The sequence below is a fragment of the Vibrio sp. 14G-20 genome (assembly GCF_026241515.1).
Classification (GTDB): domain Bacteria; phylum Pseudomonadota; class Gammaproteobacteria; order Enterobacterales; family Vibrionaceae; genus Vibrio.
Window position 1 is genome coordinate 1 of sequence record NZ_JAPHPW010000024.1, and the last position, 56,663, is coordinate 56,663.

Here is a 56,663-nt window from a genome sequence, read left to right on the forward strand (position 1 = left end):
GAAGTTTTTCTTACTTTTTTGATTGTTCGAGCGTTTTTTGTTCAAAACACTCCATTTTCACTAGTATTCCCCTTAATTAAGGGCTTAAGGTGCCTATATAAAGGAGGATTTATGAGTTCAATGCGCAGTTATAAAGGAATATCCCCTCAGATTGGACAAGGTGTCTATATAGATACAAGTTCGGTACTGGTTGGTGATATCAAAATTGGTAACGACTCTAGCGTGTGGCCTTTGGTTGCAGCTCGAGGAGATGTGAACCACATTCATATTGGAGATAGAACGAATATACAAGACGGCAGCGTCTTGCATGTCACCCATAAGAATGCTGAAAACCCTGAGGGTTATCCTCTATTAATAGGTAATGATGTCACTATCGGACATAAAGTAATGCTACATGGCTGCACCATTGAAGATCGCGTACTTGTTGGTATGGGAGCTATCGTGCTCGATGGCGTGGTTATAAAAGAAGATGTGATGATTGGTGCTGGTAGCTTGGTTCCGCCTAATAAGGTACTTGAAAGCGGTTATCTCTATGTAGGAAGCCCAGTAAAACAAGCACGCCCATTAAATGATAAAGAGCGTGCCTTTTTACAGAAGTCAGCTGACAACTATGTTCAGAATAAAAACGACTATCTAGACTCTGTGTTGCCAGTCTAAAGCACTTTGATCTGAATTCGATTAGAGGAGTCATACTCCTCTTCTTCTATTAACTCTTCAGCTAGCTCTTCAATATCAAAACGTAACTCTGAAAAGATAACTAAAGCTTGATCGCCTTCTTCTATATCTTTACCTGCCAATCGAGACAGCTCTTCAATAGACATAACACACTCAATCAGTGCGCCAGACTGCTGTACTGGGAAGATGATTGATTGATTTTCTTCATCCCAATCTTGGATATCAGGAAATAAGATTGATTGATTCATTTTTTATAAATACCTTGTTACATCTCTAGGTTTTTGCGTAATTCTCTTAAAATCTGTTTTGTCCCAGGGCGAAGACCACGCCATAGCATAAAGCTCTCAGCAGCCTGCCCTACCAACATACCCAAACCATCATAAGCAGCATGAACACTATTATCTAATGCCCATTGATTGAATACTGTGGTTCCCGATCCATAAACCATGTCATAAACGGCGCTAGTAGAATTGAAAATAGCATCAGACACTTCAGGAAGCTGCCCGCTTAGACCAGACGAAGTCGAGTTAATAATGACATCAAAGCCATCACTTACATCACTTAACCCCATCCCCTTGATGTTGCCATGCGACGAAAACATCTCAGCCAATAGTTCTGCCTTGGAGCTAGTTCGATTAGCGACCACCAGCTGTTTTGGCTTTTGGTCGAGAAGAGGTTGAATCACTCCTCTCGCAGCACCACCAGCGCCAAGAAGAAGAACACGTGCTCCTTTTAGCGTGACTTGATGTTGAAGTAGGTCTTGAACTAAACCCTCACCATCGGTGTTATCACCAATGATCTCTCCATCATCTAACTTCTTAAGGGTATTTACGGCACCGGCCAGTTCAGCCCTCTCAGTTAGGCGATTAGCAAACTGATAGGCATCTTCTTTAAAAGGTGCTGTGACATTACATCCTCTACCACCTTCGCTGAAAAAGGCTTTCGCAGCAGTGATAAATTCACCATGTTCTGGCTGTAATGCTGTATAGGTAAGTTGTTGGCTGGTTTGGCGAGCAAATAATGTGTGAATGAATGGCGATTTGCTTTGACCAATAGGGTTACCGAAAACGGCATAACGATCTACTTGCTGTGTCATATCCTTACCTAACAGAAATAAAAAAGGGTCTTCTATATAGATGACCCTATCACTATCCCAATAAGGAAGGAAGAACTACCAAACTCGAGGCTTTAGGTAGTCGCTATAAAGCAGAGCTTCTGGTGAGCCCGCTTGTGGTTCATAGCGATATTCCCAACGAGCCAACGGCGGCATCGACATCAATATAGACTCTGTGCGACCACCACTTTGCAGGCCAAATAAGGTGCCACGGTCATACACAAGGTTAAATTCAACATAGCGACCACGACGATAAAGCTGGAAGTCACGCTCACGTTCACCATAAGGTGTCTCTTTGCGTCGTTCTACAATGGGTAAATATGCGGCTGCAAAACCTTCACCAACCGCCTGCATATAAGCGAAGCTCTTGTCAAAGCCCCAGTCGTTTAAGTCATCAAAGAACAGACCACCAACACCACGTGTTTCATCACGGTGAGGTAGATAGAAGTACTTATCACACCACTCCTTATGTTCTTGGTAAACGTCATCACCAAATGGTGCACACAGGTCTTTAGCAGTTTGATGCCAAGATTGGCAATCTTCATCGACAGGATAGAATGGCGTTAAATCAAAACCACCACCAAACCACCAGATAGGGTCTTCCCCTTCCTTTTCGGCAATAAAGAATCGTACGTTGGCGTGTGAAGTTGGGATATAAGGGTTTTTTGGGTGGATCACTAACGATACCCCCATCGCCTCAAACTTACGTCCGGCTAATTCAGGACGATGAGCGGTTGCTGAAGCGGGCATTGCCTTACCTGCAACGTGAGAAAAGTTAACACCACCTTGCTCAAAGACCGCACCGTTAGTCATCACACGAGTACGACCGCCACCACCGAGGCGTTCGCCAGGCTCGCGCTCCCATGCGTCTTCTTCAAACAACGCGCTACGATCAGCTTGCTCAAGCTGCTGGCAAATCGAATCTTGTAGGCTCAGTAAAAACTGCTTTACTGCTTCTTTATCAATTGCTGACATTTTACTTTCCTTTGCAGGGTTTAACCCTGTCTTAATATTTTCGACGTTTTTGCATCTCTAATTTCGCTAGGCTTCTCGCGGCCACCCGTTTGACCTTCAAGAATCGCGACCAAGTGTTGGCCAAGCTGCTGTTGTACTTCTTCAGTCGTCATACAAGGTGGTTCGCCCGTAAGGTTGGCACTGGTAGAGGTTAACGGCTTACCGAATTCATTACACATTCTTTGAACCAAAGGGTGATCAGTCACGCGTACCGCGATCGAATCAAATTGACCACTGACCCAGTCTGTTACTTTGCTGCTGGTCGGCATAATCCAAGTGACTGGGCCCGGCCATGTCGCTTTAACCGTCGCCAATTGCTCATCGGTTAGTTGGCTCTCGTCTATATAAGGAAGCAACTGCTCGTAACTTGCCGCAATTAAGATCAAGCCCTTTTCAACCGGGCGCTGTTTTAACTCGAGTAATTTCTGGATGGCTTGTGGATTATCTGGATCACAACCGACCCCAAAAACGCCTTCGGTCGGGTAAGCAATGACTTCACCTTGTTGTAATGCCTGCAATGTATGTTGAAAGTTATCCACGGGTGCCTCATTAATTCAGTTATCTAACTCACTAAGTGTACAAATTATCACTCACTGTGACTAAAGCTATTTGTTTATAAAATGTATCAATTAACAACTTAGACTGACGCAAACGTTTTCCTTAAGCGATTTTACCCGTATAATGCGCGCAAAATATCTAATCACTAATTAAATCGTACCTGAAGGAGTTTGAGATGACTGTCGGTATTATCATGGGTTCTAAATCTGATTGGCCAACAATGAAGCTAGCTGCAGAAATGTTGGATCAGTTTGGCGTGGCGTACGAAACAAAAGTGGTTTCTGCTCACCGCACACCTCAGTTGCTAGCAGACTACGCAACCAGTGCGAAAGAGCGCGGTATTAAAGTGATTATTGCTGGCGCTGGCGGCGCAGCTCACCTACCAGGTATGGCGGCTGCCTTCACAAGCGTACCTGTTCTTGGTGTTCCAGTTCAATCTAAAGCACTGAAAGGCATGGACTCTCTACTTTCTATCGTGCAAATGCCAAAAGGCATCGCGGTAGGTACTCTAGCTATCGGTGAAGCTGGTGCAGCGAACGCTGGCATCCTAGCGGCACAAATCATTGGTACACACAATGAAGATGTGATGGCAAAAGTAGAAGCGTTCCGCTCTGAGCAAACAGAAACGGTACTTGCTAATCCAAACCCTGCAGAGGACTAATTCCCATGCATGTTCTTGTGTTAGGCGCGGGCCAACTTGCTCGCATGATGTCCCTAGCTGGGGCACCGCTGAATATTGAAATTTCTGCTTTTGATGTTGGCAGCAAAAATATTGTTCATCCATTAACGCAAGCGATTCTAGGCAACGGCTTAGAAAATGCGATAGAGCGCGCGGATGTCATTACTGCTGAGTTTGAACATATCCCTCACGATGTACTTGAGGTATGTGAGCGCAGCGGTAAGTTCTTACCGACCACAGAAGCAATCAAAGCCGGCGGTGACCGTCGCCTTGAAAAAGCGCTGTTAGACGAAGCGAACGTGAAAAACGCTAAGTACTATGTGATTAACTCTCGCGAAGACTTTGATGCTGCGATCGCTCACGTTGGCTTACCAATGGTACTGAAGAGCACACTTGGTGGCTACGATGGTAAGGGCCAGTGGCGCTTAAAGACATTAGACAATGTTGACGCGACTTGGACAGAAATGGCCGAGTGCATTGCAGCGACAGACAATCAAGCCATTGTGGCTGAAGAGTTCGTTCCATTCGACCGAGAAGTATCACTGGTTGGTGCTCGCGGTACCAATGGCGAGATTCAAGTGTACCCACTGGCTGAGAATGTTCACACCGATGGCGTGTTGAGCTTATCAACCGCAATTGACGACATGGAACTGCAAGATCAAGCAAAAACCATGTTCACCGCAATTGCAGAACGCTTGGATTACGTTGGCGTACTAGCACTTGAATTCTTTGATGTTCAAGGTTCACTGCTGGTTAACGAGATTGCACCACGTGTTCATAACTCTGGCCACTGGACGCAACAAGGCGCTGAAACTTGTCAGTTTGAGAACCATCTGCGTGCTGTATGTGGCATGCCACTAGGCAGCACTAAGCTGATTCGTCCAACCGCAATGATCAACATTCTTGGTGAAGATACTTTACCTGAGGCTATTCTGGCTCAAGGCGGCTGTCATGTTCATTGGTATGGCAAAGAAAAGCGTGCAGGTCGTAAGATGGGCCACATTAACGTGAGCGCTGACTACAACGCAGAGCTGCAAAGAGCGTTGTGCTCATTGGCTGATATTCTTGATAAGCAAGCCTACCCGGCTGTGCATGAGTTTGCTGAGCAGATGAAATAAGCCAGCATGGGCTTATGTTAGTTTAAATACAAAAACGGCGCTCAGTGAGCGCCGTTTTTATTTCTATAATCTAAAGCTACTGAGATTGAATGTGATGACACTTGCGATCAGCACATTGCTTCTTGGTACCACTGGCTGTTTTCTTCTCAAGTAACAACGGGAACTGGCACTCTTCACAGCGACCAATAACAGGTGGCTGATTAACGGCAAACTTACACTTAGGGTAGTTATCACACGCATAGAAGGTTTTGCCATAGCGAGATTTGCGCTCAACCAAATGGCCTCTACCACACTCTGGGCATGCAACCAGCGGCTGCTCTTCAGGTTGTTCTTTTGGTTGGTCCAAAGATTCGATGTGATTACATTCTGGATAGTTGCTACAACCAATGAACATCCCGAAGCGACCTTGCCTTAATACCAATTCGTTTTGGCATTTAGGACACGGTACACCCAGTTCTTTCACTACGTGGCCATCGTTTTGATGCAAAGGCTTGATGTAATCACAGCTCGGATACTGCTTACAGCCTAAAAATGGGCCGTGCTTACCATGGCGAAGCTGAAGCTCCCCGCCACACTGTGGACATGGTTCATGCTCTAACGCATGTTCATGTGCTGAAAAAAGCTGATTATCAATCTTACTACTCATGACAAGCCTGTATTAATGCAAGATACCTTGCTCTTTGGTGTACAACAGCTCTTCCATTTGCGTGTAAGCACTTTCATTACCCGGCACATTAAATAGCACCATTAAGATAATCCATTTCAGATCATCCAATTCAAATTCGTTGGTCTCAAGCCCCATCACACGATCGATCACCATTTCACGAATCTCTGTCGTGAGCACGTTGATCTGCTCTAGGAACAGTAAGAAACCTCGACACTCCATATTAATACGCGATACCTCTCGACTGGTGTAAACACGCATCGAGGTATTGGAGCACATAGTAATCGCCGCTTGGTTGTCAGTATCTTGCAGTGCAGCAAGATCTTCTAACCAATGGAGGGCCTTATAAATATCGTCTTGGTGAAACCCTGCTCGAAGAAGCTCATCTTCAAGTTCGTCTTGATCCACCTGCAATTCAGAATCGCTATGGATGTAGGTTTCAAACAAGTACATCAGTATGTCCATCATCATAGCTTAGCCTCTCCCCTTTCGAATATAGCCACCGGAAACTGCAACAACATGCCCTGAGAGCTCAAGCTCTAAAAGCTGCATCATGACTTCATGCACAGGTATATGGGTTCTCTGTGCCAAAATATCAACGGGTGTCGCCTCTAATCCTACGTTAGCTAACAGCAGTGGAAATGGCAATTGTTCATTTTCACCCTCATTCTGCGTAGGTTCGAATAAGCTGGGCTGCTGATCTATAGACCAGTTTAACAGACTCTTTATTTCAATCAGAACATCTTGAGCATTTTGCACTAAACATGCTCCAGCTTTGATCAGACTGTTACCTCCGCGGCTGGTTGGGCTATGAATAGAACCGGGCAGCGCAAACACTTCTCGACCTTGCTCCATCGCATAACGAGCCGTAATCAAAGAACCACTCTTTTCTGCCGCTTCAACAACGAGAGTTCCCAAAGACAAGCCACTTATAATACGGTTACGACGGGGGAAATGTTCAGGTCTCGGTTTAGCACTTGGGCGAAACTCTGAAATCAACGCACCATTTTCACAGATCTTATCGGCTAAATTTCTGTGTCGCGCAGGATAAATGGAATCCAAGCCAGAACCCAACACAGCAAAAGTTTCCCCACCTTTATCTAGAGCACCATCATGAGCATAACCATCAATACCGAGCGCTAAGCCACTGGTGACAATCAAACCGTTTTGGACGAACTCTTTGGCGAAGGACTTCGCGGTTTGCAGCCCTTCGAGACTGGCATTGCGACTGCCGACCATAGCGATTTGAGGCTCAATCAGCTTTTCAACGTGACCTTTAACAAAAAGCACGCTTGGCACAGAGGCGGTCTCATTCAGCAGTTTGGGATAATGCGAGCAATTCGGGGTAATGATGTGATGGTTGGGTTGTCTTGCTTGCCACTCTAGGCAAGCCTCCACTTCTCTTGGGGCTTGCTCTCTTAAATAGGAGATTTGCTTGGCAGACAAACCAATCGCTTGCAGTTGCTGGCTTGAGTAACCAACAATATTCGAAGGGGAATCAATGCTCAGCAGTCGAGAAAGGCGCTTGCCACCCAATTGGGGAACAAAACTTAGAGTTAGCCAAGCACTCAGTTGTAGCTCATTCACTCGGTGCCCTTAGCTTCTTCCTTCAAAGCCAGATCCAAAGGCGATACCGCCAGAATATCATTGCTAACCGGTTTTGAGCTCTGAGTAATCAACGCGAGGCTAAAATATTCGTAAGGACGAATGACCATCAAACTACCGAGTGACGTACTTGGCAACTGCACCTTATCGCTCGCCGCAGACTCTTTGTAGCTGTATTCGCCTTGCTTACCAAACACCACAGCGCCGCTTTCACTGAGGGTAAACATAGAGCCTTGGCGAAGATTGTCCTGTGAGCCTTTATTAATAACGACCACTTGATTCTTTGCACTGTATTGGCTGCCATCTAATGAACCCAAGATATTAGCAAACTGCCCCGCAGCACTAGGCGCTGGATAAAATGTGGTTGAGAGCTTCACCTGATCAACGCCAAGTTCAGGTAACACGAGGTCATTAAGTAACACCTCTTGCAGTTGAGTCTCTATCTGTAAACTACTGAACTCAGCATCCACCTCTTTCAAGCGCGCCGTGGCGACCAAACGCAAAGAGGTAATACTCGCTTGAGGTTGTTGCCTTTGATAAGTCTCGACGGCACGGTAGATACCCCATTTTTGATGCTGCTGGTTCCCAGAAATAAACAATCGGTCTTCACCCGATAAGAAGCGTTTGCCATCACTGGTCCCTAACACTCGTTGCGCTGACTGGATATCTTGCTGCTCAACCAAGCGGTCAGATTGTAGATACGGTAGAACAAGCCCCTCATTCACGGTAGGTACTGCTTTCTTCTCTGATACACGAATCTTAGGGCTTAGCTTGATTACGGGTTTAAGGCTCAACACAGGCTCACCATTAATCCAAACCAGAGACAATTTATCTCCGGGGTAAATAAGGTGAGGGTTTTCTATTTCAGGGTTTACCTGCCATAGCCTTGGCCACAACCAAGGGCTATCGAGATACATCGCGGAGATATCCCATAAGGTATCCCCCTTAACCACCACATACGCCTCGGGTGCGTCTTGTTTAATGGTTAAAGGTTGCTCACTATTTCCAGCCATAGCGGCAAACGAAAGCGAGGCACAAATAAGAGATAAAGCGGGGAAAAAATGACGCATGACCTAGGTTCCTTGGTCTGAATATATGACATCTGATTAGAGAATTAACTTCAGGATGCTGTCATTTGACCTCTAAAATGTCTAGAATTGAGCCAACAAGGTTTAAGCTGTTTCGGCACAGTTCAATATTTCGAGTGTATATGTCTGTATTACAAGTATTAACATTACCAGATGATCGTCTACGTACCGTGGCGAAACCGGTAAAAGAAGTTACCCCAGAGATTCAAAAGTTCGTTGATGACATGATTGAAACCATGTACGACGAAGAAGGTATCGGCCTTGCGGCAACGCAAGTAGATTTCCACCAGCGCATCGTTGTTATCGATATTTCAGAAACACGTGACGAGCCTATGGTTCTGATCAACCCTGAAATTACCGACAAACGTGGCGAAGATGGTATCGAAGAAGGCTGTCTATCTGTACCAGGCGCTCGAGCTCTAGTACCTCGCGCTGCAGAAGTAACGGTTAAAGCATTAGACCGTGAAGGCAACGAATTCACATTCGACGCTGACGACCTTCTGGCTATCTGTGTTCAACACGAACTTGACCACCTAGAAGGCAAGTTGTTTGTTGATTACCTATCGCCACTAAAGCGCAAACGTATTCAAGATAAGCTAGCGAAGATTAAACGTTTCAACGAGAAACAAGGTTAATAACCGCTGCTATTACTAAATTAAGAAGGAAGTCTACCTTGAGTCAATCTTTAAGAATTGTCTTCGCAGGTACTCCGGATTTCGCCGCCCGTCACTTGGCGGCGTTGTTGTCTTCGGAGCATGAAGTTATTGCTGTTTACACACAGCCAGATCGTCCAGCAGGCCGCGGTAAAAAACTGACTGCGAGCCCGGTAAAAAACATCGCACTTGAAAACAATATTCCGGTTTACCAGCCAGAAAATTTCAAGTCAGATGAAGCTAAGCAAGAGCTAGCAGATTTGAATGCTGACATCATGGTCGTTGTCGCTTACGGCTTATTGCTTCCACAAGCTGTATTAGATACGCCTCGCTTGGGTTGTATCAACGTGCATGGCTCTATCCTACCGCGCTGGCGTGGTGCTGCTCCTATCCAACGCTCTATTTGGGCGGGCGATAAAGAGACTGGCGTGACGATCATGCAGATGGATATCGGCCTAGATACCGGTGATATGTTAAGTATCGCAACGCTGCCAATCGAAGCGACAGATACTAGCGCGTCAATGTACGAGAAGTTAGCGGGCCTTGGCCCTGATGCTCTTGTTGAATGTTTAGCTGACATCGCTTCTGGTAAAGCCGTTGCTGAAAAGCAAGACGACGAACTTGCTAACTACGCGAAGAAGCTAAGTAAAGAAGAAGCGCGTATCAACTGGAGTGATGACGCGGCTCATATTGAGCGCTGCGTTCGTGCCTTCAACCCATGGCCAATGAGCCACTTTGAAGCTGCCGAAAACAGCATCAAAGTGTGGCAAAGCCGTGTAGCAGAGCAAACCTCTGATGAGCCTGCAGGTACTATTCTGCAAGCCGATAAAACGGGTATCTACGTAGCAACAGGACAAGGTGTACTTGTTCTTGAACAGCTGCAAGTACCTGGTAAAAAAGCCATGTCAGTTCAGGATATCTTAAACTCTCGTGCAAGCTGGTTTGAAGTTGGAACTCAACTTTCTTAACCGCTTTTAAAGCTGCCATAAGCGCAGCTTAGAAAACCTTTACGAGGGCAGAGATGCCCTCATGTATTCAAATAAATATTCGGTACCCCTCATGAATGTTCGCGCTGCTGCTGCAAATGTCCTATTCCAAGTTGTCGATAAAGGCCACTCTCTTTCACACGCTCTCCCTGCGGCTCAAAAAACGATCCGCCCGCGAGACCACGCTCTACTGCAAGAGATTTGCTACGGCGCACTTCGTTACCTGCCTCGTCTAGAGTCAATCGCTAACGAACTAATGGAAAACCCGCTTAAAGGTAAAAAGCGTGTATTCCACCACCTGATTTTGGTGGGCATTTACCAACTGAGCTTCATGCGTATCCCTTCACACGCAGCCGTTGCGGAAACCGTTGAGGGCACCAAAACACTGCGTGGTCCAAGCCTAAGTGGTTTGATCAACGCGGTATTGCGTAGCTACCTACGTGACCAAGAAGAGCTGGATGAGAAAGCGGTTAGCCACAATGCGGGCAAATACGGTCACCCAAGCTGGATTCTAAAAATGCTTCAAGAGAGCTACCCAGATCAATGGGAGCAACTGGTTGAAGCAAACAACAGCAAGGCACCAATGTGGTTGCGCGTAAACCGCCAACACCACACGCGTGACGAGTATGTTGAACTGCTTAAAAACGATAACATTGAATACACACTGCACCCAGAAGCGGCGGATGCCATAAAATTGGCCGCACCTTGCGATGTGACTTTACTACCGGGCTTCGATAGAGGCTGGGTATCAGTACAAGACGCAGCAGCTCAGCTTTCTGTAGATTACCTAACACCAAAAGATGGTGAGCTAATCCTAGACTGTTGTGCAGCGCCAGGCGGTAAAACCGCACACATTCTTGAGCACACGAACGACACTGAAGTGGTTGCGATTGACTGTGACATTAAACGCCTAGACCGTGTTTACGATAACCTTGAACGCCTACAACTGCGTGCCGACGTAATTTGTGGCGATGCTCGCTACCCTGAAGAGTGGTGGATGGGCGATAAGTTTGACCGTATCCTACTTGATGCACCTTGTTCAGCGACGGGTGTAATCCGCCGTCATCCTGACATCAAGTGGCTACGCCGTGCATCTGATATTGATGCACTCGCTGAGCTACAAAGTGAGATCATGGATGCAATGTGGCGTCAGTTGAAAGAAGGCGGCACCATGGTTTACGCGACATGTTCTATCACACCGCAAGAGAACGTTCTGCAAGTGAAAGCTTTCCTAGAGCGTACCGAGAACGCAACGCTAGTTGGGTCTGATATCGAAAATCCGGGTCGTCAAATACTGCCTGGTGAAGAAGATATGGATGGCTTCTACTACGCAGTTCTAGTAAAACAGGCATAACAACTAACAGCGGCTAAGAATTTATTTCTTAGCCGCTGTTTCTTTCTAGTGCATTATCGAAGCAAAATGAAATCACTAGAATTACAAAGGCAAAAATAAGAGAAAGGCTATGAAGATCATTATCCTAGGTGCTGGACAAGTAGGCGGGACCCTTGCTGAAAACCTAGTAGGTGAAAACAATGACATCACGATCGTCGACCGTAATGCCGACCGACTGCGTGAACTTCAAGACAAATATGACCTTAGGGTTGTAAACGGCTATGCCAGCCACCCGAACACACTACGTGAAGCGGGTGCACAAGATGCCGACATGTTGGTTGCCGTAACCAACATGGATGAAACCAACATGGCCGCATGTCAGGTTGCCTTCTCTCTTTTCAACACGCCAAACCGAATTGCCCGTATTCGTTCTCCAGAATATCTGGAAGAGAAAGAAGCGCTGTTCAAATCTGGTGCTATCCCTGTCGATCACCTGATCGCACCGGAAGAACTGGTCACCAGCTACATAGAACGTTTGATTCAGTACCCAGGCGCACTACAAGTAGTAAGTTTTGCAGAACAGAAAGTGAGCCTAGTGGCGGTAAAAGCCTACTATGGTGGTCCACTGGTGGGTAATGCACTGTCTGCTTTACGTGAGCACATGCCGCACATTGATACACGTGTGGCGGCTATCTTTCGTCAAGGTCGCCCTATTCGCCCACAAGGCACCACCATCATTGAAGCCGATGATGAAGTATTCTTTGTCGCCGCAAGTAACCATATCCGCTCAGTAATGAGTGAGCTGCAACGCCTAGAGAAACCGTACCGCCGCATCATGATTGTTGGTGGTGGTAACATTGGTGCAAGCTTGGCGAAACGCCTTGAGCAGAGCTACAGCATCAAGCTTATCGAACGCAGCTACACACGAGCAGAGAAGCTATCGGAAGAATTAGAAAACACCATCGTATTCTGTGGTGATGCGGCAGACCAAGAGCTGCTAACTGAAGAGAACATCGATCAGGTTGATGTGTTCATCGCCCTAACCAATGAAGATGAAACCAACATCATGTCAGCAATGCTGGCTAAACGCATGGGTGCCAAGAAGGTAATGGTACTGATTCAGCGCGGTGCTTACGTAGACCTTGTTCAGGGTGGTGTGATTGATATTGCTATCTCTCCACAGCAAGCGACCATTTCTGCGCTGCTTACTCACGTTCGTCGTGCTGATATTGTAAACGTATCATCTCTACGTCGCGGCGCTGCAGAGGCGATCGAAGCGATTGCTCACGGTGACGAAACGACATCTAAAGTCGTTGGCCGAGCAATTGGCGACATCAAACTGCCACCGGGCACGACTATTGGTGCGATTGTTCGCGGAGAAGAGGTACTTATCGCGCACGATAGAACCGTAATCGAACAGGATGACCACGTAGTGATGTTCCTAGTGGACAAGAAATACGTACCTGATGTTGAGTCTCTATTCCAACCGAGCCCGTTCTTCTTGTAGTCTTGTTCTCATAAGTCTTCACGTAACAACGCGCTTAGGCATTAAGCTATGGTCAATTTTCGTCCGATATTATTAGTGATAGGGTTAGTGTTATCAAAACTCGCCCTTTTCATGTACATCCCTACATTGGTTGCCTTTTTTACTGGCACCGGTGGTTTCCTCGAGTTTGGTCAATCGGTAGTGATCACGCACATCGTCGCGTTCATATGCTTGAGTTTAGGCCGTTCAGCTAAGTTCCGACTTGGGGTTCGGGACATGTTCCTGATCACCTCCCTAGTGTGGACAATAGCCAGTGCCTTCGCCGCGCTGCCGTTTGTGTTCATCAACCACATCAGCTTCACTGACGCCTACTTTGAAACCATGTCCGGTATTACCACAACAGGTTCCACGGTATTAAGTGGCTTAGACAGCATGGCACCAAGTATTCTATTGTGGCGCTCTATACTGCAGTGGCTCGGTGGCATAGGTTTCATCGTAATGGCGGTAGCGGTACTGCCGATGCTCAACGTCGGTGGTATGCGCCTCTTCCAAACCGAATCATCTGATTGGTCAGATAAAAGCAGCCCAAGAGCGAAAACCGTCGCCAAGAACATCGTTGCGGTTTATCTAGTATTAACTGGCCTATGTTTGGTGAGCTACCTGTTTGCAGGCATGAGTGTGTTTGATGCCATCAACCACTCATTCACAACGCTCTCTACAGGCGGTTACTCAACCTCAGATGGCTCAATGAACCACTTCTCCAACAGCGCTCACTGGGTGGGCACCGTGTTCATGTTCTTAGGTGGCCTACCATTCCTACTTTTTGTCAGTGCGCTGCGCGGTAGAAAGCTCTCTATCCTCTACAAAGATGCCCAAGTGAGAGGCTTCGCTTACCTATTCTTATTCACCAGTGCTGTGATATCCACATGGCTGGTGCTCAGAGATGGCTACACGGTATTGGATGCCATGCGTGTCTCGATGTTCAACATAGTGTCGGTTGTAACAACCACAGGCTTTGGCTTGGAAGACTTCACTGCGTGGGGCGCACTGCCTACCACCTTGTTTGCCTTCCTTATGATGGCGGGCGCATGTTCGGGTTCAACTTCTGGTGGTATCAAAATCTTCCGCTTCCAGATAGCGATGACTATGCTTCACAAACAGATGATGAAACTGATTCACCCATCAGGCGTGTTTGTTCAACGTTATAACCAACGCCCTGTCAGTGACGACATCGTGCGTTCATTGGTGGCGTTTGGTTTGATGTTCTTTATTACGATTATCTTAATTGCTGGTGGCTTGAGTGCGATGGGTTTAGACCCAATCACCAGTATCTCAGGCGCTATTACTGCAGTTGCCAACGTTGGCCCAGGCATGGGCAGCGTGATTGGCCCGACGGGTAACTTTGCTCCACTGCCAGACGCAGCTAAGTGGTTATTAAGCCTAGGTATGTTGATGGGAAGGCTTGAGATATTAACGCTAATTGTTCTATTCTTCCCAGCCTTCTGGCGACGCTAATTGCACGAATATTTAAGGAAACAGAGATGAAATCATACCTACTTATCGCAAGCGCACTGCTGAGCAGTTCAGCCTTCGCCGACCAAATGGTAACTCTTCAAGATGGAAAACAGATACTGCTGAAAGACGACTTTACGTGGCAGTACGTGGCACAGAAGCAAACGGAAGAAGCAGCGACAACATCAGAGATCGCCGTGCCTGTCGCAGCAGCGCCTGTTATGGCAGTTCCTGTGGCGACTAACGTGCGTGGTACGACGATTGTCGTTGATAGCAAAAAGCCAAGCTTGCAGCTATCTCAGTCAGGAGTTGATGTAGTGCTAGGCGCGAGTCACTATGAAGGTGGTGAGCTGATTATTCCAACCGCGATTACCAACCAAAGCACACAAGCCGTGATCTTAGTATCGGTAAAACTCGACCTGTATTCAGCGAGCGGTGAATTATTAGAAGAGAAAACGGTAGCCATTTGGAAATCGATTAAGCGTATGGCAGATACCTACCTTCGACCAAAAACAGATGCCGAAGGTACTTCCATCAAACTAGCGGTTGAACAGCACCCTGAGTACCAAATCAAAGCTGAAATCGTTGAAGTGCTGACTCGTTAAACCGGAGTCACATATAGATAGATAGCGAAGAAATGGCAAGCGCAGCCCGCCAACACAAACAAGTGCCAGATGGCATGATTGTAAGGGATGCGTTTTGCCACATAAAAAATCACTCCCAGCGAGTAAATCACACCACCGAGTGCTAGTAGCACCAAACCACCCATCTCGATATTCATCGCCAGTTGATACACCACAATCAATGACAACCACCCCATCGCCAAGTAAGTCACCAGTGACAAACGCTTAAATCGGTAGACGAAGGCAATCTTCATAATGATGCCCACCAACGCGATACCCCAAATCACCGCCATCAAGCCCATCGCTAATGGTGTTCTTAAACTCACCAATAAAAATGGCGTGTAGCTGCCCGCGATCAGTAAGTAGATCGCACAGTGATCGAGGGTTTTCAGTAGGCGCTTAGTCTTTTCTGTGGTGATCGAGTGATAAAGCGTGGAAGCGAGAAAAAGTAGGATAATGCTGCTGCCATACACCGCCATGCTCGCAATAGTCAGCATGTCGGCTTGATGGTCAAATGCACGAATCAGTAGCAGGATTAAACCAACCACGCCAAGCACAACACCCAAGCCATGGGTTATCGCATTGGCGTGTTCTTCTATGTCACTGTATTCGCTCGCCGATGATGCAGACATGATTATCCTACTAGAGTAAATGTTCGATTTGCCTAGTATTGCATATTAAGCTTACACGTGTAAGCTTAAATTTTTATGGCATCTTTTATGACATCGATGACGTCTAAACTGTTTGATGAAGCTAAGGTCTCTAAAGCTAAAGAACCAAAGAGCTAACTAAGAAGCGTTGTCTAGATACTCAAGTACCATCTTGCCTGCATCTTGTGGTGACGTATCCAATGGCACACTCAATTGACGCTGCAGCTGACCAATACCTAACAAGCTCGCCAACATACCTTTTGCACCATCGCGATTACGGTCTATCTCAAACCACAATTTAAGCTCGGTTTCATCACGATGAGCCACCACTTCTAGCTCACGCCAGCGACCATGATATGGGCCAGTGGTAGGAACAAACTCAAACTCTTGAACAAATGGCAGTTCAAAGCCTTCTACCGCTTCACACTCAACTTGGCGAATGCGTAAGCCTTGAGCTTCAAGTTCATTAAAAATACCATCGAGAAGTGCATCTGGGCGAACCGTTAAAATATCCTTATCCGATGGGTCAATCGCCATCGCAATATCTAATCCGGTTTCAAGCCATACTTTTGAATCACCAATCGTCACTGGGGTATTCAACGGAACATCAAACTCACACTCGAAATCACGGGTTTCACCCGGCTGAATAACAAAGGCATACGGTAGGCTCCATTTGGCCAACGAGTATGTCTGGTGCATTCGACGCTTTTGACCGCCCTCTTGTCTCTGCGAATTCATGGTGACTTCTTTAACATAACGACAGCACAGATTGAGATCGATGTTGTCGATCTCCTGCGGCTGAGCGCCACCATACACATGCACAATAATGCTCGCCTTTTGCCCTGGATAAAGCACTTCCTGTTGCAATACAGAATCTACCTTGGCAGACCCAATACCAAAACTTGCTAACGTTTTCTTTAAGAACGACATATGCACCTCCTTTAAAGCATCATCTTAAGCCTGAAAGAGGTTCAAACTCAAATATACTGCTCACACTATTTTAGCTCTAATATCGTCTATTTATCACTCAGGCGTCGATCGATAAGTTAGATAGTGATAATCTAAGCCTTGATATGCATGCATATCATTATCCTGATTTACTATTAGGATTGGCGAAAGCCAGACGAGTGACTCTTCAAGAAATTGAGGCGGACCTCATGGTAAATCAGGCCATTAGATTGGCAATGGATATGCCTGACCGTTAGGTAAATGAATGCGCCCAACAGCTGTCAGGTTCTCGCACACCAACCGTAGTGCGATGCGTCGTCGTAGTGGCTTTGTTGCTGCTCCAACGGCAAAGAAATTGGCTCCTACAATGACTCTAGTTCAGAAGACTGCTTTATTGGCACCTACTGCAACAAAAGTAATTAAAGCCGCTTAACGAAAAGCGCAGTTTTTACTGCGCTTTTTTCTTGCCCGCTCTCATATTGAAATGTGTTTACACATTGGTATTCCCTACCCGATTTGATACCTTAGCCACAAATCATTATAAAATTTGTGGAGAAATAAAGTATGAAGTGTCATCGCATTGAAGAACTGCTTGAACTGATGGAACCTGAGTGGCAGAAAGATCAAGAGCTTAACCTATTAGAATTCATCATTAAGCTATCAAAAGAAGCGGGCTACCAAGGCAAGCTTGAAGAACTGACTGACGATGTTCTTATCTATCACCTAAAAATGCGCAACAGCGAAAAAGATGAAATGATCCCAGGCCTGAAAAAAGACCAAGAAGATGATTTCAAAACCGCGATTCTAAAAGCGCGTGGCATCCTTTAACAGCTTAAATGCGTTAAAGCTTAATTGCCTTATCAATAAATTGCTCAACTCTAAAAAGCGACCTCTGGTCGCTTTTTTGTTTCTGTTCGCTATTTTTTCGTCACAACTGTTATGACTTTTGTTGTTAAAGGTTGATAGCGTTAAAGAAATGAGAACAAGATTGTCGCTATAATCGCCATCCATAAGAATCTTCTAAAATAATAAGAGTGAGTGCGATAACAACAAATGCACCAAGCTCAATTTCAACAGGTTCTCTAAACCATACTTTCAAGTAATGTCGTCATGTCCGATTTAACCGGGCAAATAAGCCACAAAAAGGATAGTCCATGAGTCAGGATAAAATCGATATCAAAGATGTGACTCCTAAAACCTTTAACCCAAAAACACATAAAGGTAATGGAGATCGATTTAACCCAAGTAACCGAATCTACGTTCGAGAAAGCAAAGGTAAATTCCAACAACTGCGTCGCTATGGCGGTTGGTTCTTACTTTTACTTTTTGCGCTTATCCCATGGATTCCATTTGGTGAACGCCAAGCGATCTTGCTCGATATCGGCAGCCAACAGTTCAACTTCTTTGGCACCACCTTATACCCGCAAGATCTGACCCTACTCGCAATCCTATTTATGATTGCCGCGTTTGGCTTATTCTTCATAACCACCTTCTTAGGCCGTGTCTGGTGTGGCTATTTATGCCCGCAAACCGTCTGGACCTTCATGTATATCTGGTTCGAAGAGAAGCTAGAAGGCGCTGCAAATAAGCGAAGAAAACAAGACTCGGGCAAACTGACGAGCACTTTAATCCTCAGAAAAACCCTCAAACACATTGCGTGGTGGGCGATTGCCATTGCGACTGGCTTAACCTTTGTTGGTTACTTCATCCCAATCAAAGAGTTAGTGGTTGGCTTCTTTACCTTTAACTCGTCTTTCTGGCCGGTGTTTTGGGTACTGTTCTTTGCTGGGTGTACTTATGCCAATGCGGGTTGGATGCGTTCAATTGTTTGTCTGCACATGTGTCCTTACGCACGTTTCCAGTCGGCAATGTTCGATAAAGACACCTTCATCGTTGGTTACAACACAGAGCGCGGTGAAAACCGTGGCCCTCGCTCTCGTAAAGCCGATCCAAAAGAGCTTGGTCTAGGCGACTGTATTGACTGTAACCTGTGTGTTCAAGTGTGCCCTACGGGGATTGATATCCGTGATGGCCTGCAATACGAGTGTATTAACTGCGGCGCGTGTATTGATGCCTGTGACAACACCATGGAGCGTATGGGCTACGAAAAAGGCCTGATCAACTACACCACCGAGCACAGACTTGAAGGTCATTCAACCAAGGTAATGCGCCCTAAGCTATTAGGCTATGGGGCCATCTTGATCGTGATGCTGGGCTTGTTCTTCGCCCAAATCGCGAGCGTTGATCCTGCCGGCCTAAGTGTTCTGCGTGACAGAAATCAACTGTTCAGAGTCAATAACCAAGGGTTGGTTGAAAACACCTACACCTTGAAAGTGATCAACAAGACTCAAAAAGAGCAAGAGTACAAGCTCGATGTTAGCGGACTGCCCGACTCTATCTGGTATGGTAAACAGACGATTACTGTCGATCCAGGCGAGGTTTTGAACCTACCTATCAGTTTAGGCGCCGACCCAGAAAAACTGAGCTCACCAGTTTCGACAATTCAGTTTATACTCTCGGATAATGAAGAGTTTACGATGGAAGTCGAAAGCCGCTTTATCAAGAAGCTCTGATACCCGCACCTTAGTGCTTGGTATAACAACCCAATAAATGGAAAAAGGCTCAGTAATGAGCCTTTTTTATTCTATGACGATGCAAGCCTTTAACTTTGATAACCTGACTCCTGACTTCATGTGGTACGCACTGGAGAGCATCGGAGTTCGAGCTGAATCTGGGCTACTCGCTCTCAACAGTTACGAAAACCGTGTCTATCAGTTCACCGATGAAGACCGTAAGCGCTACGTCGTTAAGTTTTATCGTCCGCAACGCTGGAACAAGGCACAGATCCAAGAAGAGCATGACTTCGCACTCGAGCTTATCGAACAAGAGATGCCAGTTGCGCCTCCAATGCGAATCAACGGTGCAACCTTACATGAATACCAAGGCTACCTATTTGCACTATTTGAAAGTGTTGGCGGCAGACAGTATGAAGTCGACAATCTAGATCAATTGGAAGGCGTTGGACGTTTTCTTGGTCGTATTCATAAAGCCAGTGCGGGAAGAATATTCCAGCACCGACCGACCATCAGCTTAGATGAATACCTTTATCAGCCACGTAAGATTCTAGAGAATTCTCAGTTTATCCCGACGCACCTAGAAAATGCCTTCTTCAATGACGTCGACCTTCTGATCAAAGAGCTAGAGAGCCAATGGCCGAGCAACATTGAGAATATCCGCCTGCATGGTGACTGCCACCCAGGCAATATCTTGTGGCGCGATGGGCCAATGTTCGTCGACCTTGATGACGCACGTAACGGCCCTGCGATACAAGATCTGTGGATGCTGCTTAATGGCGAACGCCAAGATAAACTGATGCAACTCGATATTCTGCTAGAGAGTTATCAAGAGTTTTGCGATTTTAATACCTCGCAAGTGAAACTAATCGAACCACTACGCGGTCTACGTATGGTGCATTACATGGCATGGTTAGCGAAGCGATGGCACGATCCGGCGTTTCCTTTGGCCTTCCCGTGGTTTAATGATCCGAAATATTGGGAGCAACAAGTACTTGCTTGTAAAGAGCAAATTGCTACCCTGCAAGAGCCACCACTTTCGTTAATGCCTCAGTGGTAACCGCAATCGCAACATACAACTAGATAAAAATTCAAACATAATGGAGATTGGATAAATGAAAAAGCTATTCGCATTTTTCTCATTGATCATGTTGAGCCTTTCAGCTCACGCTGCGAAATTTAACGAAGGTGAGCACTACAAAGTTCTCGATCTAGAAGCATCAAAGAAGCCAGTAGTAACAGAGTTTTTCTCTTTCTACTGCCCTCACTGTAATAGCTTTGAGCCTATCATCCAGCAGCTAAAACAACAGCTACCTGCTGACGCTAAGCTACAGAAGAACCATGTTTCATTCATGGGTGGCAACATGGGTCTGCCAATGAGTAAGGCTTACGCGACCATGATTGCACTGAAAGTTGAAGACAAGATGGTACCAGTGATGTTTAACCGCATTCACAACATGAACAAGCCACCACGTGATGAAGCAGAACTACGTCAAATCTTCCTAGACGAAGGTGTTGATGCTAAGAAGTTTGATGCGGCATACAATGGCTTTGCGGTAGATTCAATGGTTCGTCGTTTCGACAAAGCATTTAAAGATAGCGGCCTTTCAGGTGTACCAGCTGTTGTGGTTAACAACCGCTACCTAGTAGAAGCTCAAGGTATCAACTCTCTTGATGAGTACTTCGAGCTCGTGAACTTCTTATTAAAGAAGTAAGCCATTGATGAAAGGAAGCTTCGGCTTCCTTTTTTTTGCTAGTTCAAAAATCATTATTGATAAATAATCAGCCAGAAAACGCAGTGCTTTACTGATATTAATAACCCGTCCTAAGAATCGGTGGGCAAGGAGCCCTTAAATGAAAATAAAAATAACTCTCTTGGCATTGAGCGTTGCGGCTTCTCCCGCTTTTGCCAAGCTTGCAGACCAACAAGGTTTCAGTGGTGAAATATCTATCAATACCGGAGTCGCCTCTTCTACGTCAAACTTTAATACCGATGCTGATAGCAATCTTTCATCTATAAATCAGAAGGCTTCTTCAGAAAGCTCGTTTCTTGTCGCCCCTTTAGGCAGTGTTGCTTATACCTTTGGTGAGAAGCTAAATCACCAGGTTTACACGGGTACCGCTCGTGATGACGTAGCTACGGGTACTGTTGTGCTAGAAGTTGGTTATAAATACCAGCTTGAGTCTGGCATGGTGATCGACGCGTCACTGCTGCCAACCATTATGTCAGGTGAGACCTGGGCTGATCCGTACAACACCACATCAGCTCGTACGAAGACCGATGAAACTGGCAATGCCTTTCGTTTGAAACTAAGCAGCATTGCGGGCTCAGCTTTCTCGCTAGACATGGCTTATGCGACTAAAGATGTCGACAAGGATGATATTCAAGAGCAAGAGCTCAAACGAGATGCAAATACTCTCTATTTGAAAGGTCAATATCGCCTGCCATTAAGTCGTACCATGATGCTTATCCCATCTATCATCTACCAAACACGTGATGCAGATGGTAAAGCTGAGTCTTACGACCAATTCGGTGGTGAGGTAAGCTTGTTTGGTGGCATGGGGCGTCACCAGTACGCACTAACGGCGGGTTATAACCAACGCTCTTACGATGCCAGCAACCCGATCTACGACAAGAAACGCAGCGACGACAATATCAACCTATTCGCTGCCTACGAGTATGACCAATTCATGGATTGGGAAAACTGGTCGTTTGTTTCACTGGCGGGCTACGGCACCAGCGACTCGAACATTACCTTCTACGACGAGTCTCAATATATCGTTTCAGTTGGCTTGAACTACAAGTTCTAACCTTAGCGAGTATGAACTGCAATCCAACGAAAGCCTGCATCTTGCAGGCTTTTTTCTACTTGCTAGACAGCTTGTGCCGTGAGTTGTTTCAACAATCGATCCATCGCTCGATAGCCAAGCGCTTCTGATAGATGTTTCTTTTCGATCTGCTCGTTACCGTCAAGGTCGGCAATGGTTCGTGCCACCTTAATGATTCGATGATAAGCACGAATCGATAAACCCAATCGGTGCAACGCCGTTTCTAGAAACTCAGCATCCTCACGTCTTAATGGGCAATACTTCTCAATTTCTCGGCTACCTAACAGTGCATTCGATTTATGGTTTCGAGATAACATCAACTGGCGCGCCTGCCTGACCCTTTGCTTTACGACTTGAGTCGTTTCACCGCGGTCGCCACCTTCGGCTAACATTCCTTTTGGCAACAGAGGGATCTCTAACGACATATCGAATCTATCCAACAATGGTCCGGATAAGCGATTGAGGTAACGAAGGATGATCTGTGGGTTTGCGCGAGCTTGATTTCCCTCGTAGTAACCTGTCGGACTAGGGTTCAATGCACCGACTAATTGAAAGCGCGCAGGAAAACGAGTCTTACCCGCCGCGCGCGAAATGATTATCTCGCCCGACTCTAGTGGCTCTCGCAGTGAATCAAGCACTTTACGCTCAAATTCGGGCATTTCATCCAGAAACAGTAAGCCATTGTGGGCCAGAGAGATCTCTCCAGGGCGAGGTACCGAACCACCACCCACCAATGCCGCCATCGAACTCGAATGGTGAGGCGATCGAAAAGGTCGTTGCTTCCAGTTGTATTGATTGATCTCTTGTTGCGTTAACGAGGCCACCGACGCGGTTTCCATCGCCTCGTCATCACTCATTTCAGGTAGCAAGTCACGCAGTCGAGAAGCGAGCATGGTCTTGCCTGTTCCGGGCGGGCCAAGGAACAGTAAGTTGTGGTTCCCAGCAGCGGCTATCTCCAGAGCTCGCTTGCCTTGTTGTTGGCCGATAATATCTTGTAGGTCGCGAAGCACTGAAACATCAGCCTGATGATGTTCCGTTCTATATAGACTAAGCTGAGCCTGACCACACATATCCGCACAAACCTCCAACAAGGTTTGTGCAGACTTATGTGCCCCTTTCCCGACTAGGGCTGCCTGATCGCCATTGTGATGCGGTACGACTAAGCAACGCTCAACTCTGTCAGCTGCGAGTGTTGCAGGCAGCACCCCTTTCACTGAGCGCAACTCACCCGACAGCGCTAACTCACCAATAAATTCATGTTGAGCTATTTTTGATGTGGGTAACTGGTCCGACGCAACTAAAATCCCAAGCGCGATAGGCAAGTCAAACCGCCCGCCTTCTTTCGGTAAATCTGCAGGAGCTAAGTTAACCGTGATTCTTTTGGATGGAAACTCAAAGCGAGAATTGATGATCGCGCTTCTCACTCGATCTTTAGATTCCTTGACCGTTGTTTCTGGTAAACCCACCAACGTAAAACCGGGCATTCCATTGCTGATATGCACCTCTACGGTCACTTCTGGAGCCTCTACACCCACACTAGCTCGACTATGAATTATCGCGAGTCCCATAACTTTCCTTTGTCTTTGATTTAAAAGTATTCGCCCTGGATATTCATTGCTCACCAAAGCGATAAGGTTGTTATATAGCGTGGTGGAATGGTGTTTTAATGTGAAAAAAGAATGACATTTTCCTTGTCATGCAGCAGATTTGTGTGATAACACTAGGGATGTAGACATTTACTGAAGACAATAAACGAGAAAACTCGAATATTATGATTTTTAACGCTCGCATTTACGCACTGATTAACCTGATTATCGTAGTCATTATTAAGACTGCGCGGGGGCGAGTGGGAAGAAAGTAACCACGAATTAGAAAAAACCCCCGCACTGACAAGTCCGGGGGTTTTTTCTAATTTAAACATTCGATTTTTATATTTTTGAGCATTTTCGGCTTTGCCGATTTACAGGAAGAATGGGAGCACAAGATGTGCAGAGACAAAGGAAACAGTTACCAAAATAAAGGTAATACGGGAGAATTCCGATGAAAGGCGCAGAACTAGTCGTATCCGCACTCAAGCAACAAGGAATTGAGACCGTATTTGGTTACCCAGGTGGTGCCATCATGCCAATCTACGATGCACTTTATGACGGCGGAGTTGAGCATATCCTATGTCGTCATGAGCAAGGCGCCGCTATGGCCGCGATAGGTATGGCTCGTGCAACACAAGATGTCGCTGTTTGTATGGCAACCTCGGGACCAGGTGCAACTAACCTAGTCACTGGCCTTGCCGATGCCTTTATGGATTCAATCCCATTGGTTGCTATCACAGGTCAGGTTGCAAGTTCCCACATTGGTACCGATGCATTCCAAGAGATGGATGTGATTGGCATGTCTCTGTCATGTACTAAGCACAGTTACCTAGTGACCGACATTGAAGAATTAGCTCCAACCTTAGCTGAAGCCTTTGTTGTCGCGAAGTCAGGCCGCCCAGGTCCAGTTATCGTCGATATCGCTAAAGATGTTCAACTAGCAGAAGCTCCTGTTAAAACTCTCCCAGAATTTACTCCACCAGCGATTCCTGTTGCAACAACCGATGCTATTGAGCAGGCACAGTACTTTTTGTCTCAAGCAACCCGTCCTGTTTTATACGTAGGTGGTGGTGTTCAACTTGCTAAAGCGACTAATGCTGTTCGTGAGTTCTTACGCCTAAACCCAATGCCTGCGGTAAGTACACTGAAAGGCTTGGGTACCATCGAACGTGACGACCCACACTACCTTGGCATGCTAGGTATGCACGGCACCAAAGCGGCTAACCTAGTGGTTCAAGAGAGTGACCTGCTGATTGTTGTCGGCGCTCGTTTCGATGACCGAGTAACCGGCAAGCTTGATACCTTTGCACCACACGCGAAGGTTATCCATATCGATATCGACGCCGCTGAGTTCAGCAAACTACGTCTTGCTAATGCGCCAATTCGTGGTGACATCAACAAGATCATGCCTCAATTGGAACTAAGCCAAGACATCTCCTCTTGGGTTCACCACTCTGAAGGCCTACGCAGCTCATTCAAATGGCGCTACGACCACCCTGGCGATCTAATCTTTGCTCCACTACTGTTGAAGCAACTGTCAGACATGATGCCAGCAAGCTCTATTGTTTCGACCGATGTTGGCCAACACCAAATGTGGGCAGCTCAACACATTCAACCTCGCGATCCACAGAACTTCATCACCTCTGCCGGTTTGGGCACCATGGGCTTTGGTTTACCAGCCGCCATGGGTGCATCGGTTGGACGTCCTGATGACCAATCGATTCTAATCTCTGGTGATGGCTCGTTCATGATGAACGTACAAGAACTTGGCACACTCAAACGCCGCCAAATCCCAGTGAAGATGGTGCTTCTAAACAACTCTCGTTTAGGCATGGTTCGTCAGTGGCAATCACTGTTCTTCGATGGTCGCCACAGTGAAACCATCCTAGATGACAACCCAGACTTCGTGATGCTAGCGAAAGCCTTCGATATCCCGGGTAAAACCATTACGCGCAAAGAAGAAGTAGAGCCAGCACTGAAAGAGATGCTAGAGAGCAAAACCGCTTACCTACTTCATGTTCTTATCGATGAAGAAGAGAACGTATGGCCACTAGTACCACCAGGTGCTTCAAACAGTGAGATGTTGGAGAACACATAACATGAAAAGATACCTATTAGACATCAAAGCCGATGATAAGCCTGTACTACTAGAGCGTGTTCTTCGTGTTATCCGCCACCGTGGCTTTATTGTTAAACAAGTAGCGGGCACTCAAAACCACGAAAGCAAAGTGGCGAGTGTTGAGATTATTGTAGACAGTGACCGTCCGATCTCTTTCTTGGTAAACCAAATCGAAAAGCTGTGGGATGTGCGTACCGTTGACGTTATCTCGATCAGCCGTAATGAACTACCAAACAATAACTTACAACAAAAGATAAACGCATAAGGAACCGCAAACATGACAGCTAAAACAGCAGACTATATTTGGTTTAACGGTGAGATGGTTCCTTGGGCAGAGGCGAACGTTCACGTCCTGACTCACGCAATGCACTACGGTACTTCTGTGTTTGAAGGTGTTCGTTGTTACAACACACCAAAAGGGCCGGTTATCTTCCGTCACCCTGAGCACGCTAAGCGCCTAAAAGATTCAGCAAAAATCTACCGCTTCCCTATTCCTTACACTGAGGAAGAAATTATGGAAGCGACTCGCGAAACGCTACGCCAAAATAAGCTAGAGTCAGCGTACATTCGCCCTCTAGGTTTCGTTGGCAACGTTGGTTTGGGTGTCTGCCCGCCAGAAAATACCGAGATGGAACTGATCATCGCTGCTTTCCCTTGGGGTTCTTACCTAGGCGAAGAAGCGCTAGAAAACGGCGTTGATGCGATGATTTCTAGCTGGAACCGTGCCGCTCCAAACACGATCCCAACCGCAGCGAAAGCCGGTGGTAACTACCTATCTTCACTACTGGTTGGTGGTGAAGCTCGTCGTCATGGTTACGATGAAGGCATCGCACTGAGTGTTGATGGTTACCTTTCTGAAGGGGCTGGTGAGAACATCTTTGTGGTACGTAACGGCGTGCTATCAACGCCACCAGCGACCAGCGCAATTCTGCCGGGTATCACTCGTGATTCGATCATGACACTAGCAAAAGACATGGGTTATGAGATCCGTGAAGAGAACATTGCTCGTGAAGCGCTATACCTTGCCGATGAAGTATTCATGACAGGCACAGCTGCCGAGATCGTTCCGGTTCGCAGCGTAGACAAAATTACAGTAGGTGAAGGCAAACGCGGTCCTATCACTGAAAAAGTTCAAGCGGCTTACTTTGGCCTATTCAATGGCACCACTGAAGATAAGTGGGGCTGGTTAGACTACGTTTACCCAGCAGACCAAACTTCAGAAAACCAAACGCAAACAGCTAAGTAAGCAACAGCCAAATATTTTATAAGGATTTAAGCAATGCCAATCTATCGTTCAGCAACGACTACCCACGGACGCAACATGGCTGGTGCGCGCGCTTTATGGCGTGCAACTGGCGTTAAAGATGATGACTTCGGTAAGCCAATCATCGCGGTTGTAAACTCGTTCACTCAATTCGTACCAGGCCACGTTCACCTTAAAGATATGGGTCAACTGGTTGCGGGTGAAATCGAGAAAGCGGGCGGTATCGCTAAAGAATTCAACACCATCGCAGTCGATGATGGTATCGCAATGGGCCACGGCGGCATGCTGTACTCACTGCCATCACGTGAGCTTATTGCCGATTCAGTAGAATACATGGTCAATGCACACTGTGCGGATGCAATGGTGTGTATCTCTAACTGTGACAAAATCACTCCGGGAATGATGATGGCTGCAATGCGTCTAAACATCCCAGTGATCTTTGTTTCTGGCGGCCCTATGGAAGCGGGTAAAACCAAGCTTTCAGATCAAATCATCAAGCTAGACCTTGTTGACGCAATGATCCAAGGTGCCGACCCAACGATTTCAGACGAGCAAAGTGAGCAAGTAGAACGCTCTGCATGTCCAACATGTGGTTCTTGTTCAGGCATGTTCACAGCGAACTCAATGAACTGTCTAACTGAAGCGCTAGGCCTATCTCAGCCTGGTAACGGCTCTATGCTAGCAACGCACGCTGACCGTGAAGAGTTATTCATCAATGCTGGTAAGCGCATCGTTGACCTAACCAAGCGTTACTACGAGCAAGATGACGAATCAGCACTGCCTCGTAACATCGCAAACCGCGCAGCATTTGAAAACGCGATGGCACTGGATATCGCAATGGGCGGTTCTAGTAACACCGTTCTTCACCTATTGGCTTCTGCTCAAGAAGGTGAGATTGACTTTGATATGGGCGATATAGACGAAATGTCTCGCCGCGTTCCCCACCTATGTAAGGTTGCGCCTTCAACGCCGAAATACCACATGGAAGACGTTCACCGCGCTGGTGGTGTGATGGCTATCCTTGGCGAACTTGACCGCGCAGGTCTACTGAACAACCAAACTCGCACCGTGCTTGGTCTAAGTATGCAAGAGCAACTTGCACAGTACGACATTATGCAGACAGAAGACGAAGCGGTACTTAAGTTCTTCCGTGCTGGCCCTGCGGGCATCCGTACAACTAAAGCTTTCTCACAAGATTGCCGTTGGGATCGCCTTGATGACGATCGCAAAGAAGGTTGTATTCGTACTAAAGAAAACGCATTCAGCCAAGAAGGTGGCCTAGCGGTACTTTCAGGTAACATCGCCGTTGATGGTTGTATCGTGAAGACTGCGGGTGTTGATGAAGAAAACCTTAAATTCCAAGGTCCAGCAATCGTATTTGAAAGCCAAGATACAGCAGTAGAAGGTATCTTAGCGGGTAAAGTAAAAGCAGGCGAAGTCGTGGTTATTCGCTACGAAGGCCCTAAAGGTGGTCCAGGTATGCAGGAAATGCTGTACCCAACCACTTACTTGAAATCAATGGGCCTAGGCAAGTCATGTGCTCTACTGACTGATGGTCGCTTCTCTGGTGGTACATCGGGTCTGTCTATCGGCCACGCTTCTCCAGAAGCAGCAAGTGGCGGTGTAATTGGTCTGGTTAATACTGGCGATATCATCACTATCGACATCCCTAGCCGTTCAATCACGCTTGATGTACCAGAAGCGGAACTAACAGCACGTCGTGAAAAACAAGATGCATTAGGCTGGAAACCAGAAAACCGTCAGCGTGAAGTGTCATTCGCACTGAAAGCTTACGCGAGCATGGCAACCAGTGCCGACAAGGGCGCAGTGCGTGATAAGTCTAAGCTTGAGGGCTAACTATGAGTGACGACACCTCCAGTCCAAAAAAACAAAGTGGTGCAGATTATCTGCGCCAGATCCTGAGAGCACCGGTTTACGAAGCGGCAATCGTGACACCTCTGCAAGATATGCCACGTCTAAGCGCTCGTATCGGTAATCAAGTTCAGCTAAAACGAGAAGACCGTCAGCCGGTACACTCGTTCAAGCTGCGCGGTGCCTACAACATGGTTTCAAGTCTTTCTGAACAACAGAAAGCCGCAGGTGTGATTGCTGCATCGGCAGGTAACCATGCTCAAGGTATGGCGCTGTCCGGTTCTAAGCTTGGTATTCAGACCACGATTGTGATGCCAAAAACGACGCCGGATATCAAGGTTGATGCGGTACGCGGATTTGGTGGTAACGTGGTTCTGCACGGCAGTAATTTCGATGAAGCAAAAGCGGAAGCGGAACGCCTGTCGGCTGAACATGGCTTCACCTTTGTACCTCCTTTCGATCACCCACTGGTGATTGCAGGGCAAGGTACTATGGGCATGGAGATGCTGCAGCAAAACGGTCACATGGATTATATATTTGTGCCGGTTGGTGGTGGTGGCTTAGCCGCTGGTGTTGCAGTGCTTATCAAACAACTGATGCCAGAGATTAAAGTGATTGCGGTAGAGCCTGAAGACTCGGCTTGCTTGAAAGCGGCACTGGATGCGGGTGAACCAGTGGTACTGGATCAGGTCAGCATGTTTGCTGATGGTGTTGCGGTTAAACGCATTGGTGAAGAAACCTTCCGTCTTTGCCAACAGTACATTGATGGTCATATTACAGTCTCTAGCGATGAAATCTGCTCTGCGGTAAAGGACATCTTTGAAGACACCCGTGCAATTGCCGAACCTTCAGGAGCACTTGCTCTGGCAGGTCTTAAGAAGTTTGCTGAACAAAACAAACTGCAAGATAAGCAACTGGCGACGGTATTGTCTGGTGCTAACACCAACTTCCACGGTCTGCGTTATGTCTCTGAACGTTGTGAGTTAGGTGAGAAGCGAGAAGGTCTGCTTGCGGTGACGATTCCAGAGCGACAAGGTGCGTTCCTAGAGTTCTGTAACATTATTGGTGGTCGAGCGGTGACTGAGTTTAACTACCGCCACAACGACGAAAGCCTGGCGAATATCTTCGTTGGTGTACGTCTACAAGGTGGACAAGAAGAACTCGAACACATCATCAATGACCTGCGTGAGGGTGACTACGCGGTTGTCGACTTGTCTGATGACGAGATGGCAAAGCTGCACATTCGTTACATGATTGGCGGTAAACCATCGAAGCCATTGAAAGAACGTCTTTACAGCTTTGAGTTTCCTGAATACCCAGGTGCATTGATTAAATTCCTTGATACCTTAGGGACTCACTGGAATATCAGCTTGTTCAACTATCGTAACCATGGTGCTGACTACGGTCGTGTGCTGTGTGGTTTTGAGCTTGGTGATGACGATTTGGCTCAGTTCTCTACGCACTTAGAAGAACTCGGCTACCAATGCAAAGATGAAACCGATAACCCTTCCTACAAGTTCTTCTTGTCTTAAGAGTTCGGCCTAAGCATGAAAAAGAGCGAGTTATGATAACTCGCTCTTTTTATTGGGCGGATTCAAACCTAACCCGAATGATCTTCAACGGATCGCATCATTAGATCGCTTTGCGATGATCCAACCAATCTTGGTGAAGCTGTTCACTCGATCCTAAATACTTAACCATCCACTCGATCAACTTATGGTTGTCGTCTTTACGCCACACTAAGCAGCAATGACTCTGAGGGCTAGGTTCAGGCAATATTTTCTCCACCAGCAAGCCTTGTTCAATAATAGGAGCAGCAATATGCCTTGGCATGTAACCCACCCCAACACCATTTTTAAGACACTCTATTGCGCTGTACCAGTTAGGTAATAGAAGACGTCTCTGAATTGCATAATGGCCAGTGTGACGCTTAGGCAGCACGCTGGAGGTATCATCCAAACAGATCGCTGGATATTGACTGACAAAGGCTTCATTGAGGTTTTGTTCTCGCACACAAGGGTGACTGGGTGACATGACAAATGCCCAATCTAACCGCCCCATATCCTTTACTTCAAAATCACCGCCAACCGGAATCGCTGAAGTGGCGCCAATCACGACATCCGCCCTGCCCTGAGCAATCGCCTCCCAAGAGCCGTTAAACACTTCCATGTTGATCTGCAGTTCAGCGAACTCAAAGGTTTGATAAAACTCTTCAATCATTGGCTTCATCTTGTCGAGCTTAACCACGTTATCAAGGGTTAGACGTAAGGTTTTCTTCCAACCACGCGCAGCTCGGCGAGTTTGCGCACTGAGTTCTTCCATTTGCCTCAGTAGTTGGCGAGCCTCTTCAATAAACAGCTCCCCAGCAGGCGTCAGCTCTACTTTTCTTGGTAAGCGCCTGAAAAGTAATACATCAAGCTCTTTCTCTACCTGCCTAACCCCATAGCTGATCGCCGATGGTACTTTGTGCAATTGTTCAGCAGCGGCGGTAAAGCTGCCCAAGCGAGCAACGGTATCAAGCATTTCTAACGAGGATTTAGAGAACATAAGCCTTCAAATTTTTTGATTGATAACTACATATTTTAGCGTTTTATTTTATCAGCTCTGAAAAATAGAATGTCAGCATAAATAAACAGGGACTTTCACTCCTGATTATCTAACAATTTTTTTGATGATAAAAACATCACTACTTTTAGCTTAATGGCATCTTATGAATATTTCTAAATTTCAATTGGTCTACCTTGCAGTACTTTCAATGCTTGGTTTCATCGCGACTGATATGTACCTTCCTGCGTTTAAAGCAATGGAAGTCGACTTTGCAACCGGACCAGAGCAGATCGCCTTGTCTCTAACCGTATTCCTTGGCGGTATGGCACTAGGCCAGCTTCTTTGGGGTCTAGCAAGTGACAAATATGGTCACCGCAATACGCTGGCAGTCGGTCTAGTAATATTCACCGCCGCTTCATTTGGCTTAGCATTCAGTACCGAAGTATGGCATCTACTGACACTACGCTTCATTCAAGCGATCGGTGTATGTGCGCCTGCGGTAATTTGGCAAGCAATGGTTATCAAGCGTTACTCTCAGAGCAGTAGCCAGCAAATTTTTGCGACTATCATGCCCCTAGTGGCGCTATCTCCAGCATTAGCTCCTCAACTGGGTGTATTGCTAGCAGACAGCTTTGGTTGGCACAGTATCTTTATCACATTGACGATAATGGGCGCATTGTTGATCGCAACGACAATGGCTCAACCAAAAGAAGCGCCGGAAGTAAAACAGACATCGATCAAGACTGATATTAAAACGCTACTTAAGTCTAAGCCATACATGGGCAATGTGTTGATGTTTGCATCGGCGTCAGCAGCGTTCTTCGCTTACCTGACGGGTATGCCAGAGATCATGGCTCAGCTGGGTTATGAAGCCAAAGACATTGGCCTGAGCTTCATTCCACAGACAATTGCATTCATGGCTGGTGGTTATTTCGGTAAGCAAGCAGTGAAGAAGTACGGTGATGGTGTGGTACTAAGAAACCTTATCGGCTTGTTCAGCGTAGCGGCGATGCTTATCTTTATCGCATCACAGTGGGAACTGACATCAATCTGGCCTCTACTAGCACCTTTCTGTTTGATTGCTGTAGCAAATGGCGCACTTTACCCAATCGTAGTAAACCGCGCTCTATCAAGTGCGAAACAAAGTCCAGCAACAGCCGCAGGTCTCCAGAACAGTTTACAAATCAGCATCAGTGGCTTATCAAGTGCATTGGTAGCAGCAATGGCTAGCCAAGCACTAAGCGCTACTGGTATTGCGGTGGTTATTTGTTTGGGCGCATTGTGGGTTGGCTACATCATTTCAAACAAAGAACTGTCTGAACACTTCGCTACACCGGATAACTCTCGTGTAGTGGCAGATGAGAAACAAGACTAACTTTTAGTTTCTAGTTTCACGAAAACAAAAAAAGAGCGAGATTACTCGCTCTTTTTTGCATCTAGGATAACTTAGAAAAAGTCAGTAGCAGTGCTATTGGCTCTATCGCAATCATCTGATTTATAGTGAAGCTATTTTTTCTTAACCGGACGCTGCCAGTTGGCAATCTTACGCTCTTTTGCACGGCTAATAACAAGTTCGTTTTCAGAAACATCACGAGTTACTGTAGAACCCGCACCAACAGTGGCACCGTTTCCAATCGTTACTGGAGCGATTAACTGGCTATCTGAACCGACAAATACGTCATCGCCAATAATGGTCTTAAACTTGTTAGCACCATCATAGTTACAAGTGATAGCACCAGCGCCAACGTTTACACGCTGACCAATTTCTGCATCGCCAAGGTAAGTCAGGTGGTTGGCTTTTGAACCTTCACCTAGACGCGTATTCTTCACTTCTACGAAGTTACCCACGTGCGAATTATTACGCATGTCGGCACCTGGACGTAAGCGAGTGAATGGACCAACCGTACAGTCTTCACCAATTGTCGCACCTTCGATTACGCTGTATGGGCGCACGATAGTGTTGTCATCAATCTCACAGTCTTTCAATACACAACCAGTGCCGATAACCACGTTATCACCAATGCTTACGCTGCCTTCGATGATAACGTTAGTATCAATCTCAACGTCCATACCGCACTGCAGTTCACCACGTAGATCGAAGCGGCTTGGATCGCGCAGCATTACGCCTTGCTTCAATAACTTGTCTGCTTGCTCAGCTTGGTAAGCGCGCTCTAGACGAGCCAGTTGAGAGCGGTCGTTCACGCCTTCCACTTCAATTGGGCTTACTGGATGTACTGCTTCAACCGCACGACCTTCGTCGTGAGCCGCTGCGATAACGTCAGTCAGGTAATATTCGCCCTGTGCGTTGTCGTTACTTAGACCAGACAACCAGCGCTTCAGATCGCCACCAGTCGCCACCATAACGCCAGTATTGATCTCTTTGATAAGCTTCTGCTCATCCGTTGCATCTTTCTGTTCAACGATAGCCACAACAGGACCATTACGACGAATAATACGTCCGTAGCCCATTGGGTTGTCTAACACGACAGTAAGTAGCGCGATGCCACCGTTTGGTTGAGCGTCTAATAGGTTTTCAATTGTTTCAGGTGAGATCAGTGGGACATCACCGTATAGCACCAATACTTTTTCATCATCAGCGAAATGTGCAGATGCTTGATCCACAGCGTGGCCTGTGCCGAGTTGCTCAGCTTGCAGTGCCCAGTTTACAAATTCTTCAGCTAGGGTAGCCTTCATCTGATCACCACCGTGGCCGTAAACCAGGTTAATGTTTTGAGCGCCTAGACCATTACATGTATCGATAACATGCTTCACCATTGGCTTACCCGCAAGCGTGTGCAGAACCTTTGGTGTGTTTGAATACATGCGAGTGCCTTTGCCCGCCGCGAGAATTACCGCGCTAAACTTCATTGTAAACCTATCCAACGTTATTTTTATTAAGCCGATATTGTAACCGTTTTTGGCCAAAAAATTAAATCGCAATAACCATTTAACCAGTAGTGATACGTAAAAGATGCATTTTTGAGAATCTAAAAATGCAAAAAGGCGACCCTTAGGTCGCCTTTATCTCAGAGTCTATAATCTTAAAAAGATTAACGACGCTGTTTTGTCAGTTCGATAACTCGTAACTGAGCAATGGCTTTAGCCAGTTCACCGGCCGCTTGTGCGAAGTCTATGTCGCCATGCTGATTTTGGATATTCTCCACAGCCTTGCGTTTAGCTTCTTCCGCCTTTGCTGCGTCTAGCTCTTCACCACGGATAGCTGTATCAGCCAGTACAGTCGCTGTACCAGGCTGAACTTCTACCATACCACCAGAAACATAAATAATTTCTTCGTGGCCGTGCTGCTTAACAATACGCACCATACCAGGCTTGATAGCGGTCAGCAGTGGAGTATGACCATGGAAAATACCAAGCTCACCCTCACTACCGGTCACCTGAAACGTCTCAACAAGGCCTGAGAAAATTTGTTTCTCTGCACTTACAACGTCTAGGTGAAAGGTTATTGCTGCCATATCGCCTCCTAGTTAGCCTTATAGCTTCTTAGCATTCTCAATAGCTTCGTCAATTGCACCACAGTACATGAACGCTTGCTCTGGAATGTCATCGTATTCACCAGATAGAAGACCTTGGAAGCCACGTAGAGTCTCTTTAAGAGGTACGTAAACGCCTGGGTCACCTGTAAATACTTCCGCTACGTGGTAAGGCTGAGTTAGGAACTTCTCAATCTTACGAGCACGAGATACAACTTGCTTATCTTCTTCAGATAGCTCGTCCATACCTAGGATAGCAATGATATCTTTCAGCTCTTTATAGCGCTGAAGAGTAGACTGAACGCCACGAGCGATGTCGTAGTGCTCTTGTCCAACTACCAATGGATCCAGTTGACGTGAAGTAGAATCTAGCGGGTCGATCGCTGGGTATAGACCCATAGATGCGATGTTACGGTTAAGTACAACCGTTGCATCCAAGTGAGCGAACGTTGTTGCTGGAGACGGGTCAGTCAAGTCATCCGCTGGTACGTATACTGCCTGTACAGACGTGATAGAACCAGATTTAGTTGACGTGATACGCTCTTGTAGAACACCCATTTCTTCAGCTAGTGTAGGTTGGTAACCTACCGCAGAAGGCATACGACCTAGAAGTGCTGATACTTCAGTACCTGCTAGTGTGTAACGGTAGATGTTATCAACGAACAGTAGAACGTCACGACCTTCGTCACGGAAGCGCTCTGCCATTGTTAGACCAGTCAGTGCAACACGTAGACGGTTACCTGGTGGCTCGTTCATCTGACCGTAAACCATCGCTACTTTTGATTCTTCAGGTTTTTCGATGTTTACAACACCAGCTTCCTGCATCTCAAAGTAGAAATCGTTACCTTCACGAGTACGCTCACCTACACCTGCAAATACAGATAGGCCTGAGTGTTGAAGTGCGATGTTGTTGATAAGTTCCATCATGTTAACGGTCTTACCTACACCAGCACCACCGAATAGACCGATTTTACCACCCTTAGCGAATGGACAAATCAAGTCGATTACTTTAACACCAGTTTCTAGAAGAGCTGTCTCGTTAGACTGCTCTTCGTAGCTTGGAGCTTCACGGTGAATGGCGTAATGCTCTTCAGCACCAATCTCGCCACACTCATCAATCGCGTCACCTAGGACGTTCATGATACGACCCAATGTCTTAGTACCAACTGGTACTGAGATTGGAGCGCCAGTATTTTCAACTGTCAAACCACGACGTAAACCATCAGAGCTACCCATTACGATTGCGCGAACTACGCCACCGCCAAGTTGTTGCTGAACTTCAAGAACTAGACGTTCTTGTACTTCATTAACATTCAGAGCGTCGTATACACGAGGTACTTCACCCTGTGGGAACTCTACGTCGACTACCGCACCGATGATCTGTACGATCTTACCTGTAGCCATCGTTAATCCTCTAACTATTTAGTTTTACCTAAGCTTAAACCGCAGCTGCGCCTGAAACGATCTCAGAAAGTTCTTGTGTAATCGCCGCTTGACGCGCTTTGTTATACACAAGTTCTAAGTCATCAATAATGTCACCAGCGTTATCTGTTGCTGATTTCATTGCAATCATTCGAGCCGCTTGCTCACAAGCAAGGTTCTCAACCACACCTTGGTACACTTGAGATTCGACATAGCGAACCAATAGTGCATCTAGTAGTGGTTTTGGCTCGGGCTCATAAATGTAGTCCCAAGAATGACTGCGTTTCATTTCTTCGCTGTCTGATTTAGGCAAAGGAAGTAATTGATCGATCGTTGGTTCTTGAACCATAGTGTTTTCAAACTTGTTGAACACTACGAACAGGCGATCTAATTCGCCTTCATCATATTTCTTCAGCATAACGCTTACAGAGCCAATCAAGTCTTCAAGGCTTGGACGATCGCCCAGACCAGAAACTTGAGCTGCTACTTTCGCGCCGCTGTTGTTGAAAAATGCTGTCGCTTTTGAACCTACAATTGCAAGTTCAACGTCAGCACCTTTCTCAGACCAATCTTTCATGTCGTTCATGGCTTTTTTGAACAAGTTAATGTTCAAACCACCACAAAGACCACGATCTGTAGAAACGATGATGTAACCAACACGTTTGGCTTCACGTTCCTCAAGATAAGGATGCTTATACTCGAGGCTACCATTAGCCAAATGACCGATCACTTTACGCATTGTTTCTGCATATGGACGAGTAGCTTCCATTGCGTCTTGAGAACGACGCATTTTTGAAGCTGCTACCATTTCCATTGCTTTCGTAATCTTCTGTGTGCTTTTAACACTACCGATTTTATTACGTATCTCTTTTGCGCCGGCCATCGTTACTCTCCGTTAATGGTATGAGGTGGCCCTAAGACCACCTACCAATTACCAGGTCTGGGTTGCCTTGAAATCGTCAACAAGCTTCTTCAGCTCAGCTTCAATTTCTTTATTGAAAGCACCCGTTGTGTCGATCTGTGTTGCTAGATCGGCATATTGACCACGAGCAAACGACAGTAAAGCAGCTTCAAAGTCTAGAACTTTTGACAGTTCAACGTCTTGAAGGTACCCACGCTCTGCAGCGAAGATTACTAGAGCTTGGTCAAATACAGACATAGGAGCGTATTGCTTCTGCTTCATCAGTTCTGTAACTTTTTGACCGTGGTCTAGCTGCTTCTTAGTCGCTTCATCAAGATCCGAAGAGAACTGAGCAAATGCTGCAAGTTCACGGTATTGAGCTAGAGCAGTACGGATACCGCCAGATAGCTTCTTGATGATTTTAGTCTGCGCCGAACCACCTACACGAGAAACTGAGATACCTGGGTCAACAGCTGGACGTACGCCCGCGTTGAATAGCTCAGTTTGTAGGAAGATCTGACCATCAGTAATCGAGATTACGTTCGTTGGTACGAATGCAGATACGTCACCAGCTTGCGTTTCGATGATAGGAAGAGCAGTTAAAGAACCAGTCTTGCCTGTCACTTCGCCGTTAGTGAATTTTTCTACGTATGCTTCGCTTACACGAGCAGCACGCTCTAGTAGACGAGAGTGAAGGTAGAAAACATCACCTGGGAACGCTTCACGACCTGGTGGACGCTTAAGTAGTAGCGAGATTTGACGGTAAGCTACCGCTTGCTTAGATAGGTCATCATAAACAATCAGTGCATCTTCACCGCGATCACGGAAGTATTCGCCCATCGCACAACCAGCATACGGTGCAAGATATTGCAGCGCTGCAGATTCAGAAGCCGATGCAACAACAACAACAGTGTTTGCTAGTGCGCCGTGCTCTTCTAGTTTGCGAACTACGTTAGCAATAGTCGACGCTTTTTGGCCGATAGCTACGTAGATAGAGAAAATACCAGAATCTTTTTGGTTAATAATCGCATCGATCGCCATTGCTGTTTTACCAGTCTGACGGTCACCGATTACTAGTTCACGTTGACCACGACCGATAGGGATCATTGAGTCAACAGACTTGTAACCAGTTTGAACAGGTTGATCTACCGATTTACGGTCGATTACACCTGGTGCGATAATTTCTACAGGCGAAGTCAATTTCGCTTCGATTGGACCTTTACCATCAATTGGCTCACCTAGCGTGTTTACAACACGACCAAGCATTTCAGGACCTACTGGTACTTCTAGAATACGACCAGTACCTGTAACTTTCATGCCTTCCTGTAGGTCAGCATACGGGCCCATTACAACAGCACCAACCGAATCACGGTTCAAGTTCAGTGCTAGAGCGTAACGGCCACCCGGTAGTTCGATCATTTCACCTTGCATCACGTCCGCTAGGCCGTGGATGCTAAGGATGCCATCGCTTACAGAAACGATAGTACCTTCATTGCGAGCTTCACTAACAACGTCGAAAGATTCAATACGTTGTTTAATTAGATCGCTAATTTCAGTGGAATTAAGTTGCATGCTCCAATCCCCATTAAGACTGCAATGCATCGCTCAGGCGGTCTAAACGACTGCGCGCTGAGTTATCGATGACTAGGTCTCCGGCTCGAATAATAACTCCACTAAGTAGAGTCTCATCTATACTGCAATTCAGCTGAACTTTGCGCGCAAGGCGCAGTTCCAATTTGCTGATAATGCTTGTGCGTTGTTCTTCAGAAAGTTCAACAGCTGAAGTAACTTCAACGTCGATCTCTTTCTCATACTCTTTTTTGAGTATAAAGAACTCTTTACAAACATCAGGAAAAGCCATTAAGCGGCCATTCTCTGCCATCACTTTAATTAAGTTCTGGCCGAATTCATCAAATTGTTCGCCACAAATTACAATGAATACTTCAGCTAATTTTTCAGCAGTCATAGAACCGCTTAATAAATTGTGAACATCATCATTTTGTGCCACTTCGGCAGCAAAAGTAAGCATTTGACCCCATTGGTCTAGCTCACCTTTATCTACCGCAAAGTCAAACGCTGCTTTAGCATAGGGGCGTGCGATTGTAGTCAAATCAGACATATACAGCCCCTTGCTTTAAAGTTTTGCAGTAATGTTGTTAAGAAGATCATCGTGTACATCTTTATCGATTGTACGCTCAAGGATTTTCTCAGCACCAGCTATAGCCAGAGTTGCGACTTGTTTGCGCAGGTCATCACGGGCACGTGTACGCTCTGCTTCAATTTCTGCTTCAGCTTGCGCTAAGATTTTCTGGCGTTCTGCCTGAGCTTCTTCGCGTGCTTCATCAATAATTTGAGCTTTACGTTTGTTTGCCTGATCAATAACCTCAGTTGCAGTGCGCTTTGCTTCTTTCATTTGCTCAGAAGCGTTGGCTTGTGCCAGGTTCAAGTCTTTAGCAGCGCGTTCAGCGGCTACAAGACCGTCAGCAATTTTTTTCTGACGTTCTTCAATTGCTTGCATGATTGGTGGCCATACATATTTCATGCAGAACCAAACAAACAGTGAAAAAGCAATTGCTTGACCTAGCAGAGTTGCGTTCATATTCACAACAGCTACCCCTCGTTAAGAATCAACTACAAAAATTTAATTAACTATTAAAGAGTTAATTAGCCTGCTAGTTGACCAACAAATGGGTTAGCAAACGTGAATAGTAGTGCGATTACGATACCGATCATTGGAACAGCATCCAGTAGACCAGCGATGATGAACATCTTAACTTGTAGCATTGGAGCCATTTCAGGTTGACGCGCAGCGCCTTCTAGGAATTTACCACCAAGAATAGCAAAACCAATTGCAGTACCTACGGCACAAAGACCAACAATGATAGCAACAGCGATTGCTGAAAAACTTAGTACAGTTTCCATTTACGTTCTCCGATTAACATTAATAGTTAGAATAAAGCTTAAAAAATTTTTAGTGATCACTATCTTCATGAGCCATTGATAAGTAAACGATTGTCAACATCATGAAAACAAACGCTTGAATCAAAATAACCAAGATATGGAAGATAGCCCAAGGTAGTGCACCTACCCATTGTAAGTACCACGGTAGCATTGCCGCGATAAGAATAAACACCACCTCACCCGCAAACATATTACCAAATAAACGCATACCTAGAGATAGTGGCTTCGCGAGTAACGAAATTATCTCAAGTACCAAGTTAAATGGAATCATGATTGGGTGATTAAATGGATGCAGTGCCAATTCTTTAGCAAATCCGCCCAAGCCTTTTACTTTGATGCTGTAGTAGATCATCAGAGCAAAAACACCTAAAGCCATTGCCATTGTTATATTAACATCAGCTGTAGGAACCACTTTCAAGTAAGGGATACCTAGCCAATGCTCTGCAGGATATGGTAAGAAATCGATAGGCACTAAGTCCATCAAGTTCATAATTATAATCCAGCAGAATATAGTCAGTGCTAGTGGGGCAATCAGAGGGTTGCGACCATGGAAAGTTTCTTTAACGTTGTCGCCAACGAATTCCACTACCATTTCAACAAAACACTGAAGCTTACCAGGTACACCTACTGTTGCTTTCTTAGCGACTGAGCGAAAAACCCAAAGGAATAACATCCCTGTCAACACCGAAAAAAACAGACTGTCTATATGTACGTTCCAGAAACTTGTCTCCTCTACAAGACCAAACTTAGCTAAAGAAAGGTTTTGTAAATGGTGTTCAATGTATCCGGATGCTGTTGGCGCAGCCATAACTCATCCTATTTTTTATTGTTAATGAAAAGCACTGGCGCAAAGATATTAATACCTAGAACCAGTAAATAGGTCAGTTTGAGGGGAATTAATTCCACCTGCATATACATGTAGACAATAGAGAATAGTAGAACTGTGATAAGGATCTTTAGTGCTTCGCCTGCATAGAACGACGCCGCAACTAACTTAGTTGCGCGAGCTCCACAAAATAGGAAAGCACACACACAAAAAACCACATTCGAGATGACAAAAATACCGCCACCAATCAATGCAGCAAAACCCCAATCAGGATTAACAGCTAAACCTAACCCTATCGCCACTAATATAACCGCGCTAAGCTCGATCAATAACATTTGCTTTGCAAGCACTCGTCCTGGTCTTGCTAACGCCGCTACCATGTATTCGTTCCTCTTTAAGCCCACTTTACCACTCGCTTAAAAGCGTGCTGAGAAATTGGCGAAAATTATACGTTCAGCCAAATTGATTGCAATAAGAATGCAGCAATCATTTACATTTCTGTATACAAACCTACAACTTTTGTAAGAAATTACTTGTTTATTACATAATTGACCTAAATCAATTATCTCATTTAGTACTCTAGTTTAGCAATAAGTTGCTCTAATTTGTGAGGCTCATCAAGAGTAATTGTCACTTTTGACTTACCGCTAACAGAACGAGTAACTGAAACGTTTGCTTGCAATTTTTCCGTGAGTCTTCGTGAAAGTTCGATGGCCTCAGTGTCTTCGGGCTTCGATTCAGCTTCAACGTCTGGTTTTAAGCACTTTTTGACAAGTTGCTCAGTTTGACGCACGGTCATTTTTTTGGTTGCTGCGGTATTCGCCGCTTCAACCTGGGTATCACCTTCAAGCGCAAGCAGTGCTCTAGCATGCCCCATTTCCAGTTGTTTACTGGAAACTAAACCTTTTACTTCATTTTCGAGCTGATTTAGACGTAATAAGTTACTAACGGTAGCTCTAGATTTACCAATCACATCGGCAACCTGCTGATGTGTCAGTGAAAACTCGTTCTGTAAGCGCTCTAGTGCTTGTGATTCTTCGATAACATTCAGGTCTTCACGCTGAATATTCTCAATCAATGCCATCGCGATAGCGGCCTTGTCTTCCACTCTCTTGATCAGGCATGGCACTTGTTTAAGGCCAGCTTGACGAGCTGCTCGCCAACGACGTTCACCAGCAATAATCTCGAACTGGTCGTGCGCCAATGGGCGAACTACGATCGGTTGGATAATGCCTTGAGATTGAATTGATGCAGCCAGCTCTTCTAGCGCTTCAGGCGCAATATCCTTACGCGGTTGATATACACCAGGCTTCAAGCAACCAACAGCCAGTTCGATAAGCTCACCATCAGCCGATAACGCCTGACTATGAGAAGCAACTTGCTGTTTTTCACGAGCCAATGAGCTAGTTGCAAGCAATGCATCTAGCCCTTTTCCTAAACCACGCTTAGACATTGAGCGAATTCCTTTGGTTGGACCTATACTGGGACTTCTTCACGACGCAACATTTCGCCAGCAAGAGCAAGGTAAGCCTTAGCTCCTGCGGAGTATTTGTCGTAGTACATTGCTGGCTTGCCGTGACTCGGGGCTTCTGCCAGACGCACATTTCTAGGGATCACAGTTCGGTAGACTTTGCTACCAAAGTGTTTTTTGAGTTGATCAGATACTTCGTTCGATAAGCGGTTGCGAGGATCGTACATTGTACGTAGAAGACCTTCGATCTTCAGGTTCTCATTTACAACAGCCGCCAGCTTACTGATGGTATCCATCAATGCAGTCAAACCTTCCAAAGCAAAATATTCACATTGCATAGGGACCAATACGGAGTCGGCCGCAGCCATCGCGTTGATTGTAAGAAGGTTTAATGAGGGTGGGCAATCAATAAAGATGAAATCATAGTTATTGCGAATGGATTCGAGTGCGTTTTTTAAACGAACTTCTCGAGCAAACACTTCCATCAGCTTGATTTCTGCCGCAGTAACATCGCCGTTCGCGGCGATGAGGTCATAATTGCCAGATGTACTCCGGCAAACTACCTCATCAAATGGGGTGTCTTCAACTAACAAATCGTAAGCAGTTGCTTCAACTTGATACTTGTCGACACCGCTCGCCATAGTGGCATTACCTTGAGGATCGAGGTCAACAACCAATATCTTGCGTTTTGTTGCCGCCATTGATGCTGCTAAATTAATGCAAGTTGTTGTTTTTCCTACGCCACCCTTCTGGTTGGCAATTGCTACGATTCTACCCACTATGGCCTCGCTGATTATCCCTGACGCGATAAAGTAACTAGATGACGCTCTCCATCAAGCTCTGGCACTTGCAAAGCTTTAATGTTTGTCACTGAACACCATTCAGGTAACAGGTCGATTTCGTCTCTAGGATGTTGTCCCTTAAGAGCCAAAAATACACCGGATTGCTCTTTAGGTAAATGGTGACACCACTCTACCATGTCTGTCATTGACGCAAATGCACGACTGAGCACTGCATCAAACTTTTCTTCTGGTTGAAATTCTTCAACGCGACTTTGAACCGGTACCACGTTGTCGATACCCAGCTCATGAATCACCTGTTTGATAAAACGAATACGCTTACCTAGGCTGTCTAGCAAGTAAAACTCGCAGTCTGGATTCATGATTGAGAGCGGAATCCCAGGAAGACCAGGTCCCGTGCCCACATCGATAAAGCGCTTACCTTGTAAGTGAGTGCTAACAATGATGCTATCTAAGATATGTTTCACCATCATTTCTTGCGGGTCACGAACTGACGTTAGGTTATAAGCTTTGTTCCACTTGTTCAGTAACTCAACGTAGCCAACCAACTGGCCACGTTGTTTTTCAGATACTTCAAGTTCAGCCTGGCCAATCAGGTGATCCAGTTTTTCGCGTAATGCGCTCATTATGCTTCCTCACCTTTTTTCAACAGGCCGTGTTTTTTCAAGTAAACCAACAGAATTGAGATTGCTGCAGGTGTGATACCTGAAATTCGCGAAGCAATACCAATTGAGTCAGGCTTAGCTGTCGTTAGTTTAAGAATCACTTCGTTAGAAAGTCCTTTTACCTTGCTGTAATCGATATCAGCAGGCAGTTTGGTATTTTCATGACGCAGTGATTTTTCAATTTCGTCTTGTTGACGCTGAATGTAACCATCGTACTTCACTTGGATCTCAACTTGCTCAGACGCTTGTTGATCTTCCAGTGCAGGACCAAAACGATCCAATGCGGTTAACTGTGAATAAGTCATTTCAGGACGACGAAGAAGATCTTCACCGCTCGCTTCACGAGACATTGGTGTTTTCAGAATTTGGTTCAGTTGATCAATATCTTCAGATTTTGGATTAATCCAAGTCTCTTTCAGACGTTGACGCTCCTTCTCCATGTTTTCCATCTTCTCGTTGAAACGAGCCCAACGAGCGTCATCAACAAGGCCAAGTTCACGCGACTTTTCAGTCAAGCGGATATCGGCGTTATCTTCACGAAGCAGCAAACGGTATTCCGCGCGAGACGTAAACATGCGGTAAGGTTCTTTGGTACCCATGGTAGATAGGTCGTCAATAAGCACGCCCATGTAAGCTTGGTCACGACGCGGACTCCAGCCTTCTTTGCCTTGAGTAAACAAACTTGCATTCAGACCCGCCATCAAGCCTTGTGCAGCCGCTTCTTCGTAGCCAGTGGTACCGTTGATTTGACCCGCAAAGAATAGACCTTTGATAAACTTAGTTTCGTAAGTCAGCTTAAGGTCGCGAGGATCAAAGAAGTCGTACTCAATCGCATAGCCTGGGCGAACGATATGAGCATTCTCAAAGCCCTTCATAGAGCGAACGATTTGAACCTGTACATCAAACGGCAGACTGGTTGAGATACCGTTCGGGTATAGCTCATGTGTCGTTAGACCTTCAGGCTCAATGAAGATTTGGTGGCTGTTCTTATCAGCAAAACGCATCACTTTGTCTTCAATCGAAGGACAGTAACGAGGGCCAATGCCTTCAATCACACCCGCGTACATTGGGCTGCGATCTAGGTTGGCGCGAATCACGTCATGCGTATTTTCATTGGTATGCGTGATGTAACATGGAATCTGACGAGGTTGTTGAGCTCGGCTACCCATGAACGAGAAAACAGGCGTCGGGTTATCGCCGTGCTGAACCTCAAGCTCAGAAAAATCAACGCTACGCGCATCGATACGAGGAGGAGTACCTGTTTTCAGGCGATCAACTCGAAATGGAAGATCACGAAGACGGTCAGCCAGTGCGATCGATGGTGGATCACCAGCACGGCCACCCGAAGAACTTTCCATACCAATATGGATCTTGCCGCCTAGGAATGTGCCCACAGTCAGAACCACAGCGCTTGCGCGGAACTTAAGGCCCATCTGCGTAACCACACCCACCACTTGATCCTGTTCAACGATCAAGTCATCAACCGACTGTTGGAATAAAGTCAGGTTTGGCGTGTTTTCAAGAACGTTACGAACAAAGGCTTTGTAAAGTGCGCGGTCAGCTTGTGCACGAGTTGCACGAACCGCAGGGCCTTTTGATGCGTTCAATGTTCTGAACTGAATACCTGCATGATCAATAGCTTGCGCCATTAATCCACCCATTGCATCGACCTCTTTTACCAAGTGGCCCTTACCGATCCCACCAATGGCTGGGTTACAAGACATTTGTCCTAGTGTATCGATATTATGAGTAAGTAATAACGTACTTTGACCAGTACGTGCAGATGCGAGTGCGGCTTCCGTTCCTGCATGGCCACCACCAACAACGATGACATCAAATTTTTCGTGATAAAGCATGAACCGACCTCAGGTATTCAAACGTTTTCTAGATTGATAAAAAGGAGCGATATTCTACCTGTTTTCATAGCCTGAGAAAACGTTTTTGGGATTTTTCGAAAAAGCGGTTTTTTAATTAATATAGATAAGATCTTTAAGGAGATCTTTTATTAGATCTATTATTAGGATCGAGGGTATCTGTGGATAAGTCGAAAATGATCAACGAGATCATGGATCTTTTTTGGATCAAAGGATGTGATCTAACTTTGATCAGGGTGAGGATTAGCTGGGATCAAAATGGCTACTTATTCACAGGGGGGAAATAACCTAAAACTTGTTATTTGGATAACTATAGGTTAATCACCGTATATGTATGATCTTATCCACAGAATAAATTGAAAATAGATCGCTAATTTTCGATGTTTTTGAAAAAAAGTTATTCACAATCGCGATGTTCAGAGACAAAAAAAGCGGCATAAGCCGCTTTTTGAAAGAAGAGAGAGGTTAAAACTGGTCGCTATGATCGTTGAACCAAGCTTCTGCTGCGTCTTCTGGTACCGGAGTTTCCAATACATCGATGGTAAAACAGTCAGAAATAGGCTGAGCACCGAGCTCTTTCATCTGGCTGTGGACTGATTTTCCCGCCAAACAGAAGGTATCGTAACTCGAATCACCAAGTGCCACGACAGCAAAGCGAACCTGGCTTAAATCTGGAGATTGCTGGGTCAATGCGTCGATAAACGGCTTAATATTATCTGGAAATTCGCCAGCCCCATGAGTTGAAGTCACCAGTAACCAAAAACCTTGTTGGGGGATATCATCGTATTCCGGCTGATTATGAAGGGTTATTTCATGACCTTGTTCTTCAAGAAGATCATTAAGGTGATCGCCAACGTACTCAGCACCACCTAAGGTGCTACCTGTAATAATGTGGATCATTAAGCTGTCCTTACTAAAGAAAAAGGCCAGCATGAGCCGGCCTTTAAAGGTTATTTACCAATACAGAAAGAGGTGAAGATACGGCCGAGTAGGTCATCTGAGCTGAACTCTCCCGTAATCTCATTAAGGTGTTGTTGCGTTATACGTAGCTCTTCTGCCAAGATTTCCCCAGCCATATAGCCTTCGAGCTGTTGCTGACCAATATCTAAGTGCTCAGATGCGCGTTCTAGGGCATCTAAGTGGCGACGACGTGCCATGAAGCCACCTTCATTACCACCAGCAAAGCCCATGCAATCTTTTAAGTGACTACGCAGCGCATCAACGCCTTGTCCTGTCTTTGCTGATAGTCGAATCAGAGTTGGATCATTAACATGGCAAATTCCGAGCTCTTCACTGGTTTGATCGGCTTTGTTACGAATCACGGTCATTCCGATGTTATTTGGCAGACGATCAACGAAATCTGGCCAGATATCTTTCGGGTCGGTTGCATCGGTAGTGGTGCCATCGACCATAAATAAAACGCGATCGGCTTGAGCAATTTCTTCCCAAGCGCGTTCAATACCGATTTTTTCGACTTCATCTGAGGCTTCACGCAGGCCTGCAGTATCAATAATGTGCAGTGGCATACCATCAATATGGATATGTTCACGCAGAACATCACGCGTGGTACCAGCAATATCAGTCACAATCGCGGAGTCTTTACCCGATAATGCATTCAGTAAGCTCGACTTACCGGCATTAGGACGGCCTGCAATCACTACTTTCATGCCTTCACGCATAATGGCACCTTGATTGGCTTCTTGGCGAACCGCTTCGAGGTTGTCGATGATAGCTTGTAAGTCAGCACTTACTTTACCGTCAGCAAGGAAATCAATCTCTTCTTCTGGGAAGTCGATAGCGGCTTCAACATAGATGCGTAAGTGAATCAGAGAGTCCACCAGCGTATTAATGCGTTTTGAAAATTCACCTTGCAGCGATTGCAGGGCTGATTTCGCCGCTTCTTCTGAACTGGCATCAATGAGGTCGGCAATCGCTTCTGCTTGAGTTAAATCCATCTTGTCGTTCAAGAAGGCACGCTCTGAGAACTCACCTGGGCGTGCTGCGCGTAGCCCTGGAATGGTCAGAATGCGTTTGATGAGCATATCCATAACTACAGGACCACCGTGGCCTTGTAGCTCTAATACGTCTTCACCGGTAAACGAGTGCGGGTTAGGAAAGTAAAGCGCGATGCCTTGGTCTAGTTCTAAACCATCGTGAGATTTAAAAGGGGTGTACTCAGCGTAACGTGGTTTCAGTACTTTGCCGGTAACTTCAAGCGCAACTTGGGCTGCTTGTGGGCCTGAAACGCGAATAATACCGACGCCGCCACGGCCGGGTGCAGTCGCTTGAGCAACAATCGTATCTGTAGTCATAGTTGTGCCTGCTAGCATGTGAAAGCCAAAAAGGGGCGCTCACGATTAATCAATTAGCTGAATTGTAATCAGCTAAAAACAAAAAGGCGACCTTTTGGTCGCCTTTCTTTATCTCTTTCTATTATCGAACTTACTTAGAATGTAAGCCTTTCTTTTCCAGCGCGCGGTAGATAAGCGTTTGCTGAATCAGAGTTACGATGTTCGATACTAGCCAGTATAGAACCAGGCCTGAAGGGAAGAACAGGAAGAAGAATGTGAACATAACCGGCATAAAGGTCATGATCTTCTGCTGCATTGGATCCGTTACAGTTGTCGGGCTCATCTTCTGGATTAGGAACATTGAAGCACCCATCAGAAGTGGCAAGATGTAGTATGGGTCTTGTGCTGAAAGGTCAGTAATCCAACCGAAGAACGGTGAGTGACGCAGTTCAACAGACTCCATTAGTGCCCAGTATAGCGAAATGAAGATAGGCATTTGCAGAAGGATAGGTAAACAGCCACCTAGTGGATTTACTTTCTCTTTCTTGTAAAGCTCCATCATTTCTTGGCTCATGCGTTGACGGTCGTCGCCAATACGCTCACGCATTGCAGTCAGCTTAGGCTGAAGCATACGCATTTTCGCCATAGAAGTGTACTGAGCTTTCGTTAGTGGGTACATAGCACCACGAACGATGAAAGTTAGACAGATGATTGCCAGACCCCAGTTCACAACGATGCCTTGAATGAACGAAAGCAGAGTATGAAGTGGTTTAGCAATGAACCATAACCAACCGTAGTCAACTACTAGGTCCAGGTTCGGTGCAACAGCAGCCATTTGGTCTTGAAGTTTAGGACCAACCCAAAGCGTTGCTTTGAAGCTCGCTTCGTCGCCAGTAGCGATGGTTTTGTTCGGCATACGAACACCGATGTCGCCTAGGTTACCGATTACACGAGTGTAAAGGTTGGCGCCTGCTTCGTCGCGTGGGATCCAAGCACTTGCAAAGTAGTGCTGAATCATCGCTGCCCAACCTTGACCGTTTGCTAGGTTAAGAGACAGGTTGCGATCTTGCATGTCGTCGAAGCTGTATTTTTTGTAACGCGTATCTTCCGTAGAGTAAGCACCACCACGGTAAGTTGGCATTGTTAGGCTACCACCGTCATCCATTACGTTCTGACGTAGGTGAGCGTACATGCCGAATGTCGCGTTGTTACCAGAGTTGTTGACTACATCGTATTCAACATCCATTGCGTAGCTACCACGCTTAAGGACGAATGTTTTCGTGTACTCAAGGCCGTTCGCTTGGTAAGTCATCGGGATGCGTAGTTCATCCTGACCATCAGCAAGTGTGAAACTGTCTGCTGAAACTGTGTAGCTAGGGCGGTTTGTGCTGCTTAGGTCGATACCTTGAGGACCCACTAGACCGCTTTGAGCGATAAATTGGTGACCTGGTTCGTTCTTAAGAAGAACAAAAGTATCTTCAGAATCGAACTCTGCAGAGTAATCATTTAGATTTGCTTTAACGACATCACCACCAACCGTATCAATTGACAGAGTCAGTACATCAGTTGTTACTGTGATAGTTTTTGCAGAAGCAACTTGGCCCGGAGCTGGGTCTAGATCATCTGCATAAGATGGCGCTGGTAGGGTGCTGCCAGATTGTGCCTGCTCAATCGCTTGTGGAGCCGGGTTCTTAGCTACATTCCATTGTTGGAAAAGTAGGAAAGAAACCAAAGCCAATGCGATTAACAGGATATTACGTTGAGAATCCATCGTTATTTATCTCTGTCTTGTTTTTGGACTGGTGGAACGGGGTCAAAGCCCCCTTCGTTCAAAGGATGGCATTTTAATAGACGTTTGCCTGATAACCAACACCCTTTTACAAAACCGTGAGCTTTCAACGCTTCTATCGCATATAAAGAGCAGGTTGGAGTAAATCGGCAGCGTGGGCCGATGAGTGGACTAATAAACCATCTATAAAAATAGATGGGTATTAGCGCTATCCACGCGAAGGGCGAGACAGGCGAAGCCATAATTTGTCGAGTAGCTTGAACATTTCTTCATTGCTTAAATCTTGCGCGCTCTTTTTAGCTATTACAACATAATCTTTGTTAGGAAGTTTGTGTTGAATGTTACGAAAGCTTTCACGAGTAAGACGCTTGAATCGGTTACGACCCACGGCGGTTTTAATCTGCTTTTTCGGAACGGCTAATCCAAGGCGAGGATTTGAAAGAGAGTTATTTCGGGCAATGATGGTGAAATGAGGGGAGCCAGCTCGATGAGCTTGCTTGAAGACATTCTGATAATGTTCGGGAGTTAACAAGCGTAACTCCCGACCGAAGGCTAGCTTATTCAAAATAATCAAAGATTACTTAGAAAGACGCTTACGGCCTTTTGCACGACGTGCATTGATTGTTGCGCGACCGTTCTTAGTAGCCATGCGAGCACGGAAACCGTGAGTACGCTTACGCTTTAGAACTGTAGGTTGAAAAGTGCGTTTCATTGTAATTACCTTACTGATCAGTAGTTTTAGGTTTTTGTTAAACCCGGCGTGGGCATTTTTTCTCTTCTTTATATAAGAAAGGAAAACCGACGCCTCTCAACAAAGAGGCGGAATTGTAATCACTGTCACAAAAAGTGTCAATGATTGGGTTAACTAAAATTCCGGTCGGGGGATTATACGTAGAATAACTAAAATCACAAGGATCCTTAGTCGATCCCAACCTTATTTAAGAATTTTTTTAATTTTGGATCCTGTGGATTACCAAAAATATCCTGTGGAGATCCCTGCTCGATAATGTGGCCATCGGCCATGAAGATCACTCGGTCTGCGACCTCTCTAGCGAACTGCATTTCATGGGTAACCACCAGCATAGTTTGATGCTGATTTGCTAATTTTTTCATGAGGTTAAGTACTTCACCAACCCATTCAGGATCGAGCGCTGAAGTCGGCTCATCAAACAGTAAAAGCTCGGGTTGTAGTGCCATTGCACGGCCAATACCCACCCGTTGTTGCTGGCCACCAGAGAGCGCGGCTGGGTAGCTATCACCTTTGTCACCCAAGCCAATATCATCAAGAATTTGTTGTGCTTTTTCATGGGCTTGTTGTTTTTTCCAGCCACGAACGGTAATCAAACCTTCAGCAATGTTCTGTCGTGCGGTTTGGTGAGCGAATAGTGCATAGTTTTGGAACACAAAACCGGTCTTACGACGCAGTGCAAGCACCTCTGCCTTAGTGTGTTTCTGAGCATCAACCTTGATGTCATCAATCGAAATTATGCCTTGATCGGCTTGCTCTAGAAAATTCACACAACGTAGTAAGGTAGATTTACCCGTTCCACTTGAACCTATGATGACAATTATCTCACCTTGCTTGATTTCTAGGTCGATCCCTTTCAATACTTCGGTGTCACCAAACTGCTTGTGGATATTTTGTAATTTGATCATCGTACATACGCCTTATTCAGTTTCACTTCGGCCCAAATTTGAATACGAGTGAGGATAACCACCACGCCCCAGTAAATCAGCGCTACCGCTAAGAAAGCCTCGAAGAAGCGGAAACTTGAAGAAGCCTCCATCTGAGCTTTAGCCATGATTTCGGCTACACCTAGGGTGAATGCAAGTGAAGTCGACTTGATCATGTCGATAAAGTAGTTCATCAATGACGGCAGTGCCACACGAGTTGCTTGCGGTAAGATCACTCGGCGCATGGCTTGACTGGTTGTCATACCGACGGAGAGGCTGGCTTCCATTTGGCTACGATCGATACCGATAATGGCAGCACGAATACTTTCAGCCATGTAGGCAGCAAAGTGCAAGGTTAAGCCGATAACCGCGGCGCCAAACGCATCGAGTCCAACCATCCACGGAAATACCTGGGGTAGGCCATAGTAGAGAAGGAACAGTTGTACCAACAGTGGTGTACCTCGGAAGAAGCTAATGTACAACTGGCTCAGTTGGTCGAGTACTGGGATTTTGAATACACGAATATTCGCCAGTATCAGAGACAGTATCAGAGCAAAGAACAAGCCCCAAGTCGCCATCTCCATCGTGGTGCCTAAATACTTTAGTAGTATCGGCAACAGCTCTAGCATGTAATTAAAGTCAAATCCCATAATCTATCTCGTATTTTTATTGGCAGTGTTGTTCTATATGTAAGTACTGTTCTATCAGATTTTTTAATCAGTGCACAAAAGCAAAAAGCCCACCGCTGTATAAAGCAGTGGGCCTTGAATGGAGAAAGTGAGTAATTACTTCTGAGTAATGTCCGCACCAAACCATTTCTGAGAGATACTTTCTAGCGTACCATCTGCGCGCATTGCTGCTAATGCTTCATTTACTTCTGCTTGCAGTTTTTTACCGTTGTCGTTGTCAACGAAAGGCCAAGCGTTTTCAATTGTTTCGAATGGCTGACCTGCTAGTTGTAATGGTAGACCAGTCTTCTTGATAAGCTCTAGTGCTGATAGGCGATCCATTACGAATGCATCTGCACGACCTAGTGCTACATCATGTTCAATACCTGTATCGTAGGTCTTCACATTGATCTTGCCGTCTTTGTCGTAGCTGCGAAGCAGTTGTTCAAAGTTTGAACCCAGGTTTACCGCAACTGTCTTGCCATCTAGGTCTTCGATGCCTTTGATGCTGTCATTACCTTTACGAACGGTAATCTGTGCGCCGTCTACTACGTATGGGTCTGCGAATAGGTATTTCGCTTTACGTGCATCCGTCATAGTAATTTGGTTTGAAATGGTATCGATTCGACCCGTTTCAAGAAGACCGAACAGACCAGAGAAGTTTGCCGTTACGTATTCAACCTTGTAGTCGTTACGCTTACCGATCTCATCCCATAAATCCACTTCAAAACCTTGTAGTTGGTCTTGTTTAACGAAAGTAAACGGGAAGTAGCGACCAGACATGCCGACTTTAACTTCAGTCGCAGCTTGAACAGTAGCAGCAGAGAGTGCGATAGCCGCAATTGCAGCCTTAATCCAGTTATTCATTTGGTAACTCCTTATATTTATGGGTTTGGATGTTACTGGGAAAATGCTCACTAGAATAAATAACCAGATGTTATTAACCATAACCAGATTGAATTCCCAATTTGGGGATAACTAGCAAAGATCCGGGCATAAGTGGATCATTGTGTGAGTAAATTAGGGGCAAGATGTGTGGATCAACCAATAAATTACAAATTTATTGTGAATAACTTGGATCTTATTCACTGGATCTGTGATCAATTGCTGGTGATCTGACTTATCAACAGGTAAAATTAGCGGTCATTTCATATAACTTAAATAGAGTGGGGCACCGTGTCATCTTCGCTTTGGTTGCAATGCTTGCAACAGCTTCAAGAAGAGTTACCAGCTACAGAATTCAGTATGTGGGTACGTCCGTTACAAGCGGAGCTCAATGGTAATACTCTAACTCTATTTGCACCAAACCGATTTGTACTCGATTGGGTGCGCGATAAGTACTTAAATAGCATCAACCGTTTGCTACAAGAATATTGTGGTAATGATATTCCGCATCTTCATTTTGAGATCGGAAGCAAACGAGTGACTGCTCCAAAATCTGAGGCTATCGCCCCAGCTCGTACACGTACAGCTGCCGATGTGGCCGCTGAATCGTCGGCACCTGCGCAGCTGCAAGCACGCAAACCAGTACACAATATCTGGCGTGATGAAGAACCTGTAGCGGTTGACCTTAATCACCGTTCAAACGTGAACCCAAAACATAAGTTTAATAACTTTGTTGAAGGTAAGTCGAACCAACTGGGTTTGGCTGCGGCACGTCAGGTTTCTGATAACCCAGGAACCGCTTACAACCCGTTGTTTTTGTATGGTGGTACTGGTTTAGGTAAAACGCACTTGTTGCATGCAGTGGGTAACGCCATTGTTGATAATAAGCCGAATGCTAAAGTGGTTTACATGCACTCAGAGCGCTTTGTTCAAGACATGGTGAAAGCGCTCCAAAACAATGCGATTGAAGAATTTAAGCGCTACTACCGTAGTGTTGATGCATTGCTTATCGATGATATCCAATTTTTTGCTAACAAAGAGCGCTCTCAAGAAGAGTTCTTCCATACCTTTAACGCGCTGCTTGAAGGCAACCAACAGATCATCCTAACGTCTGACCGTTATCCAAAAGAGATCAACGGGGTAGAAGATCGTCTTAAATCTCGCTTCGGCTGGGGTTTGACGGTAGCGATTGAGCCACCAGAGCTTGAGACGCGTGTTGCGATCTTGATGAAGAAAGCCGAAGACCACCAAATTCACCTTGCGGATGAAGTGGCGTTCTTTATTGCCAAGCGTCTGCGTTCTAACGTTCGTGAGCTAGAAGGCGCATTGAACCGTGTTATTGCGAATGCAAACTTCACTGGCCGTCCGATTACAATCGACTTCGTGCGTGAAGCACTGCGTGACCTACTTGCACTGCAAGAAAAGCTGGTCACTATTGATAACATTCAAAAGACAGTAGCCGAGTACTACAAAATCAAAGTCGCTGATCTATTGTCTAAGCGTCGTTCTCGTTCTGTTGCTCGTCCACGTCAATTGGCGATGGCACTGGCGAAAGAGCTAACAAACCACAGCTTACCTGAGATTGGCGATGCATTCGGTGGTCGTGACCACACGACGGTACTGCATGCTTGTCGTAAGATTGCTCAGCTGCGTGAAGAGAGCCACGACATTAAAGAAGATTATTCGAACTTGATTCGTACCCTTTCTTCTTAATACACAGTATTCTTAACCTTAATAAGCAGAATCTTGGCCACGTACTATTACGCAGTGCCATTTAGACCGTAAGAGCAAGATATGAAATTTACCATTGAACGTAGTCACCTGATTAAGCCATTACAACAAGTATCTGGCGCACTCGGTGGCAGGCCAACGCTTCCAATTCTAGGAAACCTACTGATTAAAGTAGAAGATAACGTGTTGTCGATGACAGCGACGGATCTAGAAGTTGAACTGATCAGCCGTGTAACGCTTGAAGGTGATTTCGAAGCGGGCAGCATTACCGTGCCTTCTCGTAAATTCCTAGATATCTGCCGTGGATTGCCAGATAACTCAGTGATCACTGTGGTATTGGATGGTGACCGTATTCAGGTTCGCTCTGGTCGTAGCCGCTTCTCATTAGCAACATTACCTGCGGCAGATTTTCCAAATATTGAAGACTGGAGCAGTGAAGTTGAAGTGTCAGTGACACAAGCTGAACTTCGCGGTCTTATCGAGAAAACACAATTCTCAATGGCGAACCAAGATGTTCGTTATTACCTCAACGGTATGTTGTTTGAGATTGAAGGCTCTATCCTGCGCAGCGTGGCGACCGATGGTCACCGTATGGCAGTATCTCAAGCACAACTGGGTGCCGATTTTGCTCAGAAGCAGATCATTGTTCCTCGTAAAGGTGTTCAAGAGCTAGTGAAGCTATTGGATGCACCTGAACAGCCAGTAACACTGCAAATTGGTAACTCTAACGTGCGTGCTGAAGTGAACAACTATGTCTTCACTTCTAAGCTAGTTGATGGTCGTTTCCCTGATTATCGCCGCGTAATGCCACAAAATACCACCAAGACACTTGAAGCTGGCTGTGATGAATTACGTTCAGCATTTTCTCGTGCTGCGATTCTATCGAATGAAAAATTCCGTGGTGTTCGCGTTAACCTTGCGGATAGCGAGATGCGTATTACCGCGAACAACCCGGAGCAAGAAGAAGCAGAAGAAGTACTCGATGTGAACTTCGACGGTGACGCATTAGAGATTGGCTTCAACGTAAGCTACGTATTGGATGTTCTGAACACACTGCGTTGTGAACAAGTTCGCATCTCAATGTCAGACGCCAATGCGAGTGCTCTTATCGAGAACGCGCAAGATGACAGCGCGATGTACGTTGTTATGCCAATTCGCTTATAAGCTGCCCTATGTTGACCTACCGAGTCGTGATTGAAGGTTAATATGAAGACGTTATGCCTTTATCGCGCTTAATCGTTAAGCAGTTTAGAAATATTGAAGCCTGTGACATTCAACCGTCATCAGGCTTTAACTTTCTTATAGGGGCTAACGGAAGCGGCAAAACCAGTGTCCTTGAAGCGGTGTATCTGCTCGGACATGGTCGCTCATTCAAGAGTTCACTGACCGGTCGTATCATACAAAACGAGTGTAGTGAGCTGTTTGTACATGGCCGTTTTATGACCTCGGATCAATTTGAGCTGCCAATTGGCATTAATAAGCAGCGCGATGGCACCACAGAGGTTAAAATAAGCGGTCAAACTGGGCAAAAGTTGGCTCAGTTAGCTCAAGTCTTACCTTTGCAGTTGATTCACCCTGAAGGGTTTGATTTACTAACCGATGGACCTAAGCATCGCCGAGCATTCATTGATTGGGGAGTCTTCCACAGTGAGTCGGGCTTTTATGATGCATGGGGCAGGGTAAAGCGCCTCAATAAGCAGCGAAACGCCTTATTG

59 protein-coding genes (1 of these 59 running past the window's edge) are annotated in these 56,663 nt (G+C 45.9%); 24 read left to right on the top strand and 35 right to left on the bottom strand.

Annotated features, from left to right (window positions below; genetic code table 11):
- Window positions 1-111 precede the first annotated feature (111 nt).
- Window positions 112-657, top strand: a complete 546-nt coding sequence (locus tag OQJ75_RS18305) for a gamma carbonic anhydrase family protein (RefSeq protein ID WP_265974277.1) — start codon at window positions 112-114, stop codon at window positions 655-657.
- Here OQJ75_RS18305 and OQJ75_RS18310 read toward each other — a convergent pair.
- The 4 genes from OQJ75_RS18310 to OQJ75_RS18325 form a co-directional block, all read right to left on the bottom strand.
- Window positions 654-923 carry a DUF1488 domain-containing protein gene (locus tag OQJ75_RS18310; protein WP_265974278.1) on the bottom strand — a complete coding sequence of 90 codons (270 nt, stop codon included), beginning with the start codon at window positions 921-923 and terminating at the stop codon, window positions 654-656. The two genes, OQJ75_RS18305 and OQJ75_RS18310, sit on opposite strands and share 4 nt — an antisense overlap.
- Window positions 924-940: 17 nt before the next feature.
- Complete coding sequence (aroE, locus tag OQJ75_RS18315) at window positions 941-1,771, bottom strand: shikimate dehydrogenase (RefSeq protein ID WP_054548299.1); 831 nt, start codon at window positions 1,769-1,771, stop codon at window positions 941-943.
- 75 nt (window positions 1,772-1,846) lie between these two features.
- Window positions 1,847-2,764, bottom strand: a complete 918-nt coding sequence (gene hemF, locus OQJ75_RS18320) for an oxygen-dependent coproporphyrinogen oxidase (RefSeq protein WP_265974279.1) — start codon at window positions 2,762-2,764, stop codon at window positions 1,847-1,849.
- Between the two features lie 20 nt (window positions 2,765-2,784).
- Window positions 2,785-3,342, bottom strand: a complete 558-nt coding sequence (locus OQJ75_RS18325) for an L-threonylcarbamoyladenylate synthase (protein WP_265974280.1) — start codon at window positions 3,340-3,342, stop codon at window positions 2,785-2,787.
- 194 nt (window positions 3,343-3,536) lie between these two features.
- On the opposite strand from OQJ75_RS18325, the gene purE reads away from it, so the two are divergent.
- Both purE and OQJ75_RS18335 read left to right on the top strand, forming a co-directional pair.
- Window positions 3,537-4,022, top strand: a complete 486-nt coding sequence (purE, locus tag OQJ75_RS18330) for a 5-(carboxyamino)imidazole ribonucleotide mutase (RefSeq protein ID WP_017073863.1) — start codon at window positions 3,537-3,539, stop codon at window positions 4,020-4,022.
- 5 nt (window positions 4,023-4,027) lie between these two features.
- Complete coding sequence (locus OQJ75_RS18335) at window positions 4,028-5,158, top strand: 5-(carboxyamino)imidazole ribonucleotide synthase (RefSeq protein WP_265974281.1); 1,131 nt, start codon at window positions 4,028-4,030, stop codon at window positions 5,156-5,158.
- Between the two features lie 76 nt (window positions 5,159-5,234).
- Here OQJ75_RS18335 and OQJ75_RS18340 read toward each other — a convergent pair whose 3' ends face one another.
- Genes OQJ75_RS18340 through OQJ75_RS18355 form a run of 4 tightly spaced genes read right to left on the bottom strand, consistent with a single transcriptional unit; the run spans window position 5,235 to window position 8,497 of the window.
- Window positions 5,235-5,804, bottom strand: coding sequence for a type I DNA topoisomerase (locus OQJ75_RS18340; RefSeq protein ID WP_265974282.1), 570 nt, complete (start codon window positions 5,802-5,804; stop codon window positions 5,235-5,237).
- 12 nt (window positions 5,805-5,816) lie between these two features.
- Entirely contained in the window at window positions 5,817-6,293 is a 477-nt protein-coding gene (locus OQJ75_RS18345) for a DUF494 family protein (protein WP_048657837.1), read from the bottom strand.
- Window positions 6,294-6,296: 3 nt separating this feature from the next.
- Entirely contained in the window at window positions 6,297-7,409 is a 1,113-nt protein-coding gene (gene dprA, locus OQJ75_RS18350) for a DNA-processing protein DprA (RefSeq protein WP_265974283.1), read from the bottom strand.
- On the bottom strand, window positions 7,406-8,497 hold the full coding sequence (locus tag OQJ75_RS18355; RefSeq protein WP_265974284.1) for a LysM peptidoglycan-binding domain-containing protein: 1,092 nt from the start codon (window positions 8,495-8,497) through the stop codon (window positions 7,406-7,408). The genes dprA and OQJ75_RS18355 overlap by 4 nt, the downstream gene beginning before the upstream one ends.
- Window positions 8,498-8,637: 140 nt before the next feature.
- On the opposite strand from OQJ75_RS18355, the gene def reads away from it, so the two are divergent.
- From def to OQJ75_RS18385, 6 genes are all read left to right on the top strand, one after another.
- Window positions 8,638-9,150 (top strand): peptide deformylase, encoded by a 513-nt coding sequence (gene def, locus OQJ75_RS18360; RefSeq protein ID WP_004735769.1) that lies wholly within the window; start codon window positions 8,638-8,640, stop codon window positions 9,148-9,150.
- Window positions 9,151-9,188: 38 nt separating this feature from the next.
- Window positions 9,189-10,136 carry a methionyl-tRNA formyltransferase gene (fmt, locus tag OQJ75_RS18365; protein WP_265974285.1) on the top strand — a complete coding sequence of 316 codons (948 nt, stop codon included), beginning with the start codon at window positions 9,189-9,191 and terminating at the stop codon, window positions 10,134-10,136.
- A gap of 91 nt (window positions 10,137-10,227) precedes the next feature.
- Entirely contained in the window at window positions 10,228-11,508 is a 1,281-nt protein-coding gene (rsmB, locus tag OQJ75_RS18370; RefSeq protein WP_265974286.1) for a 16S rRNA (cytosine(967)-C(5))-methyltransferase RsmB, read from the top strand.
- A 109-nt stretch (window positions 11,509-11,617) separates the two neighbouring features.
- Entirely contained in the window at window positions 11,618-12,994 is a 1,377-nt protein-coding gene (gene trkA / locus OQJ75_RS18375) for a Trk system potassium transporter TrkA (protein ID WP_004739332.1), read from the top strand.
- Between the two features lie 48 nt (window positions 12,995-13,042).
- On the top strand, window positions 13,043-14,488 hold the full coding sequence (locus tag OQJ75_RS18380) for a TrkH family potassium uptake protein (RefSeq protein ID WP_265974287.1): 1,446 nt from the start codon (window positions 13,043-13,045) through the stop codon (window positions 14,486-14,488).
- Between the two features lie 26 nt (window positions 14,489-14,514).
- Window positions 14,515-15,090 carry a DUF3157 family protein gene (locus OQJ75_RS18385; RefSeq protein WP_265974288.1) on the top strand — a complete coding sequence of 192 codons (576 nt, stop codon included), beginning with the start codon at window positions 14,515-14,517 and terminating at the stop codon, window positions 15,088-15,090.
- Here OQJ75_RS18385 and trhA read toward each other — a convergent pair.
- Together trhA and OQJ75_RS18395 are read right to left on the bottom strand one after the other, a co-directional pair.
- On the bottom strand, window positions 15,087-15,740 hold the full coding sequence (gene trhA / locus OQJ75_RS18390; RefSeq protein WP_265974289.1) for a PAQR family membrane homeostasis protein TrhA: 654 nt from the start codon (window positions 15,738-15,740) through the stop codon (window positions 15,087-15,089). The two genes, OQJ75_RS18385 and trhA, sit on opposite strands and share 4 nt — an antisense overlap.
- Window positions 15,741-15,896: 156 nt before the next feature.
- Window positions 15,897-16,688 (bottom strand): sporulation protein, encoded by a 792-nt coding sequence (locus OQJ75_RS18395; protein ID WP_029405285.1) that lies wholly within the window; start codon window positions 16,686-16,688, stop codon window positions 15,897-15,899.
- A gap of 283 nt (window positions 16,689-16,971) precedes the next feature.
- Here OQJ75_RS18395 and OQJ75_RS18400 point away from each other — a divergent pair, with 283 nt between their 5' ends.
- The 6 genes from OQJ75_RS18400 to OQJ75_RS18425 all read left to right on the top strand — a co-directional run bounded on the left by OQJ75_RS18400 (window position 16,972) and on the right by OQJ75_RS18425 (window position 22,090).
- Window positions 16,972-17,139: a hypothetical protein gene (locus tag OQJ75_RS18400; RefSeq protein ID WP_004735761.1), complete on the top strand. Its 168-nt coding sequence runs from the start codon at window positions 16,972-16,974 to the stop codon at window positions 17,137-17,139.
- A gap of 131 nt (window positions 17,140-17,270) precedes the next feature.
- Window positions 17,271-17,534 (top strand): YihD family protein, encoded by a 264-nt coding sequence (locus tag OQJ75_RS18405; protein WP_017631537.1) that lies wholly within the window; start codon window positions 17,271-17,273, stop codon window positions 17,532-17,534.
- Between the two features lie 326 nt (window positions 17,535-17,860).
- Window positions 17,861-19,279 (top strand): cytochrome c oxidase accessory protein CcoG, encoded by a 1,419-nt coding sequence (gene ccoG / locus OQJ75_RS18410; RefSeq protein ID WP_265974290.1) that lies wholly within the window; start codon window positions 17,861-17,863, stop codon window positions 19,277-19,279.
- Between the two features lie 73 nt (window positions 19,280-19,352).
- Window positions 19,353-20,339 (top strand): serine/threonine protein kinase, encoded by a 987-nt coding sequence (locus tag OQJ75_RS18415; protein ID WP_265974311.1) that lies wholly within the window; start codon window positions 19,353-19,355, stop codon window positions 20,337-20,339.
- Window positions 20,340-20,394: 55 nt separating this feature from the next.
- Window positions 20,395-20,994 (top strand): thiol:disulfide interchange protein DsbA/DsbL, encoded by a 600-nt coding sequence (locus OQJ75_RS18420; protein WP_176680641.1) that lies wholly within the window; start codon window positions 20,395-20,397, stop codon window positions 20,992-20,994.
- 139 nt (window positions 20,995-21,133) lie between these two features.
- A complete protein-coding gene (locus OQJ75_RS18425) occupies window positions 21,134-22,090 on the top strand; it encodes a DUF2860 domain-containing protein (protein ID WP_017631541.1) in 957 nt (318 codons plus the stop codon).
- Window positions 22,091-22,152: 62 nt separating this feature from the next.
- Here the strand turns inward: OQJ75_RS18425 and OQJ75_RS18430 are convergent, their stop codons facing one another.
- The gene (locus OQJ75_RS18430) at window positions 22,153-23,676 is read right to left on the bottom strand and encodes a YifB family Mg chelatase-like AAA ATPase (RefSeq protein WP_265974291.1); all 1,524 of its coding nucleotides are present in this window, start codon (window positions 23,674-23,676) and stop codon (window positions 22,153-22,155) included.
- Between the two features lie 472 nt (window positions 23,677-24,148).
- Here OQJ75_RS18430 and ilvG point away from each other — a divergent pair, with 472 nt between their 5' ends.
- From ilvG to ilvA, 5 genes are read left to right on the top strand one after another with little or no spacing between them, the layout of a single operon-like run.
- On the top strand, window positions 24,149-25,795 hold the full coding sequence (gene ilvG, locus OQJ75_RS18435) for an acetolactate synthase 2 catalytic subunit (RefSeq protein ID WP_265974293.1): 1,647 nt from the start codon (window positions 24,149-24,151) through the stop codon (window positions 25,793-25,795).
- A gap of 1 nt (window position 25,796) precedes the next feature.
- Window positions 25,797-26,081, top strand: a complete 285-nt coding sequence (ilvM, locus tag OQJ75_RS18440; protein WP_017055442.1) for an acetolactate synthase 2 small subunit — start codon at window positions 25,797-25,799, stop codon at window positions 26,079-26,081.
- Between the two features lie 12 nt (window positions 26,082-26,093).
- On the top strand, window positions 26,094-27,062 hold the full coding sequence (locus OQJ75_RS18445) for a branched-chain amino acid transaminase (RefSeq protein WP_050622187.1): 969 nt from the start codon (window positions 26,094-26,096) through the stop codon (window positions 27,060-27,062).
- Window positions 27,063-27,095: 33 nt separating this feature from the next.
- Complete coding sequence (gene ilvD / locus OQJ75_RS18450) at window positions 27,096-28,937, top strand: dihydroxy-acid dehydratase (protein WP_265974294.1); 1,842 nt, start codon at window positions 27,096-27,098, stop codon at window positions 28,935-28,937.
- Between the two features lie 2 nt (window positions 28,938-28,939).
- The gene (gene ilvA / locus OQJ75_RS18455; protein ID WP_017107536.1) at window positions 28,940-30,484 is read left to right on the top strand and encodes a threonine ammonia-lyase, biosynthetic; all 1,545 of its coding nucleotides are present in this window, start codon (window positions 28,940-28,942) and stop codon (window positions 30,482-30,484) included.
- Window positions 30,485-30,584: 100 nt separating this feature from the next.
- Here the strand turns inward: ilvA and punR are convergent, their stop codons facing one another.
- Window positions 30,585-31,499, bottom strand: coding sequence for a DNA-binding transcriptional activator PunR (gene punR / locus OQJ75_RS18460; RefSeq protein ID WP_265974295.1), 915 nt, complete (start codon window positions 31,497-31,499; stop codon window positions 30,585-30,587).
- 163 nt (window positions 31,500-31,662) lie between these two features.
- On the opposite strand from punR, the gene punC reads away from it, so the two are divergent.
- A complete protein-coding gene (gene punC, locus OQJ75_RS18465) occupies window positions 31,663-32,874 on the top strand; it encodes a purine nucleoside transporter PunC (RefSeq protein ID WP_265974296.1) in 1,212 nt (403 codons plus the stop codon).
- Between the two features lie 131 nt (window positions 32,875-33,005).
- Here the strand turns inward: punC and glmU are convergent, their stop codons facing one another.
- The 23 genes from glmU to OQJ75_RS18580 all read right to left on the bottom strand — a co-directional run bounded on the left by glmU (window position 33,006) and on the right by OQJ75_RS18580 (window position 53,199).
- Window positions 33,006-34,367, bottom strand: coding sequence for a bifunctional UDP-N-acetylglucosamine diphosphorylase/glucosamine-1-phosphate N-acetyltransferase GlmU (gene glmU, locus OQJ75_RS18470; RefSeq protein ID WP_265974297.1), 1,362 nt, complete (start codon window positions 34,365-34,367; stop codon window positions 33,006-33,008).
- 182 nt (window positions 34,368-34,549) lie between these two features.
- Window positions 34,550-34,972, bottom strand: coding sequence for a F0F1 ATP synthase subunit epsilon (locus OQJ75_RS18475; RefSeq protein WP_004735742.1), 423 nt, complete (start codon window positions 34,970-34,972; stop codon window positions 34,550-34,552).
- Window positions 34,973-34,990: 18 nt separating this feature from the next.
- Complete coding sequence (gene atpD, locus OQJ75_RS18480; protein WP_048610850.1) at window positions 34,991-36,394, bottom strand: F0F1 ATP synthase subunit beta; 1,404 nt, start codon at window positions 36,392-36,394, stop codon at window positions 34,991-34,993.
- A gap of 34 nt (window positions 36,395-36,428) precedes the next feature.
- Window positions 36,429-37,295 (bottom strand): F0F1 ATP synthase subunit gamma, encoded by an 867-nt coding sequence (gene atpG / locus OQJ75_RS18485; RefSeq protein WP_016794171.1) that lies wholly within the window; start codon window positions 37,293-37,295, stop codon window positions 36,429-36,431.
- 48 nt (window positions 37,296-37,343) lie between these two features.
- On the bottom strand, window positions 37,344-38,885 hold the full coding sequence (gene atpA, locus OQJ75_RS18490) for a F0F1 ATP synthase subunit alpha (RefSeq protein ID WP_010433235.1): 1,542 nt from the start codon (window positions 38,883-38,885) through the stop codon (window positions 37,344-37,346).
- A 13-nt stretch (window positions 38,886-38,898) separates the two neighbouring features.
- Window positions 38,899-39,432, bottom strand: a complete 534-nt coding sequence (atpH, locus tag OQJ75_RS18495) for a F0F1 ATP synthase subunit delta (protein ID WP_010433233.1) — start codon at window positions 39,430-39,432, stop codon at window positions 38,899-38,901.
- Between the two features lie 15 nt (window positions 39,433-39,447).
- The gene (atpF, locus tag OQJ75_RS18500; RefSeq protein WP_010433231.1) at window positions 39,448-39,918 is read right to left on the bottom strand and encodes a F0F1 ATP synthase subunit B; all 471 of its coding nucleotides are present in this window, start codon (window positions 39,916-39,918) and stop codon (window positions 39,448-39,450) included.
- Between the two features lie 59 nt (window positions 39,919-39,977).
- Window positions 39,978-40,235 (bottom strand): F0F1 ATP synthase subunit C, encoded by a 258-nt coding sequence (gene atpE / locus OQJ75_RS18505; RefSeq protein WP_004411110.1) that lies wholly within the window; start codon window positions 40,233-40,235, stop codon window positions 39,978-39,980.
- Window positions 40,236-40,284: 49 nt separating this feature from the next.
- Entirely contained in the window at window positions 40,285-41,082 is a 798-nt protein-coding gene (gene atpB, locus OQJ75_RS18510) for a F0F1 ATP synthase subunit A (RefSeq protein ID WP_248373501.1), read from the bottom strand.
- An 8-nt stretch (window positions 41,083-41,090) separates the two neighbouring features.
- A complete protein-coding gene (locus OQJ75_RS18515) occupies window positions 41,091-41,480 on the bottom strand; it encodes a F0F1 ATP synthase subunit I (protein ID WP_248373503.1) in 390 nt (129 codons plus the stop codon).
- Between the two features lie 191 nt (window positions 41,481-41,671).
- Complete coding sequence (locus OQJ75_RS18520) at window positions 41,672-42,553, bottom strand: ParB/RepB/Spo0J family partition protein (RefSeq protein ID WP_248373505.1); 882 nt, start codon at window positions 42,551-42,553, stop codon at window positions 41,672-41,674.
- Window positions 42,554-42,576: 23 nt separating this feature from the next.
- Window positions 42,577-43,350 (bottom strand): ParA family protein, encoded by a 774-nt coding sequence (locus OQJ75_RS18525; RefSeq protein ID WP_019825554.1) that lies wholly within the window; start codon window positions 43,348-43,350, stop codon window positions 42,577-42,579.
- Between the two features lie 14 nt (window positions 43,351-43,364).
- Window positions 43,365-43,997, bottom strand: a complete 633-nt coding sequence (rsmG, locus tag OQJ75_RS18530) for a 16S rRNA (guanine(527)-N(7))-methyltransferase RsmG (RefSeq protein WP_265974298.1) — start codon at window positions 43,995-43,997, stop codon at window positions 43,365-43,367.
- Window positions 43,997-45,892, bottom strand: coding sequence for a tRNA uridine-5-carboxymethylaminomethyl(34) synthesis enzyme MnmG (gene mnmG, locus OQJ75_RS18535; RefSeq protein ID WP_265974299.1), 1,896 nt, complete (start codon window positions 45,890-45,892; stop codon window positions 43,997-43,999). Before mnmG ends, rsmG begins: the two co-directional genes overlap by 1 nt.
- 483 nt (window positions 45,893-46,375) lie before the next feature.
- Complete coding sequence (gene mioC / locus OQJ75_RS18540; RefSeq protein WP_050642862.1) at window positions 46,376-46,810, bottom strand: FMN-binding protein MioC; 435 nt, start codon at window positions 46,808-46,810, stop codon at window positions 46,376-46,378.
- A 50-nt stretch (window positions 46,811-46,860) separates the two neighbouring features.
- Window positions 46,861-48,222 (bottom strand): tRNA uridine-5-carboxymethylaminomethyl(34) synthesis GTPase MnmE, encoded by a 1,362-nt coding sequence (gene mnmE, locus OQJ75_RS18545; RefSeq protein WP_265974300.1) that lies wholly within the window; start codon window positions 48,220-48,222, stop codon window positions 46,861-46,863.
- A 130-nt stretch (window positions 48,223-48,352) separates the two neighbouring features.
- Window positions 48,353-49,972 carry a membrane protein insertase YidC gene (yidC, locus tag OQJ75_RS18550; RefSeq protein WP_265974301.1) on the bottom strand — a complete coding sequence of 540 codons (1,620 nt, stop codon included), beginning with the start codon at window positions 49,970-49,972 and terminating at the stop codon, window positions 48,353-48,355.
- Between the two features lie 2 nt (window positions 49,973-49,974).
- Window positions 49,975-50,232, bottom strand: a complete 258-nt coding sequence (gene yidD, locus OQJ75_RS18555) for a membrane protein insertion efficiency factor YidD (protein WP_004735802.1) — start codon at window positions 50,230-50,232, stop codon at window positions 49,975-49,977.
- Window positions 50,199-50,522, bottom strand: coding sequence for a ribonuclease P protein component (gene rnpA, locus OQJ75_RS18560; RefSeq protein WP_016767542.1), 324 nt, complete (start codon window positions 50,520-50,522; stop codon window positions 50,199-50,201). Before rnpA ends, yidD begins: the two co-directional genes overlap by 34 nt.
- A gap of 45 nt (window positions 50,523-50,567) precedes the next feature.
- Window positions 50,568-50,702 (bottom strand): 50S ribosomal protein L34, encoded by a 135-nt coding sequence (rpmH, locus tag OQJ75_RS18565; protein WP_004735800.1) that lies wholly within the window; start codon window positions 50,700-50,702, stop codon window positions 50,568-50,570.
- Between the two features lie 206 nt (window positions 50,703-50,908).
- Window positions 50,909-51,646 (bottom strand): amino acid ABC transporter ATP-binding protein, encoded by a 738-nt coding sequence (locus OQJ75_RS18570; RefSeq protein ID WP_265974302.1) that lies wholly within the window; start codon window positions 51,644-51,646, stop codon window positions 50,909-50,911.
- Window positions 51,643-52,314, bottom strand: coding sequence for an amino acid ABC transporter permease (locus OQJ75_RS18575; RefSeq protein ID WP_086050366.1), 672 nt, complete (start codon window positions 52,312-52,314; stop codon window positions 51,643-51,645). Before OQJ75_RS18575 ends, OQJ75_RS18570 begins: the two co-directional genes overlap by 4 nt.
- 135 nt (window positions 52,315-52,449) lie before the next feature.
- The gene (locus OQJ75_RS18580) at window positions 52,450-53,199 is read right to left on the bottom strand and encodes an amino acid ABC transporter substrate-binding protein (RefSeq protein ID WP_009848135.1); all 750 of its coding nucleotides are present in this window, start codon (window positions 53,197-53,199) and stop codon (window positions 52,450-52,452) included.
- A gap of 309 nt (window positions 53,200-53,508) precedes the next feature.
- Here OQJ75_RS18580 and dnaA point away from each other — a divergent pair, with 309 nt between their 5' ends.
- The 3 genes from dnaA to recF form a co-directional block, all read left to right on the top strand.
- On the top strand, window positions 53,509-54,930 hold the full coding sequence (gene dnaA / locus OQJ75_RS18585; RefSeq protein WP_102383316.1) for a chromosomal replication initiator protein DnaA: 1,422 nt from the start codon (window positions 53,509-53,511) through the stop codon (window positions 54,928-54,930).
- A gap of 81 nt (window positions 54,931-55,011) precedes the next feature.
- Window positions 55,012-56,112 (top strand): DNA polymerase III subunit beta, encoded by a 1,101-nt coding sequence (gene dnaN, locus OQJ75_RS18590; protein WP_017058809.1) that lies wholly within the window; start codon window positions 55,012-55,014, stop codon window positions 56,110-56,112.
- Between the two features lie 53 nt (window positions 56,113-56,165).
- Window positions 56,166-56,663, top strand: the start of a protein-coding gene (gene recF, locus OQJ75_RS18595; protein ID WP_265974303.1) for a DNA replication/repair protein RecF. 582 nt of this gene lie beyond the right edge of the window; 498 of the gene's 1,080 nt are visible here — the first part of the coding sequence; it begins with the start codon at window positions 56,166-56,168; its stop codon lies beyond the right edge, outside the window.

What these genes read in the sequence shown, in the direction of transcription:
- OQJ75_RS18340 (WP_265974282.1), bottom strand. Translation starts at nt 5,804, where the DNA reads ATGAGTAGTAAGATTGATAATCAGCTTTTTTCAGCACATGAACATGCG.
- purE (WP_017073863.1), top strand. Translation starts at nt 3,537, where the DNA reads ATGACTGTCGGTATTATCATGGGTTCTAAATCTGATTGGCCAACAATG.
- mnmE (WP_265974300.1), bottom strand. Translation starts at nt 48,222, where the DNA reads ATGACTACAGATACGATTGTTGCTCAAGCGACTGCACCCGGCCGTGGC.
- OQJ75_RS18305 (WP_265974277.1), top strand. Translation starts at nt 112, where the DNA reads ATGAGTTCAATGCGCAGTTATAAAGGAATATCCCCTCAGATTGGACAA.
- OQJ75_RS18520 (WP_248373505.1), bottom strand. Translation starts at nt 42,553, where the DNA reads ATGTCTAAGCGTGGTTTAGGAAAAGGGCTAGATGCATTGCTTGCAACT.
- rsmB (WP_265974286.1), top strand. Translation starts at nt 10,228, where the DNA reads ATGAATGTTCGCGCTGCTGCTGCAAATGTCCTATTCCAAGTTGTCGAT.
- OQJ75_RS18345 (WP_048657837.1), bottom strand. Translation starts at nt 6,293, where the DNA reads ATGATGATGGACATACTGATGTACTTGTTTGAAACCTACATCCATAGC.
- trkA (WP_004739332.1), top strand. Translation starts at nt 11,618, where the DNA reads ATGAAGATCATTATCCTAGGTGCTGGACAAGTAGGCGGGACCCTTGCT.
- OQJ75_RS18575 (WP_086050366.1), bottom strand. Translation starts at nt 52,314, where the DNA reads ATGGGATTTGACTTTAATTACATGCTAGAGCTGTTGCCGATACTACTA.
- OQJ75_RS18515 (WP_248373503.1), bottom strand. Translation starts at nt 41,480, where the DNA reads ATGGTAGCGGCGTTAGCAAGACCAGGACGAGTGCTTGCAAAGCAAATG.
- atpH (WP_010433233.1), bottom strand. Translation starts at nt 39,432, where the DNA reads ATGTCTGATTTGACTACAATCGCACGCCCCTATGCTAAAGCAGCGTTT.
- ilvA (WP_017107536.1), top strand. Translation starts at nt 28,940, where the DNA reads ATGAGTGACGACACCTCCAGTCCAAAAAAACAAAGTGGTGCAGATTAT.
- OQJ75_RS18445 (WP_050622187.1), top strand. Translation starts at nt 26,094, where the DNA reads ATGACAGCTAAAACAGCAGACTATATTTGGTTTAACGGTGAGATGGTT.
- OQJ75_RS18400 (WP_004735761.1), top strand. Translation starts at nt 16,972, where the DNA reads ATGCGCCCAACAGCTGTCAGGTTCTCGCACACCAACCGTAGTGCGATG.
- rsmG (WP_265974298.1), bottom strand. Translation starts at nt 43,997, where the DNA reads ATGAGCGCATTACGCGAAAAACTGGATCACCTGATTGGCCAGGCTGAA.
- atpA (WP_010433235.1), bottom strand. Translation starts at nt 38,885, where the DNA reads ATGCAACTTAATTCCACTGAAATTAGCGATCTAATTAAACAACGTATT.
- OQJ75_RS18405 (WP_017631537.1), top strand. Translation starts at nt 17,271, where the DNA reads ATGAAGTGTCATCGCATTGAAGAACTGCTTGAACTGATGGAACCTGAG.
- OQJ75_RS18310 (WP_265974278.1), bottom strand. Translation starts at nt 923, where the DNA reads ATGAATCAATCAATCTTATTTCCTGATATCCAAGATTGGGATGAAGAA.
- ccoG (WP_265974290.1), top strand. Translation starts at nt 17,861, where the DNA reads ATGAGTCAGGATAAAATCGATATCAAAGATGTGACTCCTAAAACCTTT.
- OQJ75_RS18385 (WP_265974288.1), top strand. Translation starts at nt 14,515, where the DNA reads ATGAAATCATACCTACTTATCGCAAGCGCACTGCTGAGCAGTTCAGCC.
- ilvD (WP_265974294.1), top strand. Translation starts at nt 27,096, where the DNA reads ATGCCAATCTATCGTTCAGCAACGACTACCCACGGACGCAACATGGCT.
- yidD (WP_004735802.1), bottom strand. Translation starts at nt 50,232, where the DNA reads ATGGCTTCGCCTGTCTCGCCCTTCGCGTGGATAGCGCTAATACCCATC.
- OQJ75_RS18580 (WP_009848135.1), bottom strand. Translation starts at nt 53,199, where the DNA reads ATGAATAACTGGATTAAGGCTGCAATTGCGGCTATCGCACTCTCTGCT.
- atpE (WP_004411110.1), bottom strand. Translation starts at nt 40,235, where the DNA reads ATGGAAACTGTACTAAGTTTTTCAGCAATCGCTGTTGCTATCATTGTT.
- atpG (WP_016794171.1), bottom strand. Translation starts at nt 37,295, where the DNA reads ATGGCCGGCGCAAAAGAGATACGTAATAAAATCGGTAGTGTTAAAAGC.
- OQJ75_RS18570 (WP_265974302.1), bottom strand. Translation starts at nt 51,646, where the DNA reads ATGATCAAATTACAAAATATCCACAAGCAGTTTGGTGACACCGAAGTA.
- OQJ75_RS18425 (WP_017631541.1), top strand. Translation starts at nt 21,134, where the DNA reads ATGAAAATAAAAATAACTCTCTTGGCATTGAGCGTTGCGGCTTCTCCC.
- def (WP_004735769.1), top strand. Translation starts at nt 8,638, where the DNA reads ATGTCTGTATTACAAGTATTAACATTACCAGATGATCGTCTACGTACC.
- OQJ75_RS18430 (WP_265974291.1), bottom strand. Translation starts at nt 23,676, where the DNA reads ATGGGACTCGCGATAATTCATAGTCGAGCTAGTGTGGGTGTAGAGGCT.
- rpmH (WP_004735800.1), bottom strand. Translation starts at nt 50,702, where the DNA reads ATGAAACGCACTTTTCAACCTACAGTTCTAAAGCGTAAGCGTACTCAC.
- OQJ75_RS18355 (WP_265974284.1), bottom strand. Translation starts at nt 8,497, where the DNA reads ATGCGTCATTTTTTCCCCGCTTTATCTCTTATTTGTGCCTCGCTTTCG.
- OQJ75_RS18395 (WP_029405285.1), bottom strand. Translation starts at nt 16,688, where the DNA reads ATGTCGTTCTTAAAGAAAACGTTAGCAAGTTTTGGTATTGGGTCTGCC.
- mioC (WP_050642862.1), bottom strand. Translation starts at nt 46,810, where the DNA reads ATGATCCACATTATTACAGGTAGCACCTTAGGTGGTGCTGAGTACGTT.
- glmU (WP_265974297.1), bottom strand. Translation starts at nt 34,367, where the DNA reads ATGAAGTTTAGCGCGGTAATTCTCGCGGCGGGCAAAGGCACTCGCATG.
- atpB (WP_248373501.1), bottom strand. Translation starts at nt 41,082, where the DNA reads ATGGCTGCGCCAACAGCATCCGGATACATTGAACACCATTTACAAAAC.
- atpD (WP_048610850.1), bottom strand. Translation starts at nt 36,394, where the DNA reads ATGGCTACAGGTAAGATCGTACAGATCATCGGTGCGGTAGTCGACGTA.
- aroE (WP_054548299.1), bottom strand. Translation starts at nt 1,771, where the DNA reads ATGACACAGCAAGTAGATCGTTATGCCGTTTTCGGTAACCCTATTGGT.
- OQJ75_RS18415 (WP_265974311.1), top strand. Translation starts at nt 19,353, where the DNA reads ATGACGATGCAAGCCTTTAACTTTGATAACCTGACTCCTGACTTCATG.
- yidC (WP_265974301.1), bottom strand. Translation starts at nt 49,972, where the DNA reads ATGGATTCTCAACGTAATATCCTGTTAATCGCATTGGCTTTGGTTTCT.
- punC (WP_265974296.1), top strand. Translation starts at nt 31,663, where the DNA reads ATGAATATTTCTAAATTTCAATTGGTCTACCTTGCAGTACTTTCAATG.
- OQJ75_RS18420 (WP_176680641.1), top strand. Translation starts at nt 20,395, where the DNA reads ATGAAAAAGCTATTCGCATTTTTCTCATTGATCATGTTGAGCCTTTCA.
- trhA (WP_265974289.1), bottom strand. Translation starts at nt 15,740, where the DNA reads ATGTCTGCATCATCGGCGAGCGAATACAGTGACATAGAAGAACACGCC.
- OQJ75_RS18475 (WP_004735742.1), bottom strand. Translation starts at nt 34,972, where the DNA reads ATGGCAGCAATAACCTTTCACCTAGACGTTGTAAGTGCAGAGAAACAA.
- punR (WP_265974295.1), bottom strand. Translation starts at nt 31,499, where the DNA reads ATGTTCTCTAAATCCTCGTTAGAAATGCTTGATACCGTTGCTCGCTTG.
- ilvG (WP_265974293.1), top strand. Translation starts at nt 24,149, where the DNA reads ATGAAAGGCGCAGAACTAGTCGTATCCGCACTCAAGCAACAAGGAATT.
- mnmG (WP_265974299.1), bottom strand. Translation starts at nt 45,892, where the DNA reads ATGCTTTATCACGAAAAATTTGATGTCATCGTTGTTGGTGGTGGCCAT.
- hemF (WP_265974279.1), bottom strand. Translation starts at nt 2,764, where the DNA reads ATGTCAGCAATTGATAAAGAAGCAGTAAAGCAGTTTTTACTGAGCCTA.
- OQJ75_RS18335 (WP_265974281.1), top strand. Translation starts at nt 4,028, where the DNA reads ATGCATGTTCTTGTGTTAGGCGCGGGCCAACTTGCTCGCATGATGTCC.
- dnaN (WP_017058809.1), top strand. Translation starts at nt 55,012, where the DNA reads ATGAAATTTACCATTGAACGTAGTCACCTGATTAAGCCATTACAACAA.
- OQJ75_RS18380 (WP_265974287.1), top strand. Translation starts at nt 13,043, where the DNA reads ATGGTCAATTTTCGTCCGATATTATTAGTGATAGGGTTAGTGTTATCA.
- ilvM (WP_017055442.1), top strand. Translation starts at nt 25,797, where the DNA reads ATGAAAAGATACCTATTAGACATCAAAGCCGATGATAAGCCTGTACTA.